The 57,671-nt window shown below is 42.0% G+C and carries 41 protein-coding genes, 1 tRNA gene and 3 pseudogenes (1 of these 45 running past the window's edge); 17 read left to right on the top strand and 28 right to left on the bottom strand.

Going from position 1 to position 57,671, the window contains the following annotated elements; genetic code table 11:
• From LC605_RS06800 to LC605_RS06785, 4 genes are all read right to left on the bottom strand, one after another.
• A protein-coding gene (locus LC605_RS06800) for an FcoT family thioesterase (protein ID WP_229546800.1) crosses the window boundary here: on the bottom strand, positions 1 to 354 show its 5' portion. Its footprint begins 207 nt before the window's first position; only the first 354 of its 561 coding nucleotides appear in the window; its start codon is at positions 352 to 354; its stop codon lies beyond the left edge, outside the window.
• 87 nt (positions 355 to 441) lie between these two features.
• Positions 442 to 1,320, bottom strand: coding sequence for a TauD/TfdA family dioxygenase (locus tag LC605_RS06795; RefSeq protein ID WP_229546799.1), 879 nt, complete (start codon positions 1,318 to 1,320; stop codon positions 442 to 444).
• Between the two features lie 54 nt (positions 1,321 to 1,374).
• Positions 1,375 to 2,631 carry an MFS transporter gene (locus LC605_RS06790; RefSeq protein ID WP_229546798.1) on the bottom strand — a complete coding sequence of 419 codons (1,257 nt, stop codon included), beginning with the start codon at positions 2,629 to 2,631 and terminating at the stop codon, positions 1,375 to 1,377.
• A 176-nt stretch (positions 2,632 to 2,807) separates the two neighbouring features.
• On the bottom strand, positions 2,808 to 4,385 hold the full coding sequence (locus tag LC605_RS06785; RefSeq protein WP_229546797.1) for a long-chain-fatty-acid--CoA ligase: 1,578 nt from the start codon (positions 4,383 to 4,385) through the stop codon (positions 2,808 to 2,810).
• Positions 4,386 to 5,519: 1,134 nt separating this feature from the next.
• On the opposite strand from LC605_RS06785, the gene LC605_RS06780 reads away from it, so the two are divergent.
• Positions 5,520 to 8,030 carry a TonB-dependent receptor gene (locus LC605_RS06780; protein ID WP_229546796.1) on the top strand — a complete coding sequence of 837 codons (2,511 nt, stop codon included), beginning with the start codon at positions 5,520 to 5,522 and terminating at the stop codon, positions 8,028 to 8,030.
• Between the two features lie 199 nt (positions 8,031 to 8,229).
• Positions 8,230 to 9,411 (top strand): MFS transporter, encoded by a 1,182-nt coding sequence (locus LC605_RS06775; RefSeq protein WP_229546795.1) that lies wholly within the window; start codon positions 8,230 to 8,232, stop codon positions 9,409 to 9,411.
• 249 nt (positions 9,412 to 9,660) lie between these two features.
• On the opposite strand, the gene LC605_RS06770 is transcribed toward LC605_RS06775, so the two are convergent.
• A complete protein-coding gene (locus LC605_RS06770; protein WP_229546794.1) occupies positions 9,661 to 15,063 on the bottom strand; it encodes an ATP-binding sensor histidine kinase in 5,403 nt (1,800 codons plus the stop codon).
• Between the two features lie 192 nt (positions 15,064 to 15,255).
• Here LC605_RS06770 and LC605_RS06765 point away from each other — a divergent pair, with 192 nt between their 5' ends.
• Positions 15,256 to 15,420, top strand: coding sequence for a hypothetical protein (locus LC605_RS06765; protein ID WP_267868440.1), 165 nt, complete (start codon positions 15,256 to 15,258; stop codon positions 15,418 to 15,420).
• On the opposite strand, the pseudogene LC605_RS06760 reads toward LC605_RS06765, so the two are convergent.
• The 3 genes and pseudogenes from LC605_RS06760 to LC605_RS06750 all read right to left on the bottom strand — a co-directional run.
• Positions 15,387 to 15,530 (bottom strand): annotated as a pseudogene (locus LC605_RS06760) (transposase family protein); the annotation flags it as partial. The gene LC605_RS06765 and the pseudogene LC605_RS06760 overlap by 34 nt on opposite strands.
• Positions 15,531 to 15,625: 95 nt before the next feature.
• Positions 15,626 to 17,446, bottom strand: coding sequence for an ABC transporter ATP-binding protein (locus LC605_RS06755; RefSeq protein WP_229546793.1), 1,821 nt, complete (start codon positions 17,444 to 17,446; stop codon positions 15,626 to 15,628).
• 159 nt (positions 17,447 to 17,605) lie between these two features.
• Positions 17,606 to 17,842 (bottom strand): hypothetical protein, encoded by a 237-nt coding sequence (locus LC605_RS06750; RefSeq protein ID WP_229546792.1) that lies wholly within the window; start codon positions 17,840 to 17,842, stop codon positions 17,606 to 17,608.
• 215 nt (positions 17,843 to 18,057) lie between these two features.
• Here LC605_RS06750 and LC605_RS06745 point away from each other — a divergent pair, with 215 nt between their 5' ends.
• A complete protein-coding gene (locus tag LC605_RS06745) occupies positions 18,058 to 18,345 on the top strand; it encodes a hypothetical protein (RefSeq protein ID WP_229546791.1) in 288 nt (95 codons plus the stop codon).
• A gap of 64 nt (positions 18,346 to 18,409) precedes the next feature.
• A complete protein-coding gene (locus tag LC605_RS06740) occupies positions 18,410 to 19,195 on the top strand; it encodes a DUF3598 family protein (protein WP_229546790.1) in 786 nt (261 codons plus the stop codon).
• Between the two features lie 667 nt (positions 19,196 to 19,862).
• Here the strand turns inward: LC605_RS06740 and LC605_RS06735 are convergent.
• The 3 genes from LC605_RS06735 to LC605_RS06725 all read right to left on the bottom strand — a co-directional run bounded on the left by LC605_RS06735 (position 19,863) and on the right by LC605_RS06725 (position 25,041).
• Positions 19,863 to 21,269: an HlyD family efflux transporter periplasmic adaptor subunit gene (locus LC605_RS06735; RefSeq protein WP_229546789.1), complete on the bottom strand. Its 1,407-nt coding sequence runs from the start codon at positions 21,267 to 21,269 to the stop codon at positions 19,863 to 19,865.
• 88 nt (positions 21,270 to 21,357) lie between these two features.
• Positions 21,358 to 24,444, bottom strand: a complete 3,087-nt coding sequence (locus tag LC605_RS06730; protein ID WP_229546788.1) for a peptidase domain-containing ABC transporter — start codon at positions 24,442 to 24,444, stop codon at positions 21,358 to 21,360.
• 18 nt (positions 24,445 to 24,462) lie between these two features.
• The gene (locus LC605_RS06725) at positions 24,463 to 25,041 is read right to left on the bottom strand and encodes a helix-turn-helix domain-containing protein (RefSeq protein ID WP_229546787.1); all 579 of its coding nucleotides are present in this window, start codon (positions 25,039 to 25,041) and stop codon (positions 24,463 to 24,465) included.
• A gap of 658 nt (positions 25,042 to 25,699) precedes the next feature.
• Between LC605_RS06725 and LC605_RS06720 the strand changes: the two genes are divergently transcribed.
• The 4 genes from LC605_RS06720 to LC605_RS06705 all read left to right on the top strand — a co-directional run bounded on the left by LC605_RS06720 (position 25,700) and on the right by LC605_RS06705 (position 28,518).
• A complete protein-coding gene (locus LC605_RS06720; RefSeq protein WP_229546786.1) occupies positions 25,700 to 25,981 on the top strand; it encodes a LysM peptidoglycan-binding domain-containing protein in 282 nt (93 codons plus the stop codon).
• Between the two features lie 167 nt (positions 25,982 to 26,148).
• Complete coding sequence (locus LC605_RS06715; protein ID WP_229546785.1) at positions 26,149 to 26,457, top strand: Nif11-like leader peptide family natural product precursor; 309 nt, start codon at positions 26,149 to 26,151, stop codon at positions 26,455 to 26,457.
• Between the two features lie 614 nt (positions 26,458 to 27,071).
• Positions 27,072 to 28,325: a nif11-class peptide radical SAM maturase 3 gene (locus tag LC605_RS06710; protein ID WP_229546784.1), complete on the top strand. Its 1,254-nt coding sequence runs from the start codon at positions 27,072 to 27,074 to the stop codon at positions 28,323 to 28,325.
• A gap of 31 nt (positions 28,326 to 28,356) precedes the next feature.
• Complete coding sequence (locus LC605_RS06705; RefSeq protein ID WP_229546783.1) at positions 28,357 to 28,518, top strand: hypothetical protein; 162 nt, start codon at positions 28,357 to 28,359, stop codon at positions 28,516 to 28,518.
• Here the strand turns inward: LC605_RS06705 and LC605_RS06700 are convergent.
• Positions 28,508 to 28,801 carry a helix-turn-helix domain-containing protein gene (locus LC605_RS06700; RefSeq protein WP_229546782.1) on the bottom strand — a complete coding sequence of 98 codons (294 nt, stop codon included), beginning with the start codon at positions 28,799 to 28,801 and terminating at the stop codon, positions 28,508 to 28,510. The genes LC605_RS06705 and LC605_RS06700 overlap by 11 nt on opposite strands.
• 430 nt (positions 28,802 to 29,231) lie before the next feature.
• Here LC605_RS06700 and LC605_RS06695 point away from each other — a divergent pair, with 430 nt between their 5' ends.
• The 6 genes and pseudogenes from LC605_RS06695 to LC605_RS06670 all read left to right on the top strand — a co-directional run bounded on the left by LC605_RS06695 (position 29,232) and on the right by LC605_RS06670 (position 38,696).
• Positions 29,232 to 29,441: a hypothetical protein gene (locus LC605_RS06695; RefSeq protein WP_229546781.1), complete on the top strand. Its 210-nt coding sequence runs from the start codon at positions 29,232 to 29,234 to the stop codon at positions 29,439 to 29,441.
• A 198-nt stretch (positions 29,442 to 29,639) separates the two neighbouring features.
• Positions 29,640 to 31,445 (top strand): S8 family serine peptidase, encoded by a 1,806-nt coding sequence (locus LC605_RS06690; protein WP_229546780.1) that lies wholly within the window; start codon positions 29,640 to 29,642, stop codon positions 31,443 to 31,445.
• Positions 31,446 to 31,459: 14 nt separating this feature from the next.
• Positions 31,460 to 31,558, top strand: a pseudogene (locus LC605_RS06685) (IS5/IS1182 family transposase); the annotation flags it as partial.
• A 90-nt stretch (positions 31,559 to 31,648) separates the two neighbouring features.
• Complete coding sequence (locus LC605_RS06680) at positions 31,649 to 31,879, top strand: hypothetical protein (protein WP_229546779.1); 231 nt, start codon at positions 31,649 to 31,651, stop codon at positions 31,877 to 31,879.
• A 426-nt stretch (positions 31,880 to 32,305) separates the two neighbouring features.
• Positions 32,306 to 36,037, top strand: a complete 3,732-nt coding sequence (locus tag LC605_RS06675) for a filamentous hemagglutinin N-terminal domain-containing protein (protein ID WP_229546778.1) — start codon at positions 32,306 to 32,308, stop codon at positions 36,035 to 36,037.
• A 67-nt stretch (positions 36,038 to 36,104) separates the two neighbouring features.
• Positions 36,105 to 38,696, top strand: coding sequence for a CHAT domain-containing protein (locus LC605_RS06670; RefSeq protein ID WP_229546777.1), 2,592 nt, complete (start codon positions 36,105 to 36,107; stop codon positions 38,694 to 38,696).
• 121 nt (positions 38,697 to 38,817) lie between these two features.
• Here LC605_RS06670 and LC605_RS32825 read toward each other — a convergent pair whose 3' ends face one another.
• On the bottom strand, positions 38,818 to 38,952 hold the full coding sequence (locus tag LC605_RS32825) for a hypothetical protein (protein WP_267868439.1): 135 nt from the start codon (positions 38,950 to 38,952) through the stop codon (positions 38,818 to 38,820).
• Between the two features lie 337 nt (positions 38,953 to 39,289).
• On the opposite strand from LC605_RS32825, the gene LC605_RS06665 reads away from it, so the two are divergent.
• Complete coding sequence (locus LC605_RS06665) at positions 39,290 to 42,487, top strand: S-layer family protein (RefSeq protein WP_229546776.1); 3,198 nt, start codon at positions 39,290 to 39,292, stop codon at positions 42,485 to 42,487.
• 372 nt (positions 42,488 to 42,859) lie between these two features.
• Here the strand turns inward: LC605_RS06665 and LC605_RS06660 are convergent, their stop codons facing one another.
• From LC605_RS06660 to LC605_RS06595, 14 genes are all read right to left on the bottom strand, one after another.
• Complete coding sequence (locus LC605_RS06660; RefSeq protein ID WP_229546775.1) at positions 42,860 to 43,618, bottom strand: DUF928 domain-containing protein; 759 nt, start codon at positions 43,616 to 43,618, stop codon at positions 42,860 to 42,862.
• Positions 43,619 to 43,827: 209 nt separating this feature from the next.
• The gene (locus LC605_RS06655; protein WP_229546774.1) at positions 43,828 to 46,233 is read right to left on the bottom strand and encodes a CHASE2 domain-containing protein; all 2,406 of its coding nucleotides are present in this window, start codon (positions 46,231 to 46,233) and stop codon (positions 43,828 to 43,830) included.
• Positions 46,234 to 46,258: 25 nt separating this feature from the next.
• Positions 46,259 to 47,224 (bottom strand): DUF1822 family protein, encoded by a 966-nt coding sequence (locus LC605_RS06650; RefSeq protein ID WP_229546773.1) that lies wholly within the window; start codon positions 47,222 to 47,224, stop codon positions 46,259 to 46,261.
• A gap of 34 nt (positions 47,225 to 47,258) precedes the next feature.
• Entirely contained in the window at positions 47,259 to 47,897 is a 639-nt protein-coding gene (locus LC605_RS06645; RefSeq protein WP_229546772.1) for a sigma-70 family RNA polymerase sigma factor, read from the bottom strand.
• 283 nt (positions 47,898 to 48,180) lie between these two features.
• Positions 48,181 to 48,654 carry a DNA phosphorothioation-associated protein 4 gene (locus LC605_RS06640; RefSeq protein WP_229546771.1) on the bottom strand — a complete coding sequence of 158 codons (474 nt, stop codon included), beginning with the start codon at positions 48,652 to 48,654 and terminating at the stop codon, positions 48,181 to 48,183.
• Between the two features lie 159 nt (positions 48,655 to 48,813).
• Positions 48,814 to 49,383, bottom strand: a complete 570-nt coding sequence (locus LC605_RS06635; protein ID WP_229546770.1) for a Uma2 family endonuclease — start codon at positions 49,381 to 49,383, stop codon at positions 48,814 to 48,816.
• 11 nt (positions 49,384 to 49,394) lie between these two features.
• On the bottom strand, positions 49,395 to 51,467 hold the full coding sequence (locus LC605_RS06630) for an AAA family ATPase (protein ID WP_229546769.1): 2,073 nt from the start codon (positions 51,465 to 51,467) through the stop codon (positions 49,395 to 49,397).
• Positions 51,464 to 51,637, bottom strand: a complete 174-nt coding sequence (locus LC605_RS06625; protein ID WP_229546768.1) for a hypothetical protein — start codon at positions 51,635 to 51,637, stop codon at positions 51,464 to 51,466. The genes LC605_RS06630 and LC605_RS06625 overlap by 4 nt, the downstream gene beginning before the upstream one ends.
• A gap of 327 nt (positions 51,638 to 51,964) precedes the next feature.
• Entirely contained in the window at positions 51,965 to 53,449 is a 1,485-nt protein-coding gene (locus LC605_RS06620) for a DNA phosphorothioation system restriction enzyme (protein ID WP_229546767.1), read from the bottom strand.
• 35 nt (positions 53,450 to 53,484) lie between these two features.
• The gene (locus LC605_RS06615) at positions 53,485 to 53,685 is read right to left on the bottom strand and encodes a hypothetical protein (protein ID WP_229546766.1); all 201 of its coding nucleotides are present in this window, start codon (positions 53,683 to 53,685) and stop codon (positions 53,485 to 53,487) included.
• Positions 53,686 to 53,741: 56 nt separating this feature from the next.
• Complete coding sequence (lexA, locus tag LC605_RS06610; protein ID WP_229546765.1) at positions 53,742 to 54,347, bottom strand: transcriptional repressor LexA; 606 nt, start codon at positions 54,345 to 54,347, stop codon at positions 53,742 to 53,744.
• Positions 54,348 to 54,615: 268 nt separating this feature from the next.
• Positions 54,616 to 55,536, bottom strand: a complete 921-nt coding sequence (gene argF / locus LC605_RS06605) for an ornithine carbamoyltransferase (RefSeq protein ID WP_229546764.1) — start codon at positions 55,534 to 55,536, stop codon at positions 54,616 to 54,618.
• 453 nt (positions 55,537 to 55,989) lie between these two features.
• Positions 55,990 to 56,406 (bottom strand): hypothetical protein, encoded by a 417-nt coding sequence (locus LC605_RS06600; protein WP_229546763.1) that lies wholly within the window; start codon positions 56,404 to 56,406, stop codon positions 55,990 to 55,992.
• A 247-nt stretch (positions 56,407 to 56,653) separates the two neighbouring features.
• A complete protein-coding gene (locus tag LC605_RS06595) occupies positions 56,654 to 56,791 on the bottom strand; it encodes a hypothetical protein (RefSeq protein ID WP_229546762.1) in 138 nt (45 codons plus the stop codon).
• A 200-nt stretch (positions 56,792 to 56,991) separates the two neighbouring features.
• Between LC605_RS06595 and LC605_RS06590 the strand changes: the two genes are divergently transcribed.
• Positions 56,992 to 57,063 (top strand) — tRNA-Thr (locus LC605_RS06590).
• A gap of 351 nt (positions 57,064 to 57,414) precedes the next feature.
• On the opposite strand, the pseudogene LC605_RS06585 reads toward LC605_RS06590, so the two are convergent.
• A pseudogene (locus tag LC605_RS06585) lies at positions 57,415 to 57,671 on the bottom strand (photosystem II q(b) protein); the annotation flags it as partial.

The raw sequence follows: 57,671 nt of genomic DNA, 5'->3' as shown, positions 1-57,671 counted from the left end.
TTTATTCCAATAATCTGCCATAGTCCACGACTGAAATGATGCCATCAGTCTTTCTTTTACGGATTTAGCGATGACATAATACATCATTTGATTGTAGCAAATATTGAACTCCACTGAATTAAAATGACCAGTGTCATCGATATAACATGATTCTGTAATCGAGAATTCACATCGTCCGATTACACGTCCCCCATGCTGAGGATCGCCCTCTTTAGTTATTTCAGCAGATTTAAGATACTGACAATTAGCTTTATAAGGCTTGAGTACTTGTGCCAGTAAGATATCATCATTATTGATGTGGATACTATTTTCTTTGACGCTTTGTTCACTTGAATTCGGAAACTTCAACATCATGGTTTCTCCTGATTAAATGACTGAATAAGGCAAATTACTTTTTACTTTTTGTTGAGATGTTTTAAACGCAGTGCGAATCCAACTGCTCTATAACTGATAAAATGCATAGCTATCGTGCAAGGTCAATCGAAATGTAATCGCTGGTTCTGAATTTCCAGCATAGTGAGCGCAATGGACTAAAGATCGATTATCCCAAATCCGCACATCCCCTAATTGAAATTCATGGTGTTCGATTAATGGATATTTAAAACTTTTGTCTAACTGACCGGAATGAGTCAACAACCTTTGGAGAACATTTATATCTCGCGGCTTTCCCTCTGAATCATCTATACGATAAGTAAACCCCTCAGTAATGTAGAGGATGGTTTCTCCTGTAACGGGATGAATAAAGGTCGTTGGATGCTTTGCGGGAGGAGTGATTCGTTCAATCTCGTCCAATATTTCCGAAATCGGACGATAAACATCTTCAGGACGGATTTTAAAAAAACGTCTTACACTATGATAACAACTCGACTGATTAGCGATCGCTTTCAGGTCATCTGGTAAACTTTGATATACTTTGGACATATTAATAAAGTAAGTGCCACGCTCCTTCCTAGGAAGGATCTGAGGATATACCATTGAAAATGCAAATGGCCTCGGCATAAAGGCATAATCAGCGTGCCAAAATTTCCCAGTCTTCGGAACTCCAACTTGCTGACCATTGTCAGAAACATTGGAGGAAACAAAAATCTCTTCCCTTTCTGGATGGTGATACATCGGCTGATAGTATTTTTCTACCTCCCCAAGACGATACCCAAAATTGCAATATTCATCAGGTGATAAATCTTGATCCTTGATTACAACAATTTTGTATTCATATATCAGTTGCTTAAGATCCTGAATATCTCCATCTGAAGCAGTTTTGTGATTAAAATCATAAACGACGACTCCCATTCGCTGCTTCTCTTGATATTGAACTTTCATGGTTTTCTCACTCGCTTCACGGGAAAGTTAATAAATAAAACCGGATTTATATAGTTAACTAATCTTACGTACTGATGGATTTGCTGCCAAAGAAAGACTTGTAATTAGCATGATGCTACCTGCAACAGTAAACATAATTGTCAGATTTAAATTAACTAAAAAACCAGCTAAAGCAAAGGAAACAGGAGCAACACCAAAAGCAGAAAACATTCCCAAACTCATAACTCTTCCTAACATTTCAGGTTGGGTTTGTTTCTGAATCCAAGTAATTCCTACCACAGTAAAAATACAACTGCAAAATCCCAGCACTGCAATTGTGATACTAGCTAGTACTATGTTGCCAATAAAGCCAAGTAAAAATAGACCAAAGCCTTGAACACTCGCAATAGTTAACAATAAAACTCCGATGTTGGGAAGATTTTTGACAAATTGAGGTGTGAGTGTCCCAATTAACCCACCACCACCCCAAGCTGATTGCAATATTCCTAAAGCTACTGCACCACCGGGGAAGCGACTATGAGCCAGTGAAGTCATCCCAACTTGTAATGGCCCAATAAATAGAAAATTTAGGATTACCATTACCAGCAAAAAGATTCTGAGAGGCTGATTGCGCCATGCGTAGTAAAATCCCTCACGCATACCAGCAATCAAATTCATAGTTTTTTTAGTTGAAGCAGAATTTTGATTTAATTCCCCATGCAATACTGTTGCTTTTGCTGTTGTTCCCTTCATGAGCAAAAGCGTGATAGTTGTGATGGCGAAAGTGATGCCATCAATGATAAATGCTACTTCAATACCAGCAGTTGCAATCAGTAAACCACCCAAAGCCGGGCCAATCAGCAAAATCAGTTGGGAAGTTCCTTGGCTCAAGGTATTACTTGCTATTAACTGTTCTTTTGATACCAGACTGGGGATAATTGATTTAGATGCAGGTATAAAAAAGCCATCAAATATGCCAAAGCTAGCAGCAAAAAAATAAAGATGCCATAGTTGAATCACTTTAAGCGCAACGATGGTTGCAAATAGAATGATTATTAAACCACGTAAAGCATTGGAAACCAACATAACTAATCGTGGTGAAAAGCGATCGCTCACCACACCACCAAACAGCATCAAAACAGCACGGGGAATTGCTGCACTCATTAACACAGTACCTAACGTGATCCCAGAGTTAGTTAGCTGTATTGTTAACCAAGGCAATGCAACGATATAAAATTGGTCGCCTAGAAGTGAAACAGTTTCACCGATGTACAGAAGTAAGAAGTTGCGTACAGTTAGCGGTTTCCAAAGCGGAACTTTAGAATTTGTCATTTGTCATTTGTCATTGGTCATTTGTCATTTGTCATTTGTCATTTGTCATTGGTCATTTGTCATTGGTCATTTGTCATTTGTCATTGGTCATTTCTTCCTCTGCTTTGCGCTCCTCTGCGTAAACCTCAGCGTGACTCTGCGTTTAAAAATAAACCCAAACATTTGGGATACTCCCTCTAATTCACACGACGTTCATAGCCTTGCCAATATTTCTCCCGAATCTTGGCCTTTTGCAATTTCCCACTTGGCGTTCTTGGTAAAGATTCAGTAAACTCAACGCTTCTAGGTAACTTAAAATCAGCAATTTTACCCCGAACAAAATTAATAATATCTAATGCGGTTGCTTTCATTCCTGTTTTTAAAACCACAATCGCTTTGATTGTTTCTCCAAAATCTTCATCTGGAACACCAATTACTGCTACCTCCCTAATTGCTGGATGTTCGTATAAAATATTTTCAATTTCTGCTGGATAGACATTTTCACCACCATAAACAATCATGTCTTTAAAGCGATCGCAAATGTAAATGTAACCTTCTTCGTCAAAATAACCAGCATCACCAGTATGAATCCAGCCATCTACTAAGGTTTTTGCTGTAGCTTCAGGTAATTTCCAATAACCAATCATATTTGCAGGAGATTTGATACAAACTTCACCCACTTGAGAGCAAGATACTTCTTTACCCTCACTGTTAATGATGGCTACTGATACACCAGGAAAGGGTTTACCCGCAGCTTTGAGGATGTTTTTATTTGTAGATGTATGAGCTGGTGCAGGTAAAGAGACAGCACAATTGCCAGTTTCCGTCATTCCATATATCTGCACAAAATTACAACCAAATGTGGCGATCGCACTTTTGAGTGATGATTCGGCTATGGGGGAACCCCCATAAATAATGTATTCTAGTGATGAAAAATCTGTTTTTTGGCATAATGGTTCGTTCAACAGAACTTGAATCATTGCTGGAACCATAAATGTCTTGGTGATGCGGTACTTTTCAATCGCTTCGAGAACCTCAACGCCGATAAAATTTTCTAAGACAATATTTTCTGCTCCTGATACTAAACCACGAATAGCCCACCAGAGACTACCGATATGGAATAAAGATAAGGTAAGCAAACTTTTGTCAGTTTCGTTCCAATTTATCCAGGTTTCGCCTCGTTGAGCAAATTCTTTGGCGATCGCAAAAAAACTGTAATGTCCTAGTTGGACACCTTTAGGTCTTCCGGTAGTGCCACTAGTATACATTTGTACGGCTACATCATTGGCTTCAACAGCTACATTTGGTGGAGCGTCACTATGTTCCTGAGACCAGATATCGTAACTCAGGCAATTGCCGTCAATTTTTTCTAAGGCAATAATGGTTTTAACACCGTCAATCTCATTTCTCATCGATGCTACTAACTGATAAAATTCCGCCCCAACAAAAAGAATTTCAACATTAGCATCTCTGAGAATATAGCTAACTTCAGCAGCAGCTAAACGCCAATTAATCGGTACAAAAACAACTTTTATTTTGCAACAAGCAAATAAAACTTCATAACTATTAAGTGAATCTTTCGCTAAAATTGCTACTCGCGCACTTGGTTGAATTCCTTGGGTTAACAGTGAATTTGCGACCTGATTACTTCTTTGATCTAATTGTATATAAGTAAGTGACTTATCCTTGAATATCAATGCCCTACCATCTGGAAGTTTACGTGCTTGCACACGCGGTAAATCTGCTAACGTTGTTATTTCACTGTTATACATCATCGACATTTCTCAGAAAATTGCTCAGGTTCTTTTGTGCAGTCGAAACACGCTATGTGAATCTATTACTAGCAGCAGTATAAAGTAAAAAACTTTCTTTTTTATATCTGATACTCAACTAGGTTTGGCAAATCGATTGGAAGAAAATTTGCGCTTTCAATTTCCTTTTTCTGAATTAATTATTTTACACACATTCTTAACTTTAAAGCTACTCTCCTGTGCATAATATCAACTATTTTTTATCTATTTCTCTACTAAAATTACCAAACAAAATTAGAACACTAAAATTGTCTAATAATTTCAGCACTTTCATTTCATTTTTAAAATATTATACGCTTAATCTAATACAGGTTTTAAGTGTTGTCAAGTTAATATCTGCTTACCATAAGGACTATAAGATACTCTATATTAGCTTTGATTATTTTATTTTTTTTCTTGAAATTAATTATAAGTTTTAAAATATACTCTCACTAAGTATCAACTCTAACGCATTTGAAGTATACTAATCCCTATAGTAGTAAGGGTTTAGGCGGTTTAAAATTTAGGTTATTTTTTCATCAATATCCTTGCCCAGCAAAAGTTTTAGAGATTAAGTGCGTTGTTTATAATCTGTTTTCAAGATTTGATGCGTGCAAAAAAAACTATAGTATTATATGCTACTACTTATTAGTATCGCATTTATTGATATTAATGTTATATATTTTATTTTACTATAGAATAATTTTGGTATTTGACAATAAGTCAAACTAATCTCAAATGCTTGTTTATTAAGAGTTTTTAAAGTACATCAATCAAGTGGTTTCGGTCATAAGAATAATTAATCAATAATTAATTTTTAAGCGAGAACGCGATTTATAAGTTTGACGGTTTGTCATTTGACACATTTACCACAAAGCCAAACAATTTAGTACATAAACGCTTTACTGATATCTTGCACCAGGCGACTGGAAGTCGCGGCTACACGGGCAAAACCCTAATTTTACATTAGTCCGCGTAGGCGGACTTTGTTTGTATAGCCGCGATTTCTAATCGCCAGGGCTAGGTGCAAGATATGAGTTTAGTCGATTTGCTACTAATAGCTTTAATTTTGTCAACTTTTATTGACAATTGGAGATTACTTTTTGGTGTGAGGATTAAATGAGGAAACTGTATCTACTGGGAAATTTAGGACTAGCTATCATATTTGCCATATTTATAAATCAACAAGCTTTAGCTGCAACAAAAGAAGATCATCAAATTCCCCAACTTTCAGATATTAAGCTTCCTCACACAAGTGTCAAGAAGTGGTTAGCTCAACAAGAGCAGTCTACTATTCCAGTAACAGGGATAAAGTTGAATCAGACGGCTAGTGGGTTGGAAGTTGTTTTAGAAACATCTGTATCTGACAAGCTGCAAGCCACAACTAAAATAGAAGGTAATAGCTTTATTGCAAATATTCCCAATGCACAACTGCGTTTAGCAAGTGGTAACACCTTCCGTCAAGAAAAGCCCGTTGCGGGAATTACGGAAGTATTGGCGGCAAATCAGGATGCAAATAGTATCCAGATTACGGTAGTGGGGACAACACAAGCTCCAAAAGTCGAACTATTTGACAGCGATGAAGGTTTAGTTTTAGGGGTGACACCAACAACATCTGATCAACCATCAGCCGATCGCCAAAAACCTAATGAACCAGATATTGAACTAGTCGTTACCGCACAAAAACGACCGGAAAATGCACAGAATGTACCCATTAGTGTTACGGTAATACCTCGTCAGGAAATAGAAGATGGTAAAATCAATTCTTTGATTGATATTGCCAATCAAACGCCCAACTTTAACTTTCTTCCCACATCTTCCGGCGGTACAGAGTTTAGTAATTACAGTTTGCGAGGCTTGAACAATCAAAATTTCCTTACCGCTCAGGATAGCGTAGCCTTTTACATCGATGATATTCCAATTGACTATAACGGCTTTCTAGACTTGGCTTTACTCGATCTAGAACAAATAGAAGTGCTAAGAGGGCCTCAAAGTACGCTATACGGTCGAAATAGTTCTGGTGGGGTCGTCAATATCATTTCTGTTCAAGCAACGCCAGAACCAGAAACACGAATTAGTGCAAGTTACGGTAGATATAACAGCCGCGAATTCCAATTCTCTCTCAACGATGCTTTGGTTGACGATAAACTATCACTGCGAATTGCGGGAGCTTACAGAGGACAGGATGGATTTATTAGGAACCTAGCCACAGGTAATGAAATAGGCGAGCGATCGCGCCTAGCAGCAAGAGCGCAACTCCTGTGGACACCTACACCCGACTGGACAGTATCTTTTAATAGCTATAACAGCTTTACAGATGACGGTAATCCAACCTACAACAAGCTAAATCCTTCTGACCCATTTGAGGTTAATTTACAAACTGAAGGATACAGTAAGCTAAGTACAAATACTCAAGCCCTCAAAGTTGGTTATAACGGCGAGGGTTTTCGAGCCACATCCATCACCGCACGTCGTTTTACCCGTCAAGAAAACCTTGTTCCAGGAAGCACAGGAGCAATACAAATTATTGATGGTATTGACTCCACATTATTGACGCAGGAATTACGTTTTCAATCTCCAGAAACTGCTGAACGTTTTCAATGGTTATTAGGTGGTTACTACGAATCTCGTGACTTTAACGTTGACGATGCTCAAATCGACTTTCCTGGATTTGGAAGATTTCGACGTACTGGAGACGATAATCGTCAAACCTATGCGGTATTTGGACAAGTAGATTATCAGCTGATAGAACCATTAACTGTATTTGCTGGTTTACGTTACGAATCTAGTGATACCTCTTCAGATAGTACTTATGAGTCAGTAAACGCTGACGGAACTCTCACCCCACTGCGTCCGGCATTTAACAATGAAAAAGTCAGCAACAATGAATTGATTCCTCGCTTCGGTTTGAAATATCAATTCAATCCTAGTTTAATGGGATACGTGACTATTGCCAAAGGTTATAGACCGGGTGGATTGAACTACCGCGCCAATAGCGAAGCAGAACTACGATTTGGAGAAGAAAAAACCTGGAGTTATGAAGTCGGTTTGAAATCTTCTTGGTTGGATAATCGTTTAATTGCTAACCTATCAATTTTTCACAACGATGTAAATAACTATCAAGTTTTGCAATATGATGAGAGTGGGTTTTTTGGCAGAGTTAACAACGTTGACCTTAAAGCCACTGGAGTAGAACTTGAACTGAAAGCAAAACCAGCTAAAGGATTCGATTTAACTGCATCAGTTGGTTATGTAGATAGTATATACAAAAACTACCAAAATTCCGATACAGGTGTAGACCTAAGCAATAATCAAGTTCCCCTAGCACCACAATTTACCTACAATTTAGCTGCTCAATATCGCAGTCCGGGAGGCTTATTTGCTCGTGCAGAATTGCGTGGTTATGGGATTACTTATTTTGATGATGCGAACCAAATCAAGCAAGAACCATACGCCTTAGTAAATGCCCGCATCGGTTACGAAGCTGAGAAATATGGCATTTACCTGTATGCAAATAACTTGTTTGATACTCGTTACATCACCTCTGGATTCTTGTTTCCAGTACCGGATGGAACCGCAGGATTTGGCGATCCTGTGACCTATGGCGTGCAAATTAAAGCTAATTTCTAATTTAATTGTTGTAGCGATGGAGAAAATTATCTTTCCTGTTGCTATTTTTGATTTGTTATCCTCCGCATATTGCTATAGCAATTCTGTTTGAGTTGTGAAAAATATAAATAAGAAAACGAACCGCAAAGTACGCTAAGGGCGCAAAGGGAAGAAAGAAGAAAGAGATATATAATTTTCACAAATGATTTAGGACTGCTATATGCTTGCTAAATTAATCCTGCTCGCCGCACTTTATACTACTCAATTCATTCCTACAACCTTTTTTATCCAAACCGTACCTGTTTTTATGCGACAACAAAATATGTCGCTGGATGCTATCGGGTTGTTAAGTTTTCTCATTCTTCCCTCAGCGTTAAAATTTCTGTGGTCGCCTTTTATTGACCGCTACAGTTTGCCAAAGTTAGGACATTATCGCGGTTGGATTATCTGTTTTCAACTTTTGTTAGCACTTGTAACATTTGGATGTGCATTTATTGATATTCAAGAGAATTTTAATATCTTAGTTTTTTGTATGTTTCTCGCTTTTTTATTCTCCTCCAGCCAAGACATTGCAACTGATGCGTTAGGAGTAAATTTACTCGAACCGCGAGAAAGAGGATTAGGAAACGCTATTCAAGCTGGGGGAAATGTTTTAGGCGCTATTATTGGTGGGGGCGGAGTGCTGATTCTACTAGATAGAATCGGCTGGCGGTATAGCTTGATAATTATGTCAATAGTAATATTATTGAATTTAATTCCAGTAATATTGTATAAAGAAAAAGTTATTAATAAATCTCAGAAATCAAACTTTTTTAAATCTTATTTTCAACCTTTTATCAACTTTCTCTCGCGTCCAAAAGCATTACCGTGGCTTTTCGTAGTATTGCTATATATGGGATGTGAAATGATGTCAGCTACAATGCTCCGTCCACTTTTTGTTGATAGAGGTTTGTCGCTCTCAGATATTGGCTTAATGTTGGGTATTGTCAGTTACAGTGTCCGTATTGTTAGTGCTTTGATTGCAGGAGTTTTGATTACCCACTTGGGAAGATTACGTTCTCTAACTCTATTTGGTTTTGCTGCAAGCATGATGACGCTTTTGTACATCATACCTGCAATTGGTATCAGTAGTTTACCTGTGCTGTATGCTGTTAGTATAACAGTCAATGCAGCCCAAAGCATGGCATATACTGCATTACTAAGTGCCATGATGGATAAATGCGAACCAGCAACAGCCGCTACTGATTATACATTTCAAGTATCCGTAGTATACCTTGGCGGAATTGCTGCTTCAGTTCTGAGTGGTGCGATCGCCAGTGCTACGGGATATACGTTTATGTTTATCATTAGTGCAGCCTTGAGTTTATTGAGCGTATTACTAATAACCAACTTGCGGGCATAGAAGCAACACATTCACGTAGTTGTAAGTAGGTCGGCGCAATTAAAGCTAACTGGCTAAGGCTGTCATTTGTCCTTCGTCATTTACAAGGGTTTTAAGCCTATTTACGTTTCGTAACATATTTAGGTTTTTTCGCGCCAACTTACTTAGAGCCTGATAAAAACTCAGGACTTACGCAACTGTCACAGGCGATCGCGTCGAAAGAGCTATGTCAGAAACACCCAAAGTTATTTTCTTTGCAGAATTGGCTACTCAACCCGCGATCGACAGTCGAATGCAAAACTCACTGCCTCGCCCTAACTCTGACTGAACTTCCAAGCTGCCACCGTGTTTTTCTACCACAATCTGACGGGCGATCGCCAATCCCAATCCCGTTCCCTTGCCCACGCCTTTGGTAGTAAACAAATGGTCAAAAATCCGCGTCCTCACCTCTTCCGTCATCCCTTTACCATTGTCACTAATCTGAATCTGCACCTGGTTTGCCTGGGTAGTTGTGCGAATCGTAATTTGTTGAGGATGGGATTTTAGTTGATCGAAAGACACACTTTGGGCCATTTCATCAAACATATCGATGGCATTCGCCAGAATATTCATAAACACTTGGTTTAACTGTCCAGGGAAACATTGGATTGTTGGCAAATCCCCATAATCTTGAATGACTTCAATAGCAGGACGATTTTCATTGGCTTTGAGCCGATATTTGAGAATCAGCAGTGTGCTATCAATACCTTCATGGAGGTTAGCACTAACTTTCTGCTCGGTATCGGCGCGAGAGAAGGTGCGTAGACTGGTGCTAATAGACTTGATGCGATCGGTGGCTCCTTGCATCGAGTCTAACAACTTAGGCAAGTCTTCGCCCAGAAATTCCAGGTCAATGTCTTCTGCTTTTTCTTGAACAGGGAGCGCTGCATTGGGATGGTGCTGTTGATAGAGAGCTATATAATCTAGTAGGTCTTGCACATAGTCTTTGGCATTGCTGATACTACCATTGAGGAAGCCAATGGGGTTATTGATTTCGTGGGCAACCCCGGCAACCAAGTTACCCAGGGATGCCATTTTTTCGCTTTGGACAATTTGTAGTTGGGATTGTTCAAGCTGTTGGGCATAAGCTTGCGCTTGCTGATAGAGGCGGGCATTTTCCAGGGAAATGGCAGCTTGGGTACAGAGGAAATTGAGCAGTTCGATGCGATCGCTCGTAAATGCGCCAACGGTAACGCGATTCTCCAAATACAACATCGCGACCAGTTTACCCTGGTTCAGAATCGGGGTACACAGCACACTCTTGGGTTGCTGTTGCACGATATAGGCATCCACCGCCAGGGTGGGATGGGTCAAGGCATCGACCACCACCACTGGTTCTCGGCTGCGTTTGACGGTATTAATCAAGGAATGGGGAACTTCTGAGCTACTTGACAGAGCGATCGACTGCATCTGCGCGGGCCGATCGACGGTGGCAACCGCTTCGACAAACCACTGATTTTCACGGGGCATCAGTAAAGCACCTTTGTCGGCTCCAGCATTTTCTAGCACCGTATGCAGCAAGGTTGCCAAGAGTTTGTCCAGTTGAATTTCGCCCGAAAGGGTTTGGGAGGCTTTGAGAACTGTTGCCAGGTCGAGGGCGGCAGAAATACTGGTGCTGCCGGAACTGGAGGATTGTGTGGCAGTAGCCTGAAATGTCGTTAGAGATGTTGTAACTGTTTCAGTTGCAGACAAAGCCATGCGCTGCTGTTGTAAAATCGGCGCGAGCAGTTGAGGATAGCGCTGCTCTAAGTCTTGGATTTTGGCTTTGGCTCCCCAGCGTGCATAACCGTAATAGGCATTCGTCAGATAATCCTGGGCAATTTTTTCTTTGCCCCAGTTGAGGTAGAATTTAGCCGCGAGTTCGTTGGCTAACGCCTCTTCTTGGATGTAGCCATTTTCTTTGGCTTTGGCGATCGCGCCATCGTAGAGGGCGATCGCTTCGACCTTATTGCCCAAAATGCGATATCGTTCTGCCTCCACTAGATCATATTTGTGTTGAAAGTTCATCGGTGCATGGTAAGCGCGATGGTGAAGTTTGGTCTGATTGGCAAAGACGCGATTTAATACTTCTGTGTCGTCTGCCGTTTCGGAATAGGTTGCGAGTGCGGTGAGGGAATCGTAGAAGTAAAAAATGTATTCGGTAATGAGACTCACACCTGCTGCTAGGCTTTGACCAACTTCTGCTGCTTCTTGCATTGCTTCGGTTTCATTGAGTAAGTAGGAGACAGTGAGCTTATACACCCAGTAAAAATGCAATCCTACCAAGTCATTAGAACTGATCAGCGAAGTGTATAGTTGCTCTAGTTGGGCAGCTAACTCGGTCTTGCTTTTGTTCCCTTGTAATCGTTGGGCTGTGTATAAAACAATCTGACTATAGTTGGAAGCAGTGGTGAGATTGAGCTTCTGTAGTGTGGTGATATAAGTTTCTGTTTCTTTGACCAGAGTAGTTAAATTTTTGCCAATCAAATAAGTACACTGACAAAGATTCAGTGCGCCGTAGCCTGCAAATTCCAAATCGCCTACCTCCAGCCCGATGTGGAAAGCTTCCACAAGTAAGGGTAAACTTTCACGAAAGTGAGATTTACAGTGAATAATAAATAGTCCCACAATAATATTGACTTTCGGCTGTAGCAATCGCGCATTGAATTTTGCCACCAGTTGCAGTCCTAGCTGTCCAAATGCATAAGCCGCATCCAAGTCGCCTAAAATACTGCTCAATAAGATGGCATAGTTACTGTAGCCAAAAGCAGACAGGGCAGTGTTCCCCTTCTGAATTGATCGCTTAACTAGGGTCAAAACCACAAAGGGAAACAGCAAAGGAGCAGAAATGTGAGCCGTGGCTGTAATACTCACCAGTAACTGCATGATTGCCAATGACTCCGCTTCTGTGATCACAGGCAAATCAAGTAAATCATGGGCAGTTCTGCCATTGAGTAATTCAGCCACTTCTTCCATCGCTGGGGCAATATCTGCGGGTGTTGGTTGTTTTGGCAGATGAATATTAAATTGCTCTAGGGCGTTCTGCGCGATGGCGATCGCCTCTGGAAATTGACTCTGAGTGCTATGGGCTTGAATCTGGATTTCATAGGTTTTGACCCGGTCTAGAGGATCTAGTTTTTGAGCGAAGATCGCGCTCACCCACTGCTCCATTTGGGCAAAATCGCCGCAGAGATAAGCCGCTGCTGCTGCACCTTCATGCAATGCCAGCATCAGGCTGGGTTGGCTCTGCCAGCCCAGATCATCTAGAAGATCTAGACCTGTCCTGCAATACTTCAGAGCCGGTTCATAGGCATTAGCAGCTTTGGCTTTGGTTCCAGCGATTAAATTCAGTTGGGCGAGATTGTTTTTTTCAAGTGGATCGACCAGAAGTGCGATCGCGCTATTCCAGTGGTTGACAATCTCAAAAATATTGGCTTCTAGTTCTGCGTCTGGGGTGTGTTGTCGCAGCAGCCGAGCAATGGCTAAATGAGTTGACTGTTGTTGATCTTCTCGAATCAAGGAATAGGCAGCCTGTTGAACGCGATCGTGCAAAAAGCGATATTTTGGATTGACCGTATTTTGCCTATCGGATTTCTCTGTCCCCTGAAAGAACTTATAGATTTGGCTAGTGGGTAAAATCAGACCTTCCTGCAAGGCTTTCCACAAGGCTATTGCCACATCAGTTGGCGATCGCTCTGCCACGATCGCCAAGGTTGTCAAATCAAACTGGTTGCCCACGCAGGCGGCTAACTTCAGCACCTGTTGTGTTGCGGCTGGCAATTTCTGCAATTGCAACGCCATAAATTCCACCACATCATCGGTGAGTGCTAGTGCATTCACTTGGGCAATATCGCATTCCCAATAGCGGCGATTCTCATTCTGAGAGGCTTCGCCAACGCGGTCAAAGCGAATCTGGCCGTCTTCGTGCAATGCTTTAAGAAACTGCGTGGTAAAAAAGGGATTGCCTTGGGTTTTGCGATCAATTAACTCAGTCAAGGGTTGCGCCAGTTCCCTCGAACACTTCAACGTATCAGCAACCAGATGATTGGTATCCGCCAAATCTAACGGTGCCAGGGTAATTGTGTTGATGATCGCCTTCGCTTTTCTGATTTCTTCTACGGTCAAAATAAATGGGTGGACGGGTGAGACTTCATTGTCTCGATAGGCTCCTAACATCAGTAAATAGCTATTGTCACTCATCAATAGCTTGATCAACTGAAGTGAAGCCGAATCTGCCCACTGCAAGTCATCTAAAAACAGTACTAATGGATGCTCTGCTGTGGTAAAAACTTCAATGAATTTTTGAAATAATAAGTTAAACCGATTTTGAGCGGCACTGCCTGATAGTTCGGTTGCGATCGGTTGCTGGCCAATAATCAGTTCTAGTTCTGGAATCACCTCAATTAAAACCTGCCCATTTTCTCCCAAGGCAGTCAGAATCTGGCTGCGCCATTGCGCCAGTTCTTCGTCCGATTCTGACAGCAATTGCCCCATCAAATCCCGCAACGCTTGCACAAAGGCAGACAGGGGTATGTTGCGATTAAACTGGTCAAATTTACCTTTGATGAAGTGGCCTCGTTGCCGCACAATCGGCTTATGCACTTCATTCACCACCGCCGTTTTGCCAATCCCCGAAAATCCGGCGACTAGCATCAATTCAGATGCGCCATCTGCAACGCGATCAAAGGCTTCTAGTAAGGACTGGACTTCGGCGGTGCGACCGTAAAGTTTTTCCGGGATGAGGAAGCGATCGCTCAAATCGCGCTGTCCCAGTTCAAATTCGGCAATTTCACCCGTTGTTTTCCATTGCGTCAAACACTGTTCCAAATCATGTTTCAGTCCCATTGCACTTTGATAGCGATCTTCGGCATTTTTTGACATCAGTTTCGTGACGATCGCTGCCACCATTTTAGGGACATCAGGGTTCACCTGATCGGCTGGAACCGGAGTTTTGGCAATGTGACAATGGATGAGTTTCAATGGATCATCCGAGGTAAAGGGCAAGGTACCCGTCAACAGTTGATAAAGGGTCACCCCTAAGCCATAGAAATCGGCACGATAATCAATGCTGCGATTCATCCGTCCAGTTTGTTCGGGAGCCAGGTATGCCAGGGTGCCTTCCAAGATGTTGGGGCTTTGAATTTCCTGGGTTTCCTTGGGCAGCAAAGAGGCAATGCTAAAGTCGATCAGTTTGACTTGTTTCGACTCCGGTTGAATCAGAATATTGGCGGGTTTGATGTCTTTATGGACGACCCGCTGCTGGCAGAGATCATGGAGAATGTCGGCGATTTGGAGGGCGATCGCCAAGACCCCTGTCAGATCCAACGACTGCTGCTGGATATACTTACCTAATGCAACCCCACCCCAATCCTCCATCACCAGGGCATAGCCATTGCCCAGGGGTTCTAGGCTCAAGGGTTGGACAATGCCAGGGATGGGGAGGTTTTTGGCGATGGCGTATTGATTGCGAAACTGCACCAATTCACCAAAGCTGGGATAGTCCCGCCGCAGCACCTTAATCACCACTGGACGCGGAGTCGCTGTTTGTACTGCTCGATACACTGCCGTTCGAGAACCCAGATACAGTTGCTCAACAAGGTGGTAGCCAGAAATGGCTGGAAATGAATCAGGGGAGGTATTTGCGGTTAGTGCCATAGCTTTGGGAGGATCGTATGACCATAATCTGTTTGAAGTAGCTTTATGATTCCCATAAAAGTGAGCGAGTTTACAAAAAGCGTTAAAACAAGGGGTTCGCCAAGCTGGTATTTAAAAAAAGGTGGGTTGTCATAGGTTTCGGATACTGGGGAAGAGCTGGCGAAGCTGTCACAAAGTGCAAACTAAACAGCCATGAGCGGTCGAGTCACGATGTTAGGAATATCAAGGTGGGGAGGCATCGGTGGTAGCTATCGGACAGTGCTGAGATTCTTTCATACAGTCATCCCGTGGGCAACGGTGACACGAGATAAAGCTCGGACTCATAATCTGGCAAATACTCTTGCAATCGTGTCATGAGAGGGGATACCGTTGGGTAATAAAAGAAACGTTTTCAACCATTCCCCCTTGCCATGAGCATATGTCTCAATTGCTACCCAGATGTCTCCTTCACTGATAACGCTTATAACTCATGACTGGAAGTCACGAGTGGCGTAGGGCAGAAATCAAGCGGATTGATTCGTGGAGTGAATCCAAAATCTAAAATCCAAAATGTCTATGTTCTCTAACTCAGGAGTTCTCCTGTTTCTTGCAGGGAGTGCAAGCGACGGTAAATGCCCTCGTGACGCAATAGTTCATCGTGGCTACCAACTTCTACAATCTTTCCTTGCTCCAGAACGACAATTTTATCAGCTTCTCGTACTGTACTTAAACGGTGGGCAATGACGATGGTGGTGCAAGTACCCTGAATCGATCGCATCGCTAGCTGAATTGAACGCTCTGACTCATAATCTAAACTAGAGGTGGCTTCGTCAAAAATCAGTACGTCTGGTTCCACTAACAACGCCCTAGCAATTCCCAAACGTTGTCTTTGTCCTCCAGATAGCCTGACACCTCGTTCTCCTACGACGGTGTAATAACCTTGTGGTAAGTGCTGCACTACTTCATCAACTCTGGCAATTCTACAGGCTTCCTTAACTTGCTCCAAACTGGCATTTGTTCTGCCATAAGTGAGGTTATCCAAAATAGTACCGTTGAAAACGTCTACTTCTTGGTGAACGATCGCTAGCCTTCGTCTATACTTACCTACATTCAAAGTGCGAATATCTTGACCATCAATGAGAATTTGACCTTCTTGAGGTTCAAAATATCGCAACAGCAATTTCACTAAAGTAGATTTACCAGAACCGGAACGCCCCACTAATGCCACTGTTTGGTATGGCTCAATCAACAAGTTGATATCTTGCAAAACTTGACGGTTGGCATCATATCCAAAACTGACGTGTGACAACTCAACTTTTCCAGTAAATTCATAAGGTGATTCTGTCTGGTTGCTCTCTTCTAAAAGACTAGCTGAATCCGGTGGAGTTGGCTCTTGGAGAAATTCGTGAAACCGCAGCATTGAAGAATAACGACGGGCAAAAATTTCTGCCAAATTGCTAATAGGTTCTAATTCGGCATATGCCATGCTGGAAAGAGTTAAGGTCATGACAAAGTGACCTAAAGAAATTCTTCCCTCTGCTGTTGCTGCTAGAGTCAAACCCAGGATAGTAAACACGCAAAACTGAATTATAGTCCTTTGCCAAGTTGCCAGTTTCACATAACCTTTGTGGATGCGATACTCAACTACCATTAGTTCACGTTCCAAACGTTGCTTTTGCCGTTTGAGTTCCTTATTTTCTGTAGCAAATGCTTTCACTGTTTTGATGTTGGTGATCAGTTCAGAATTGCGACTTTCCGTATCTTCTCCATATTTATCCAGAATAGTTTCATGCCCAATCAGTCGCTTTAAATCCCTCAAAGTAAAGCCAAGAATAAGCACAAAGGAAATCAGATATAAAACCGCAATTCGCCACTCAATCACCAAGATAAACCCAAAAATTCCTAATATACGAACTAGTTTAGGAATCAACTGTCCGGCAACTTCTGGATATGCAAAAGTGTGGTTAGAAATACCTCTAGCTATTCTTCCAGCAATGCGTCCAGGGTTATTTTCATCATAAAATTCTAGTGGGAGAGTGAGGATTTTTTCTATCGCTGTTTGGGCTTTCTGGCGACGTAACCTTAAGGTTATACCCCAATGAAACCAATGGGTTAACCAAGGTTGTGTTGGTGCTTTCACTACGGTGACAACGAAAATTAAACCCAGTAATACACTCAAAGATAGAGTTTTAGTAACTGGGTAATTCGTAATGTCAGAAAAGTTTGCGATCGCACTTTGAAGTGGTTTATCCAATGGTTGACCAGACAAAACGTTTAAAATCTGTCCAATGGCGTAAGGAACAACCAAATCAATAATTTCGTAAATGCCGGATGCTGCAATACTAAAAACACTCAGCTTCCAATCAGAGCGAAAGTAATTGACAATATCTTGAAATTTGGCCATGATGCACACCGTCCAAGAGGGCGATCGTAAACTTGGAATTTATATACTACACAACACTACCAAATGGGGAAATATAGTTTGGAACGCAATCTCTGCTGCTTGAGAAACGCCCAAAACCTAGATATTGTTAGACAATATCCCCTGAAGAATTAGGAATTGTCACGATCCAGATTCAATAGTGGCATTTATATAGCTAAAAATTGTGTCTAATTCTCCAATAGCCTCTAGTTCAACGGCTTCTTCTGGTGTCAGTAAATCAGCTTTTTTCTTATCCAGAAGTTCTTGCAAACGCGAACCTAGCTCTTCAGTAAATTTGAAAAGATTGAGATTGTTGACTTTTTCGACTCGAATACCAGTCGTTAGCCAAGATGAGGGTCTAATTACTACTGGATTCATAGGGTTATTACGATTTAATATACTACTATTGTACTTACTTTAAAAGAGTTAGCACCAGATCCAGACTAGAAGTCAAGCCAGCTGCTTAATTAATAAGCCTACTTCCTTTAGCTTTTGCGTCGTAAGCCCCGCACCATAATCCTTTTAGGATTTCGATCGCTCTGGAAGAAAACCCCTCCCCAAGTGTTTCAGACTTTGCAGCTGCGGCGAACATTGTGGTTCCTCAACTTCCACGCAAAAAACATATTGTTCAGGAACCAATGGTTCTCAAAATTCAAGAACCAGTGGTTCCTCAAAAAGCTATAGTCACAGTTTTACAACAGTCACACCCTCGCTTTGGGAATTCGGGAACCATTGAAGCAGACGCAGCAAATCGTTGGCAACAGATTGTTACCATCAGCGATGGTGAGAGGCTGTTGGTTAACAATACTGATTTAGATGCTCCACTCGTTCCCACTCCCAACGCCAAGCAGTCTCTAGCAATGTTTCTTTGCCGTTGGTAAATTGGTATGAATCATACTAGTATTTTAACAAGGAGATTTTAAATATATTTTGGACACAAATATTATGGATGCAAAAGAACGAAATTGGAACTATTTTACGAACCATTTGCTCAATTGGCATGGAATTTGGACGCGATATACACCAGTTGGTGATGTCAAGGAATCATTTCAAAGTCTGAGGAGTTTTAAAAGCAATCCAGAAAAGACTAAAATTGTCCATACTAATACTTATAGTTATGCAAATGGCGAAAATAAGCAAGAGAGTTGGGAATTTAATTTTCTGTCAAATAGCTTAGATGATGGACTTTTTCACCCATCACGCGAGACGATGCGAGGATACTTCTTTGCTGATGGTCATGCTACTTGGGCAACAGTGAAGTTAAAACCCAACTCCTATTTTGGGATAGAATTATTCTTTCGATATGAGGATTTACGGCACAGTGTAGGTATTGTTTACGACGAGAAGGGAAATTTATTTCATACAGCAAATATTCGTGAAGATTGTAATGGATTCCCTAGCAAATATTGGTCAACTGAATTAAATCAGTTACCAGAACGAAATTTTAGTGGTAATTGGCAAGGCATATCTATGACCATTACTCCCAATCTGAAGATTTCCGAACCAATAGTAACTCAATTTAATTGGCATAGATCAGGGCATAAATATTACTATTTACCCGACGGAGTTTCTGTTAATTGTCCTAGTTCAATCACTATAGGCACTCCTTTTTCTCTAATCGCCAATTGGTTGATTAATCATTATGAAATGTATCAACTAATTGCTAATTATGATGAACTGGGGGTGTTTGATTCGCTGACGCTAGAAACATTCCTGATATCCAACGTTTAACAAGTTCCGCGGGTTTAAGTCCCCCGGTTCAATAAATAGGTAAGTTTTGTGTTGGGGTTAAATCCCCAGACGCTCGCAGACTCGCTAACGCTTCGCTAACACAAAACTTAATTACGAATTACGAATTACGAATTATTTTAAGAGGTTGTTTTAAAAGTGGTTGGCTGTATATTTGCACTTTGGTGCGTTACGCTGACAAAGGATTAGTGTCAGAAACTAGGCCGAATCGGTTTCACAGGGCAAGGGAGAAATAGAGTGCGATCGCAGATTATCTTGAGGGGTAATATTTAGTGACGCGTGGTCAGAAAAAAAACCGAGCCGAAAAACGGCAACGGAGCGAAATTAAGTTTTGAGCAAACCCTGTGGGCTGCTGCGGATAAGCTTGACACTGCGCGGGATTGAAGGGAATATGAGCGATCGCAATGCTGATACCTGACGGGGTGACAAAGCGGCTGAAGCCAAGAAAATAGAGGAGTGTGACCGTGTTAAAAACGAAACAAGAAGAAGTAGCTTTTCAAAATCTCCTAAGTAGGTTGGTGCGAAAAAATTCAAGTATGTTACGAAACGTAAATAAGCTTAAAACCCTTACTAATGACAAATGACAAATGACCAATGACAAATGACAGCCTTAGCCAGTTAACTTTAATTGCGCCAACCTACTTATTTTTTATAGTTTCAAACCACCTTTTTGCAACTTTTTAAACGGATCTAACACAAAATCAATAATAGGGCGCTGCCGAACAATTACCTCAGCAGTTGCTGTTTGTCCAGGCGTTAAAGCAATACGTTTGTTTCCACTTTGAATATAAGTTTGTGGCACTGCAATTTCTAATTCAAAGTTTTCTATTTTACCTTGGGCAGTTTCCACAGCTTTGGAGTCTGGTGAAATCCAGTGGAGTTTGCCTTCTATCACTCCATAATCCTGGAAAGGATAAGCATCAAATTTAATTTTGACTGGCATTCCTACACGCAGAAAACCACTTTCTTGACTAGGCATCTGTGCCCTGAATATCAGGGGTACTCCATTAGGTGCAATCTGAGTAACCATCTGCCCTGGTTGTACAACTGTCCCGGCATTATTGATAGACAACTGAAAAATTGTGCCATCAATCGGAGCACGGAGTGTTTGCTGTTGTAATTGAAATTGCAAAGAATGAATTTGTTTTTTAGTTTGAGAAATTTCTGAAAGGACATCTACAACTTGAGCCTGGAGTTCTTTAAGTTGTTTCTGACTATCCAAAACTGCAAGTTCACCTGTGCGTTTAATACGTTGATTGGTGCTTTGTTGTTTGGCAATCTCGGTATCAGACTGTTTAGTATCTGATTGAGCTTGTTCTAAAAGTCTTTGACGCTCAAATACCTCGCCTTCTATTTCTTCTAATTTGCTCTTGGAAATAGCACCTTTTTGAAAAAGATATTGATAACGTTGTACCTGGTTTTTAGCTAGCTTGAGGCGACCGTTTTCTAGGGTATATACTTGTTTACTGGAATTAAACCGTTGCCGTATTTGGTCAAGTTGAGCAAGTTGCTCTGATTCTTGAGCTTGATTTTGCAATTGCTGAGTGCGTAAAGACATTTCCAGTTGATTTTTTAATAACTGAAGCTGATTAACTCGATTTTGTTGACCCTCAAGTTTTGCCTGAGTTTGTTGCAGTTCAGTACGAGTTAATTCTGATTCCAATTCCAGTAAAATTTGCCCTGAAAGTACAGTTTGACCTTCTTTTACCTTGATGGCTGTAACTTTTCCGGTAACGGGTGCATCTAATCTCACAGTTTTGCCTTGAGGTTCAAGTCGTCCTCTGGCGCTACCTGTCTCATCTACTTTGGATAGCATTGCCCAAGGTAAGACAATCGCAGCAAATACTACTAGCCAATACAACAATCCGCGTGTCCAAATCCGTGGTAAGGTATCAATCAGTTCTTTTGTTAAAGAAGACCAGTCTTCACTTAGAGGTGCATAGGATTTTGGCTCTCGTGAGGATTGTGTTTTTTTGGAATCGTTCAAGTCCAGTTGACTACTAGGGTAGTGACCGTTCTGACTGAACTGCTCTTGGGTAGTAAATTCATTTGGCATAATTGGTCATACCATTTTGGATTTCAAATATGGGATTTTTTGGGTTTCTAGCAAAGCTAAGAAACGAAAACTGTAGAGGCATTTTAGTTCAAATGGCTATGGTAAGTTGCTGTTGATTCAGATAGAAGTAGTGACCGCGTTTAGCCATTAATTCATCGTGATTTCCACTTTCAACCAAAAGACCTCTATCTAGCACCAAAATTTTGTCAGCATTGCGTACTGTTGAAAGGCGATGAGCAATCACCAGTGTTGTTCTATCTTGAAGAATTTTGTTGAGGTTAGTCTGGATGATACGTTCAGATTCAGCATCAAGACTGCTGGTGGCTTCATCTAAAATCAGTAATTTAGGATTTCCTACAAGGGCACGAGCGATCGCTAGCCGTTGTCTTTGTCCACCAGACAAGGTTCCTCCGTCCTCACCGATTTGTGTTTCATAGCCCATTGGCAATTCTTTAATAAATTCATGCGCTCCCGCTTGTTGCGCTGCTTCTATTACCTCTTCTAAAGTTGCTTCGGGATAAGCTAAACTAATATTTTCCCGAATCGTACCACCAAAGAGAAAAGTATCTTGGTCAACGACACCGATTTGAGAACGGAGCGATCGCAATAAAAGGCTGCTTACATCATAACCGTCAATCAAAATCTTCCCTTCTGTGGGAGGATACAGCCCCAATACCAACTTGGAAATGGTCGTTTTTCCCGAACCACTGCGCCCCACAAGTGCGATCATTTGCCCTGGTTGCAGTTCAAAACTAATATTTTCTAGTGTGTTGACATCGCTTTCTGGATGATAGCGGAAAGTAACTTTATCAAAGACAATGTAACCGCGAATTGGTGGTAAGGATTGCCGAGATGATGAGTGCAAATCTTCTTCTGGTTCAGCGTCAATCACATCATTGATGCGTTCAACAGCAATCAGCACTTCTTGCAATTCATTCCATAGCATAATCAATCGCTCAAAAGGATTAATCACATTACCCAACAACATATTAAAAGCGACAAGTTGCCCAATGGTGAGTTCGTTTTGTATTACTTGCCATGCTCCAAACCACAGTAATGCTGTAGTGACTACAGCTTCAATGCCAGAGCTAAATATTTGCAGCGTATTGCCAATCACCTGCCCGGAAAAGTTCTTTTTAATTGACTTGCCAAAAAGTTCCTCCCAATGCCAGCGCACTGTCTGCTCAACTGCCATAGATTTGACAGTGCGAATACCAGTAAGAGATTGAATCAAATAACCAGTTTCTTCGTTATAAGCACTAAAAATCTCGCGGGAAACACGCTGTAAGAAGGGTGTAGCAATCAGCGCCAGTAATACGAATGGCGGCACAATTACCAACACAAGCAATGCCATTTTCCAACTGTACCAAAACATCAATCCTACGTAGATGAATACTGTCAGTAAATCGAGAACGATAGACAGTGCCTCACCTGTGAGGAAACGTTGAATTTTGCGGTTTTCTTGTACACGGGAAATGATGTCTCCCACGTAGCGGGACTCAAAATAGTTCAAGGGTAAGCGGAAAGTATGGCTAATAAAACCGACAATTAAGGCTAGATCCACTCGGTTAGCTGTGTGGTCTAGAAGGTATTGCCGCAGTCCAGTCATGGCGACTCGGAATAGGCTAAAGATGAGTAATCCTATGCCTACAGCTGTTAGTGTCAGGTCACTTTGCTGTACAACAACTCGGTCTAACAATAGCTGAGTAAATAGCGGTGTGATCAGTCCAAAAATCTGAAGCAGGATGGAAGCTATGAACACTTCCAACAAAACCAACCAGTGAGGTTTAGCTAATTCAAAGAATTGCCAAAAAGGAGTGCTGTTTTCCTTTGCATCTTTAAGTAGGGCGGTAGGTTGTAGTAACAAAGTATAGCCAGTCCAACCCGCTTTGAAGTCTGCATGAGAGAGGGTACGCTGACCAATAGCAGGGTCTGCAACGATAACGCGATCGCCTCTCACTTCGTAGACGACGACATAGTGTCTTCCTTCCCAATGCACAATCGCAGGTAAGCTTGCAAGAGCAAGTTTGTCGAGACTGGCTTTTACAGGTCGAGTTGAAAACCCAATACTTTCAGCAGCAGCAGCTAAACCTCGCAGTGATGCCCCATTGCGGTCAACATTGGCAATGTCTCGTAAGATATTGACACTAAAGTGCTTGCCCCAGTAGCGCCCAACCATTACTAAGCAAGCTGCACCGCAGTCAGCCGCGCTTTGTTGTTCAAAGTATGGATACCGCCGGGTGATACGTTGCCACAAATGACCGATTTTTACAGTTGGGTTTGGGAAGTAAGCCTTATTGATTTTTCTTTGGGAATTAGGAATTGGTGTTCTGTGCATCTGGGTGTTTACGCCAGTAACCTCAACTCTTGGAAGATACGCACCGGGCTTTCTCTCCGTCTTTTCATCGCCATCTCGCAGGATGTCAGAATTAATCAGTTGAGCCAGTTGTGGCTCTTTTGCGATCGCTGTTTCCCAATCTTGACGGCTGAGGCTGTAGAGTTGGCTTGGTTGACTCACTTGCCAACTTCGTTCTTTGGGTAACTGCTGAATGGCGTAAATATTTCCAACAGTAAGCTTGTATCCTGATGTGTGCAATAGTTCTCCTCGCCGCAGTAGCCAAAGTTGCTGGTCTTTGAGTAGAGAAGATGGGAGTTTGCCAATTTGGAGATTATGCTGTTCTAGTAATGGTAATATTTGCATCAATCCTTCTACAGGAGCATTAGCAAGGCAAGGAGTCTGACGAGATAACAGCAGTAAATCCCAAAGTACTGCCGAGGAGTGAAGATGCTCTGCGATCGAGGGATACTTGCGGATGAGCGATCGCAAACAATCCCCCGGAATATAGCAAAGTTTGAGATTTACCGAAGCCCTAGCAGTGTAAGCCTGAAAGCCTGACTCTGGAAACAGGGTTAGCTCACCAAATGATGCTCCCACTCCCAATGATGCGATTAAATTATCTGTGCTATTGAGCAGTCTGACCTTACCCGTCAGGATGATATAAATACCAACCGTAGCATTTGATGCCTGCCAAAACAGTTTACCTGCATTTGGTTCTAGGATTTCAATTTGTTGAAAGCAATTTGAAAGTTCTTGTTCTAAAAGGGGTTGACCCAAAGTTTGGGTGAGTTGTTGACCTAGTTGTTGCTTTTGAAACGTAGATTTATTCTGAATCATAGCTTTCCAGGTGCGGAATTAATTGTTAGTTTTCATCAAACTGAATTGCCACAAGAAACTAGGTTCGACGTTCGATGGCAAATCGCCAATCTTAATGCCGGAATTTTGTTGACTTGAGGAATATTTCTCAGTGGTGTTATCTTTTGGTCGAGTAGAAAGCCCCATTTCCTTGAGCAAACGGTTGATGTGGCAGCTGCTAACCTTAATCCCCAGTTCTTTTGCCAAATGCTTGCTTAACCATTGCCCTGTCCAGCGTTCAAATGGATAGCCATACTCACGTGGACTATGACTTGCCAGTTCTTGCAAACGAACAAGATATTGTTCATTAACAGCCTTGGGGCGTCCAAGAGGGCGATCGCTCCAATGATGAGCTTGACCTGTTTGGGCGATCGTCATCCAGTGCCGCGCCGTCTCCTGAGAGCACAAGAGCGCTTCACAAATTTGAGTCTGAGATTGGCCTGCATCTGCCAACAACATGATTTCAATCCGACGGCGATATTCTGGACGTAAATCTGTTTCTAGACTTTTGAGCAAAAGCTTACGCTGAAAACTTGTTAAGTATAGACCTTGCTTGTCCACAGCAGTTCCTCCTGGCATAACTTGCAATGCCCAGATAGAAATTAATCTGGATTCATCCTTGAGAACCTCTGTTACTTCTCTGAATCAAAACTCCGGGAATTCCACAACTCTTTACAAAGCTTTACAAGAATCTGGTAAACAGTCACAGGTCATTGGTCATTTGTCATTGGTCATTAGTAAGGGTTTTAAGCTTATTTACGTTTCGTAACATACTTGGATTTTTTCGCACCAACGCACTTAGTACAGCTTTGCGTAAAATCGTGGCGAATTGAGGGTTGAAATTTAAACGCATAGGCGCAACTCTTGGAGACGCTGCGCGAACGCCTTCCCGCAGGGTAGGGGCGCAAAGGGAAGCGCATAGGCGCTTCGCCTTCCCGTAGGGTAGGAACGCAAAGAGAATTCGCTACGAATTAATGAAACGCTGTACTTAGCTTCAGTTTCAAATTAGATGATTCGGAGTAGTGACGCGCTATTGCACTGTAATTTTTCAGAGAAAAGTAGTTTTATTTTTGAATATTAAATATTGGAATAATTAAAACATAAGTCATTGAATTATGCATATAAAAGCAGCTTGAAACTCTTGAAATTATAGATTGAATCTCCGAAGATTGAAATGTGATTAGGAAATCCACAGCTAATCACATTTCAAACAACTTCATTCAAAAGGAAAAATTCAATGGCTACTATCAATATTTCTGAACTGCGTTCTACTGATTTGGAATTATTTTCTGATTCCGAAAACTACATGGGCGGAATCTCAGATCAAGTCCAAAGTTTTGTCATAGGAGGAGGAGCGTATGTTACGGTAATACGTGGTGACTCACTATTTTATTTAGCTAAGATTTTTTGTGGAAATGGTAATAAGTGGCCCGAAATTTACAAGCGCAATAAAGGTACGATTGGATCAAATCCTAACCTGATAAAACCTGGTCAGCGACTCTATATCCCTTGCGCCTAGTAATTGCAAACGAGCGAGATATTGCTCATTCACAGCCTTAACCTTAAGCGAATCTAGCTAAAGCAGTAAGGTGCGTTAGGCGCATAGTCAGACGTGAGTTTTTAGTAATTTCACAACTAATAGCACCATAACGCACCATCTAAAAACCGTAATACAAGGAGAAAATTATGTCTCTAGAAAATGTTGGAGTCTTTTACGAAAGGCTAGCAAAAGATGAGGGTTTACGTACTCAAATTCAAGGAGCTAAAAGTAAAGATGAATGTAGCCAAATTGTCAAAAATGCTGGCTATAACTTCACATCTCAAGAGTTTGAAGAATTTACTGCCCAGTTGTTAGAGTTAGACACTAATGATGGTGAACTCCAAAATTTAGATGAAAAAGAATTGGCAGCTGTTTTTGGTGGAATTCGTGTAGTGCCAATTTACGGAACGCCAATTATTAAACGACGGCGATGGAACCGCAAATATCTAGCATAGACTACATATTTATCCTCAGCCTATATATGGAATTGTCAGACCAGTTTAGAACTCTTGCAAGTTAAAGCCATAAGCTGAGGTTTCTTGGGACGGATTTATCTGTATCTGTCCCAATACTGCGTAGGTTTTGGCTAAAAAATAAAAATGTGTAGGTTGGGTTGAGGAACGAAACCCAACCGAAGAGCGGGGTTTGTTGGGTAACGCATTGCCTCAACCCAACCTACGAATATTCACAAAGCGTGCAGTATTGGTATCTGTCCCAATCTAATTGACACTCTCCGACCTAAAGGCGCGGAGATTCTTAAGACCTCACGGCCAAAATATCCTGTTTACACAGGTTCCCAGGCTCACTACGGAAAGCCCCATAGGGCGTAGTGATATCTCCTCAAGGTTTTTCGGGCGTATACTTTCCCCCAGTCCGGGGGTAGGTTTTTAAATCTTGTACTGATTGAATTATTCTAACATGGCTGAGTCCTAAAGGACTCAATTAGCCTTCTCCCAAGGGGAGACGCAAGCGCGAACATCACGCAGCCTGAAGTACGGAATACGCAACTACGTTGCTGTTCCTCAAGGGTTTTCGGCATATTTTCTATAAATTAGTTGAGGGTATTGCAATGACCTATCGTCGAATTAGTTATGCAGTTTGGGAAATCACCCTAAAGTGCAATTTAGCCTGTCAGCACTGCGGTTCTCGTGCTGGTCACACACGTGCAAAAGAACTTTCCACACAAGAAGCTGTTGATTTAGTTAGACAGTTAGCAGAAGTTGGGATTACAGAAGTAACTCTAATTGGAGGTGAAGCTTTTTTGCGTCCTGATTGGCTAGAAATTGCTCAAGCCATCACTCAAGCTGGAATGCTCTGCGGTATGACAACTGGGGGTTTTGGTATTTCCTTGGACACAGCACGCCGGATGAAAGAAGCTGGAATTAGCGTGGTTTCTGTCTCTGTTGATGGCTTAGAAGCGACTCACGATCGCCTGCGTGGTAAAAACGGCTCCTGGCAATGGGCGTTTAAAACTATGAGTCATCTCAAGGAAGCAGGTATCCCTTTCGGTTGCAATACTCAAATCAATCGCCTATCTGCACCAGAATTTCCTCTTATATACGAGCATATCCGCGATGCTGGTGTTTTTGCTTGGCAGATCCAGTTAACTGTACCGATGGGCAATGCAGCGGATAATAGCGAAATTCTTTTACAACCTTATGAACTATTAGATATTTACCCAATGATTGCTCGTGTAGCTCAAAAGGCAAGTTGCGAAGGAGTGCAAGTTCAACCAGGAAATAATATTGGCTACTACGGCCCTTATGAACGATTGCTGCGGGGAGAAGGAGATGCTTGGTCTTTTTGGCAAGGATGTAATGCCGGACTTTCTACTTTGGGTATTGAAGCAGATGGTGCTATTAAAGGTTGTCCTTCACTGCCTACTTCAGCCTACACCGGAGGTAATATCCGCGACTATTCACTGCGAACAATCATTGAAGAAACTGAGGAACTACGGTTTAATTTGGGGGCTGGTACTCCCAAAGGGACAGAACATTTGTGGGGTTTCTGCAAGACTTGCGAATTTGCTGAACTCTGTCGTGGCGGTTGTAGCTGGACTGCTCACGTCTTCTTTAACAAGCGAGGTAACAACCCTTACTGCCATCACCGCGCCCTCACGCAAGCAAAACGCGGTGTACGCGAACGAGTGTTTCAAAAAGTAAGGGCACAGGGGAATCCCTTTGATAATGGTGAGTTTACTCTCATTGAGGAACCGATTAATAGTCCTTTACCAGAAAATGATCCACTTCAGTTTACTAGCGATCGCATTCAATGGACACAAGGCTGCGAAGAAGCAAAATTACTACCATCCTTAGTTGATTGAAGTTGTTAAAGGTTGTAATTCTAGGATTCATATGAATAATATCTCTACTGATTTTATCCCTGAAGAAAATACGACTGTTGCTGAGGCATCTTTGTTACCTCGGTCAGCTTGGAATAGTCAGTTAGCCTATTTTAAAGTTGTTTTTAAAGCAAAGAAGGCTTTAGACCGAATCGAGAAAGAAGCTAACGAGTGAGATGTTGCTCATTCATAACCTTGAGGCTCACCATCGGGCGATCGCTCCAATGGTGAGCTTGACCTGTTTGGGCGATCGTCATCCAGTGCCGTGCTGTCTCCTGAGAGCACAAGAGCGCTTCACAAATTTGAGTCTGAGATTGACCTGCATCTGCCAACAACATGATTTCAATCCGACGGCGATATTCTGGACGTAAATCTGTTTCTAGACTTTTGAGCAAAAGCTTACGCTGAAAACTTGTTAAGTATAGACCTTGTTTGTCCACAGCAGTTCCTCCTGGCATAACTTGCAATGCCCAGATAGAAATTAATCTGGATCATCCTTGAGAACCTCTGTTACTTCTTTGAATCAAAACTCCGGGAATTCCACAACTCTTTACAAAGCTTTACAAGAATCTGGTAAACAGTCACAACTGTGGCTTTTCAGGCTTTGGTGGTGTGACAGGGCATCAAGTACCATCTGCGACTATAAATATAGCTTCAGTTTAAAATTGCAGGCATTGGTAAATATGTAGTGAAAATGGAGATTTACTACTAAATTTGACAATATCTCTATTTACAGTAGAGCAATTTTGGAATCAAAACACTCTCACTTATGCATCAATAAAAAGCTTTTACCTCTTGATATCGTTGAAAATAACTCATATCTTTGAGTTGAGGTTAATCAAGTCCAAGTTAATCTCAACCAAACAAGTTGATTAAGGAGAAAGAAAAATGTCACAGATCAAAATACTAGATTTAGATAATGCTTCCTCACTATCTGAATTAGGCTACGAGGACATCAATATTGTTAGAGGAGGATTCGTAGCTACATTGGCAGCTACTAAAAATGTCAGGATTGCTAATCGTGTACGCAGAACTGTTCTCAAGAGAACAGGTAACATAGTGTTAGCTAACGCGGCTTCTTTATCTACTTCAGATTAGATACCAAATGAAGTCTGAGTGTTAGTATCATAACTGTGTTGTTTAGTGCCTTTCAGATAGGTATTAGATAATACAAAAGCCCCTGAAGCTGAACTTGATTTAGTTTCGGGGGATTAATCAATCCGTGCAAATGGATTTTGTTAATCACTCAAGAAAGAAATAGAGACTTTACCTACATTTACTTCCGTATTCAGTATTATGGTTGGCAAAGTAACAACTCAAGGCGATAAGATCCTCAAAGCAGACATTGCACGTCAGCTTTTTGGTCTTGACGGTCAAGGAATTAAAGTAGGCATCATCTCGGATAGTTTCAATTCGCTTTCTGGATTAAGTGAAAATGTTAAAAGTGGAGATCTGCCTGGAAAAGCGAATCCATTTGGATATCGCCAGCCTGTGAACATCCTTGCAGACAGTAATAAACCACTGTCGGATGAAGGTAGGGCATTAGGTCAGATAGTCCACGATATTGCACCAGGGGCAGAGCTATTTTTTCATACCTTCATTAAAGAGGATCGAGACGGCCTGTTTAAAGATGAAGAAACTTTTGCCAAAGCAGTTTCTACCCTTACTGCTGCCGGGGTTGATATAATCGTTGAAGATGCTATATTTGCTGCTTCTCTTCTACAAGACGGTAAAGCAGCTAAGGCTATCGAAGCCGCCATTGATCAGGGCGTAGTAGTTGTCTCTGCGGCTGGTAATAATGGCGGAATTTCATACGAAAGCGTATTTCGTCCAGGCGCTGAGTTTAAGCTTGAAGGTTTTCGATTTCAAGCCCACGATTTTGATCCTACCGATGGCGTAGATTTCTTTCAGAACATCAATCTCCCAAAAGGTAATACACTGATCAATCCTCTTTTGGGATGGGACGATCCTATTGGAGAGATCAAAACAGAATATGTCCAGTTTTTAGTGAATACGCCTGAATTGCCAAACCCAGCCAATATTGTTGCGGTTTCAGGGGTAATTAGCGAGTCTACTGTAGATGTTCCCCTTCAAGCACTTGGGTATGCCCCTGAAAAGGATGAACAACTTTACTTTGTAATTGCCAAGGTTGGTGATGATGTATCCGAAAAACCAACGTTTATCAAATGGGTTAGTAGTGCTAATGGGGCAGACCGCAAAATTGACTATGAATACGTAGACGAAGATGCCAATAATAGATCAGTTTACGGACACAGTAATGCACCCAGATCCATTACTGTTGGTGCCACGAATATCAAAAACCCTACAGAAATCAGGGATTATTCAAGCCAAGGAGGATCTCCCATTTGGCTGGATTCTGACGGCAATAGGTTGGCCAATCCCATCCTTAGAAATAAACCAGAAATCTATGCCCCAGACAACGTTGCAACCAATTTCCCAATTGATTCTTCGTTTGCTGAATTTTTAGGTACTTCAGCATCTACTCCTCACATAGCAGGTATAGTCGCTTTAATGTTAGATCGAGCTGATGGAAATCTAACTCCTGAAGATATTCGTACCAGGATACAAAATACTGCGCTTTCTATAGGAGAAGGTTCAGGGCTTGTACAGGCAGATCGGGCTGTTACAGAAGCATTCGTTTCAGAAAAGACAGGGTCTGACTGTACCGATTTTCTCTATGGGACAGATTCTGCTGACAATCTTTATGGAAATAAAGGCGCTGATATTCTAGTTGGGCGGGGAGGGCAAGACTATTTAGTAGGAGGAGACGGGAAAGACATTTTATTAGGAGGTAATGGCAATGATGTCCTCGATGGCGGTAAAGGCAACGATATCCTTATTGGTGAAAAAGGAGCTGATCGGTTTGTGCTGCGATCGCTTGATGGACAAGATAAAATACTTGACTATCGTCATGGAGAGGACTTTTTCATCTTGGAGGATCTGACATTTGAGCAGATCACAATTACACAACGCATTTTTAGTACTTCAATTCAGGTTACAGATACACAACAAAGATTAGCGGAGCTTATTGGAACACAAGCTAACACGATTGGGGTGGAAAACTTTATAGCGTTGTTATAGCAAACGCGCTATCAACATAACTCCTGCAATTTCGCCGTGTCGCCACCCGATATGAAAAACTTGCAAATTATACAGCTATGATTACGATCGCCTCCATTTTGTTATGGTTATAGTTTGAAAACACGCCCTAGCCCCTAGTTCCTAGTACAGCCTTTGATTAATTCGTAGCGAATTAATCAAAGGCAACACTCTGCAATGCCAATGTGTTGGCTGACAATGCCAATGTGTCGGCTGACAATGCCAATGTGTTGGCTGACAATGCCAATGTGTTGGCTGACAATGCTAATGTGTTGGCTGACAATGCTAATGTGTCGGCTGACAATGCTAATGTGTCGGCTGATCTTGTGACATACTCCTACACTGTACTGTACTCAGTACAGTGTAGGCTTCTCACCCAATCCGGCTATTGCTTAGGAGGCGATGAGCTTTATTAGAGAGACGGAATGCCCTGCCGCCCCTGTTTATTAATTTTAACTTAGATTTGTTCGTTTCCTCCATGTTTCCCGACCGCGCTGTCCCATGGGTCGGGAAACTGTCGTCAACTCACTCGCAATTCATCCCACGCTCCTAAAAGTGAGACGTGGGATGAATTGCTGTTTCAGCTAAAAAAGGAGAGAGGCTTTGAATCTTACTCCCCAACGCTACAAGGGTTGGGGCTGTTCTTGTTAGGTCTGTATTGCACTCAACTAAGAAGCGCTATAGTTGTAATATTTGATAGAGGCAACGCCCAAGTTCAAAAAAAGTGAGCAAAGATCATTGCGATCGCATCGTCGTAAGTACCCTTTACTTTGCCCTTATCTTCATTGGTAATGGACTGTATCAACTCAAAGACTCTTTGTTTCTGAAGGCAAGTTCATCAAATGACTACTAGCAGGAATTGGCGCTGGAAATTGATGCTAGATTGCATCGGGATGAGTGGGGCGATCGCTTTAGGAGTAAATTCTGCAATTGCCCAACCCATAGCTGATGATACCTTAGGCGCTGAAAGTTCTGTTGTTACACCTAATGTTGATATCAATGGTGTCCCTAGCGACCTGATTGATGGTGGGGCGCGGCGAGGAGCAAACCTGTTCCACAGTTTTCGAGAATTTAATATTGATCAAGGACGAGGAGTTTATTTCACAAATCCAGATGGAATTAACAACATTCTCAGCCGAGTAACGGGGGGTAATCCTTCTAATATTTTAGGAAGACTGGGTGTATTGGGCAACGCCAACCTGTTTCTAATTAATCCCAATGGAATTATATTTGGTCAGAATGCTCAATTAAATATTGGTGGTTCTTTTGTTGCGACTACAGCCAATGCACTGCAATTTGGAAATATCGGATTTTTTAGCGCCACTCAAAAAAATATCCCTTCACCGTTGTTGACTATTAATCCTTCAGCATTACTGTTTAACCAGATTAATCAAAATGCAGCGATTCAAAACAACTCAATTGCATTTGGTTTACGAGTACCAAATGGTAAAAGTTTACTGCTGGTGGGTGGTAATGTCAGCATGGATAGGGGAGGATTAAATGCTAATGGTGGACGAGTTGAGTTAGGAGGGTTGGGCGAACCTGGTACTGTAGCGTTGGGTGTAGATGGCGATAATCTCAGTTTGAAATTTCCTGATCATGTTGCGCGAACTTCCGTATCCCTTACTAATAGTTCAGCTGTATTTGTAACTGGGGCTGGTGGCGGTAATATTGCAGTCAATGCTAAGAATCTAGAGATATTGAGAGGAAGTATTTTAAGCGGTGGTATTGGGCAAGGTTTGGGGACACCTGAAACTGTTGCCGGAGATATTACGCTTAATGCTACCGAGTCAATCAAAGTTGCTGGTGGGAGCATAGTTGGTAATCTTGTGCGTTTAGGTTCAAAAGGTAATGGGGGCAATATTACTATCGATTCTGGTTCATTCTCGTTAGGCGATCGCGCTCAACTTGTAACCTCAACTTTTGGACAAGGGAATGCAGGTAATGTGACAGTGAGTGCAAAAGATGCTGTTTCCCTTGCAGAAGCTTCCATCTTCAGCACCGTAGAAGCCGGAGGTGTGGGTAAGGGAGGTAATATCGACATCAATGCTGCGACACTATCACTAATTGATCGCGCTCAACTACTAACCACTACTCGTAGTGCATCTACTACTCAGCCAGCAGGACGGGGGGATCCGGGAAATGTCAATGTGAAAGTTACTGGAAAAGTTGATATTGCTGGGGGGAAAAACGGTTTAAGTGGGATTAGCACCGTTGTGTCCACGGAGACAGTTGGTAATGCAGGTAACATTACTATCGATTCTAATTCTTTCTCGTTACGCGATCAGGCTCAACTTTCTACCTCAACTTCTGGACAAGGGAATGCAGGGAATGTGACAGTACGCGCCAAAAATGCTGTTGATCTTGCAGAAGCTTCCATCTTCAGCACCGTGTCAGCAGGGGGTGTAGGTAAAGGTGGCAATATCGACATCAATGCTGCAACCCTCTCGCTAAAAGATGGCGCTGTACTGCTAACCCTCACTCGTGGTGCATTTAATAACCAACCAGCAGGACGGGGGGATGCGGGGAATGTCAATATTAATGTTACTGGGTCAGTTGATATTGCTGGGAGGAAAAATGATTCTCCTAGTGGGATTGGCAGCAATGTGCAAACGGGGGCAGTTGGCAATGGAGGTAACATTACTATCAATTCTGGTTCATTCTCGCTACAAGACGGCGCTGGACTTGAAGCCTCAACTTCTGGACAAGGGAATGCGGGGAATGTGAGAGTGCAAGCACGAGATGCTGTTTCCCTCGCTGGTAATGCTGGCATCCTCAGCACGGTGGAATCAGGGGGTGTCGGTAAAGGTGGCAGTATCGACATCAATGCTGCAACATTATCACTCAAAGATGGCGCTGAACTGCTAACCCTTACTCGTGGTGCATTTGATACCCAACCAGCAGGACGGGGGGATGCGGGGAATGTCAATATTAATGTTACTGGGTCAGTTGATATTGCTGGGAGGAAAAATGGTTTTCCTAGTGGGATTGGCAGCAGTGTGCAAACGGGGACAGTTGGCAATGGAGGTAACATTACTATCAATTCTGATTCATTTTCGTTACAAGACGGCGCTGAACTTTCTACCTCAACATTTGGACAAGGGAATGCGGGGAATGTCAATGTTAATGTTACTGGGTTAGTTGATATTGCTGGGGAGAAAAATGGTTTTTTTAGTGCGATTTTCAGTCAGGAAAAAACGGAAACAGTTGCCAATGGGGGTAACATTACTATCGATTCTGGTTCATTCTTGTTACGAGAAGGCGCTCGAGTTTCTGCCTCAACATTTGGACAAGGGAATGCGGGAAATGTAACAGTACGGGCACGAGATGCTGTTTCCCTCGCAAACGGTAAGATATTCAGCACGGTGGATGCTGGGAGTGTAGGTAAAGGTGGCAATATCGACATCAATGCTGCAACATTATCACTCAAAGATGGCGGTCAATTGCAAACCCTTACTCGTGGTGCATTTAATAACCAACCGGCAGGCCGGGGGGATGCGGGGAATGTCAATGTTAATGTTACTGGGTCAGTTGATATTGCTGGGGGGAAAAACAGTTTAAGTGGGATTGGCAGCTTTGTGGATAGGGGGACAGTTGGCAATGGGGGTAACATCAATATCAATTCTGGTTCCTTCTCATTACGAGATGGCGCTTTACTTACTGCCGAAACCTTTGGACAAGGTAATGCAGGTGCAATCAAAGTTAATGCTGCTGATTTTTTCACCATTTCTGGTAACAACTCAAACATTAACACTGGCTTGTTCGTTAACTCCCAAAGTCCGACGGGTACTGCTGGAGATATTATCGTCACCTCACCCAAAGTTACCTTAGATAACGGTGGCAGACTTAACGCTCAATCTGCATCGGGTAACGGTGGCGACATCAACATACAAACTGATTTACTGCTTCTGCGTCATGGCGCTCAAATCTCCACCACCGCAGGTACAGAAAAAGCTGGTGGTAATGGTGGCAACATCACCATTAATGCCCCGTCGGGCTTCATCGTTGCCGTCCCCAGCGAAAATAGCGACATCACTGCTAATGCTTACACAGGCAGTGGTGGGAGAGTAGATATTCAAGCCTTTGGTATCTACGGCATTCAAAAGAGCCAGTTCCCAACTTTTCTTTCGGATATCACCGCTAGTTCTGAGTTTGGTGTAAACGGCACTGTAGAACTTAACACGCCGGATATCGACCCCAGCAGTGGCTTAGTCAACTTACCAACCGTACCAGTTGATACCCAAATAGCACAGACCTGTACCGGAGGTAGCCGTGTAGCTAAAAGCAGTTTTACTATCATTGGACGCGGCGGCTTACCACCTAACCCAGGCAATGCCCTCAATACGGACGCAGTGCAGGTAGATTTGGTGACTCTCAACCCAGAAGTAGGTAAATCCTCTACTCCAGCAGTTTCCACAAATCCTACTAGCCCAGCACCAGATCCCATAGTAGAAGCTAGTGGTTGGGCGATCGCTGCTAATGGCGATGTAATTCTTACAGCGAATGCAGCCACTGTCACGCCTCATTCTTCCTGGCAGAATCCAGCCGATTGCCGTGCGTTAAATCAACAGTAGGAAGGTTGATATCGCAACTTACACTGTCTATTTTTAATAAAGACGCAGTGCGAGTGAGGGCAAAAATATGGTATTAAAAAAATCTAGATTACGGAAAATCAAACGCTTTTTAAGTGTACTGCTGCTTTTGGGTATATTCTTAAGCGCTCTTTTATTGCCACCCACCTTTGGACATATAACTTCGGAAAACTCTAGTGTTCAAAGCGATGCCCATGCCCAAAACTTGTATGAACAGGGCAGAAAATTCTATGAAGCCGAACGGTTTGCTGAGGCTGCTACAACATGGCAACAGGCTATCTCTGCATTCCAAGGCAATGGAGATCAACTCAGGCAAGCGATCGCACTGGGTAATTTATCATTAGCTTATCAGCAACTTGGACAGTGGACTGAGGCAGAAGGTGCGATCGCTCAAAGTCTCAACTTATTACAAACTGCCCAAAATCTAGACCCCAAACACCGCTTTCAAATCCACGCTCAAGTCCTAGATATCCAAGGTCGCCTGCAACTGGCTCAAAGTAAAGCTGAAGATGCCCTCAATACTTGGCAACAAGCACTTGACATTTATACCAAAATAGGTAACAAACAGGCAGTTCTTCAAAATCGCATTAACCAAGCGCAAGCTTTACAAGCCTTGGGGTTTTATCGTCAAGCCGAGAAGACGTTAGAGGAAAGTACTAAAATTCTCCAAAGTCAACCCAACTCACCGATTAAAGTTACAGGACTGCGTAGCCTCGGCAACGTTCTGCAAGTCACAGGTGATTTAGAACAATCCCAGCAGAAATTACAGCAAAGTTTAGAAGTAGCTTTATCGTTGCCAGATAAGCAAGCAACAGGTGATATTCTGCTTAGTTTAGGCAATACAGCCCGCGCTTTAGGGCAAACTCCACAAGCTGTAGATTATTATCATCAAGCTGCCAGCACTGCCTTCTCACCGATCACCCGCATCCAAGCTCAAGTCAATCAACTCAGGCTACTGCTGAAAACTAAGCAATTCAAAGATTTTCCCGCGTTATTGTCTCAAATCCAAAGCCTCATTGCTGACTTAACCCCCAGTCGCACAGCAATTTCTGCTCGCATCAACTTTGCCGAGAGTCTAACGCAATTCAAAAAAGATACCACCGTAGACACTCCTTCATGGTTGGATATTGCTCAAATACTTTCAACTGCTGTCCAGCAAGCGAAAAGCTTGCAAGATAGACGCACTGAATCCTATGCTCTTGGTGTTTTGGCACAGGTGTACGAACAAACTCAGCAGAGGTCTCATGCACAAAACCTTACTGAGCAAGCCTTGCTGATGGCTCAAGCTATGGATGCTAAAGATATTGCTTATCGGTGGCAATGGCAGCTGGGACGTTTGCTGAAAGCTAAAGGAGATATTAAAGAAGCTATTGTAGCCTACACCGAAGCAGTTAACAACCTCCAAGCCTTACGTAACGACTTAGTTGCGGTTAATCCTGAGGTGAAATTTTCCTTTCGGGATGAAGTTGAACCTGTATACCGGGAACTAGTAGAATTGCTTTTGCAACCTGAGGGAAATTCCGAACCGAGTCAAAAAAATATCGAAAAAGCAAGCGTTACAATCGAATTACTGCAAGTAGCAGAACTTGACAACTTTTTTCGTAACACCTGTTTGAATGCTCAGATTTCAAGTAAAAAACAAGACCAAACAACGGCAGCAGTCATCTATCCATTTATTTTGCCAGACCGACTAGAGGTGATTTTGCAGTTACCGCAAAAACCCTGGCTGCACTACGCTACTGCTGTAAGTGAAAAGGAAGTGCAAAGTACTTTAAAGCAACTACAGGAAAATTTAACAAAGCCCCACACACTGCGACAGGTTCAGTCTTTATCGCAAAAAGTCTACAACTGGCTGATTAAACCTGCTGAAATTGACTTGGCTGACAGCAAAACTCCTACTTTGGTGTTTGTGCTTGATGGTTGGTTGCGGAATATCCCGATGGCAACTCTCTTTGACGGCAAACAATATTTAATTGAGAAGTATGGCATTGCACTCACCCCTGGTTTGCAACTGATTGAACCTAAACCATTTCAGAAAGAATTAAAGGCAATAGCCGCAGGACTGTCTGAACCAAGTTCTGGATTTTCTGCACTACCCAACGTCAAGCTTGAATTAGAAGAAATCCGCTCTCAAGTACCTAGCAGCATACTTCTCAATCAAGAATTTACCAGATCGGCTTTGCAGAATCGAATTAATTCTCTACCTTTCCCAGTCGTTCATCTTGCAACTCATGGTCAGTTTAGCTCCAAAGCTGAGGAAACGTTTATTGTCGCTTGGGAAGACCGTATTTATGTCAAGCAGTTTAATCAATTAGTGCGAACTATAGAGCAAAACCGACCTGAAGCTATTGAATTGCTCATCTTGAGTGCTTGTCAAACAGCTGCTGGAGACGAACGGGCTGGACTGGGAATTGCTGGTGTTGCTTTCCAAGCAGGAGCGCGTAGTACCATCGCTTCTCTATGGAACTTGGATGATGAGTCCACCACTGTGTTAATGAGTCAATTTTACCAAGAGTTAGGTAACAAAAAACTGACTAAAGCCGAAGCACTGCGTCGCGCTCAACTGGCTCTTTTACAGAGTACTAAGTACAAACGTCCCATGTTTTGGGCACCCTATGTTCTGCTAGGTAATTGGCTGTAAGTAGAGCGACGCAAATAAAGCTAACTCGCTAAGGCTGTCATTTGTCACTTGTCCTTCGTCATTTATAAGGGTTTCAGGTGTATTTACGTTTCGTAATATAGTTTGATTTATTCTTGCCGACTTACTTAATTATGATATTTGGTTCCAATATCGTATCGACCAACAATGCCATTGTATCGGCTGACAATGCCATTGTATCGACTGACAATGCCATTGTATCGACTGACAATGCCATTGTATCGACTGACAATGCCATTGTATCGACCGACAATGCTTATGCATCGACCGACAATGCCATTGCATCGACTTACAATTAGACATCTGGTGAAAAAGAATTGTTTTGACGTAGCAAAGAATTGTTTTGACGTAGCAGTGCTACGTCTCTACAAGGGTTCTGGGTAACGCATATTTAATTTATGGAGATGTGTATTATAAATTTCTGTAAATAAAATACAAGGTTTTGTGTAAAACTAGCGCCATTGAAACTGAGAATTAGGCAAAGGTTACTGGAACCACCAGTAAACCCACATTAGTAGTATGACATAACCAAAGTTCTGCAACTGCTGTTTGCTTAGGGGTGTACAATGTCTGAGATGAGTAATCGTTGGGGCTGGTTTATAGGGATTGCGATCGCTAGTGCGAGCGTTTGGAGTGCAAATTGCGCCCTAGCTCAAGAACTCAAGCCCATACCTGATAATACGCTGGGTGCTGAAAGTTCTTTGGTCACACCTTTTACTCCTGACTCACCTGTTGACGTCATCGATGGTGGGGCGCAGCGAGGTACAAATCTATTCCATAGTTTTCTGGAATTCAATGTAGCTGAAGGACGAAGAGCCTATTTCTACAGTCGCAGCGCGGATATTCAGAATATTTTCGCCCGCGTTACAGGTAGTAAACCCTCCAAGATTTTGGGAACCATTGGCACATTTGGTAACTCCAATCCCAACCTGTTTCTGATTAACCCTAATGGAATTATCTTTGGGCGTAATGCTTCGTTGAATATTGGTGGTTCTTTTGTAGCGACTACAGCGTCGGCGATCGCTTTTGGCAATCAAGGTTTTTTTAGTGCTTCAAATCCAGAAAGTTCTTCATCACTGCTAACGGTCAATCCTTCCGCCTTACTATTTAATCAAATCAAAACCGCATCTATCGAAAATAACTCAGTTGGTTTGCGCGTACCAGATGGCAATAGTTTGCTGTTGGTAGGTGGTGACATCAAAATGGATGGTGGAGGATTGTTTGCTTCTGGTGGGCGAGTTGAGTTAGGTGGATTAGCTGGTGCAGGAACGGTTGGGTTGAATGAGGATGGTAATAATCTAAGTTTGAGTTTCACCGACAGTGTAGAAAGAAGTGATGTTTTCCTCAGCAATGGCGCGAGAGTAGATGTGATTGCTAATGATGGCGGAAGTATCGCGGTTAATGCCCGGAATATCGAGATGACAGGAAGTTTTCTGATTGCAGGCATAGATAGGGGACTGGGTTTTGATAATAGTAAGGCGGGAAATATTGAGGTGAATGCAACGGTCGCAATCAATGTTAATAATGGGAGTTCCATTTTTAATTTAATGCTAGCAGAAGCAAATGGACAGGGAGGTGATGTCAATATCAGTGCTAAGACTTTGCAAGTTGAGGATCAGGCACAGGTGAGTACTGCTATCTTTGGTTCAGGCAAAGGGGGAAATTTAACCGTTGATGCCCAAGACGTGCAACTGATTGGTGAATCAGCCGATGGTCAGGTTAGAACTGGCTTGTTTGCTTCTGCAGTGCGAAACTCAACAGGGGATGCGGGAGATGTGACGATTAAAACTAATACTTTACTAGTGCGAGATGGGGCACAGGTGAGTGCTAGTACTAGTGGTGTGGGCAAGGGGGGAAATTTAACCGTTGAGGCCCAAGACGTGCAACTGATTGGTGAATCAGCCGATGGTGAGGCTGCCAGTAGCTTAGGTACTTCTGCACAGGAAAACTCAACAGGGAATGCGGGAAATTTGACTATTAAAACTAATACCTTGCTAGTGCGAGATGGGGCACAGGTGAATGCTAGTACTGGTGGTGGGGGCAAGGGAGGAAATTTAATGGTTGATGCCAAAGACGTGCAACTGATTGGTAGAAAAGCTGATGATCAGGTTAGCACTGGTTTGTTTGCTGCTTCCGCATTAAACTCAACAGGGAATGCGGGAGATTTGACTATTAAAACTAATACCTTGCTAGTGCGAGATGGGGCACAGGTTTTAAGTAATACAGCTGGTTCAGGCAAAGGGGGAAATTTAACCGTTGATGCCCAAGACGTGCAACTGATTGGTAGAAGTGCCGGTCAGGTTGGCAGTGGCTTGTTTGCTGACGCACAGCTAAACTCAGGGGATGCGGGAGATTTGACGATTCAAACTAATACCTTGCTAGTGCGAGATGGGGCACAGGTGGGTGCTGGCACATTTGGCTCCGGCAAGGGCGGAAGTTTGACGGTTGATGCCCAAGATGTGCAACTGATTGGTAAAAGCGCCGATAATCAGTTTCCCAGTGGCTTGCGTGCTTCCGCAGAGCCAAACTCAACAGGGGATGCGAGTAATTTGACGATTCAAACTAATACCTTGCTAGTTAAAGATGGGGCACAGGTGGGTACTGGTACATTTGGTACGGGCAAGGGGGGGAATTTGACAGTTGATGCCCAGGATGTGCAACTGATTGGTACAAGCGCCGATGGTCAGTCTATCAGTGGCTTGTTTGCTTCTGCACAGCCAGACTCAACAGCGAATGCGGGAGATTTGACGATTAAAACTAATACCCTGCTAGTGCGAGATGGGGCACAGGTAGGTGCTTCTACATTTGGTGGGGGTAAGGGCGGAAGTTTGACCGTTGATGCTCAAGATGTGCAAATCATTGGTAGAGGCAGTGCTTTGGGTGCTTCCGCACAGCCAGACTCAACAGGGGATGCGGGTGATTTGATGATTAAAACCAATACCTTGTTAGTACGAGATGGAGCTGCAATAACCGTGCAGAGTTTGGGAACAGGAACCGCAGGTATCATGACATTAAATTCTCCCTCCATCCGTTTAGATAATAATGCCTTACTTATCGGGAACACACAAAGTGCTGGAATTGAGCCGAATAAGGAGCAAGCGACAATTAACATTAACTCGGAAAATTTAATAATGAGTCGCAATAGCAACATCTTCACCAACGCCACAGGAGAAAACGTCATCGGCGGCAACATTAACATTAACACCGATTTTCTTGTTGGTTTTGAAAATAGCGATATCAGGGCCGATTCTGCTAACTTCCGTGGTGGAAATGTGCGAATCAATGCCCAAGGGATCTTTGGTATACAATTCCGAGATATCGCATCTAATAAAACAAGCGACATCACCGCCACTGGGGTAAGTTCTGAGTTCAGTGGGAATGTAGAAATCAACACACCTGATGTAGACCCCAACAGTGGCTTAATTGAGTTGCCAACAATAGCAGTTGATACTGAAGTAGCACAGACCTGTCAAGCTGGTGGAACTATAGCTGAGAGTAAATTTATGATCACTGGACGCGGTGGCTTGCCCCCTAACCCAGGCGATGCCCTCAGCACTGATGCAGTGCAAGTAGATTTGGTGACTCTCAATCCAAAGGGCGATCGCCGCGATCGCCCATATTTTCCCACCAAAACAACTACCCCTGCACCAGAACGCATCATAGAAGCTACTGATTTGGTGCTAAACGAAAAAGGGGAAGTCGTCCTGACAGCAAATGTTCCCACCACGCCCCATAGTCCTTGGTTTAACTCTGCATCTTGTAGAGCAAGTTAGCATTGGACTTCACTGGGACTGGAATGCCATTGCATCGCCTGACAATGGGATTGTATCAACTTACAATAAGTAGCTCGGCGCAATTAAAAATAACTGGTGATGGCTGTCATTTGTCCTTAGTCATTCCTCCTTGGTAAGGGTTTCAAGCCCATTTACGTTTTGTTACATAGTTTAATTTATTTTCACCGACTTACTTACTGCGCAGCTTTTGGCAAAAAAATAAAAAATGTGTAGAACAAAACCCAACCGAAGAGCGGGGTTTGTTGGGTTTCGCATTGCGCTCAACCCAACCTACAAATATTAAAAACCTACGCAGTATTGAAAAGTTTTACTGAAAATATAAACGAATATTGACAAATACGTCCTTCACTGCTAACTTTCTAAGTTGCAGCACTCCACGTTTAGTTCAGTTGCAAAATCATTCAAACCAACAGCTTGCAACATCGCCGTCCAAGAAGGATCTTGCGAATTGATGCGACGCAGTTCACTAGCAACGCTCAACGCGTCATACCAAATACCATTGGTTCCATAAAGGGTTACGCGCTGGGTTGGTGTCGCTTTTTCCAATTGAGTTTTCAAAGCAGGGTTCGGTCGCTCCCGTTTTACGTACCCTTCAACATTAGCAACAATTTGATTGTCTTTATTACAGTATATGTTGAAATACCAACGATACCGCTTACCTGTCTCCAGAGGTGCTGCTTTTGACGGCAAACGAAGGCTGACTACTCCAGGTGTCGCCGTTAAAGAAGTCTTGTAAATAGTTTGATTTTGGGCTTCATCTTCTAGCACAAACTCTCCATAGGCAAAGTCGGATGAATAAGGAACATAAAATAAAAAACTAGGATACCCAGCGATCGTTGTTCCAAAGACCAATTCTGGATTTGAATAAATAGGTACTAAGGCTGTGAGTCGCTTTTGAGAAGAAGTCAGGGGCTTGTTCATCTCCTGACTACAGCCACGGCTACCTGCTTCTGTTCGCTTACCTGGTTCTCCGGTGTCTACTGGTGGAGGCGGCGCAGCGAAAATCAATGAGTTATTTAATTGTTCCTTGGAGTCTTGAGGCTCTGCCCGCACTTGTATACAGCTAAGGAATGTTAAACTAACGGCGAGGAAAATTTGAATCTTTTGCATAAGTAGGTCGGCGCAATTAAAGATAACTGGTGATGGCTGTTATTTGTCCTTTGTCATTCGTCCTTGGTAAGGATTTCAAGCCTGTTTACGTTTCGTCACATAGTTTGATTTATTTTCACCGACTTACTTAGACAATTTCATGTTTTTATGACTCATACCATTTTGGATTTTAGACTTTCCTGCGGAACCAATCATTTTTCAAATTGGTATCACTTTGTAGAAATAAGTTGTTGCAGACTTGGTTGTGAAGATAGGTAAATCGCCACTGTACCGCCAGTAACGACTAAAACCAAGGTTGACGGAACTAAGGGAACCCAAATGCCCTGATAAAATAGAATTAAGCAAAGAACGTATAAGATTACAAGTACACATCCTCCCGCTAGTACTAAATATACTCCCGACCGATCGCCAATAGGGAATGTCTGCAATACCATCAAAGCGAGTGTCTGCGACACGGCGTAGCCGAACGCACCTCCAACCACAGACCAACCTGAAATCCACAACACTTCACCCCAAACAGGTAAAACTCTTATCAAAGGTCGCCTATCCATAACAGCACTCACTAACTGACTGACCATTTGTGCTTGCAGAATCACCCCCGGTATTTCTTGAGAAGAACCCTGCTCACTCATGTAAGGGGTAGGAATATAATCACGGAAGCTTTGGGCAGTAGTACCAATGAGAACAATTCGGTCTTTGACTTGATCAGGGTTGACCTTACCCTTAAGAACATCTGTGAGCGTGACTTTAGGAGCAATTTCTAAAGGAGAACCTTGATAAGAGCGGTAATTGAGCAATATTTGATAGCCCCGTGTATCGGCTTGTTGATAGCCTCCGATGTGCGATTTTCCTTTGGAGACACTTCGTGAACCCAACCGTTTAACAACAACGTTACCTAGCTGCAAATCCCCTTGGGGGGTGTATTGAGCAGAAATTCCTTCTTTCTTTAAGTAGTGGAATGCTAGTTGGGCGTTAAGGGCGTAATGTGCAGTACATGGGGACGTTGGGTCTGCTGGTTGCATTGCTAATAAATGACGACGCAAAACATGATCTGAGTCTGGGATAATATCACTAAATCCTTGGCGTTCTGGTGGAACCCCTTTTGGAGATGGAACTCCTGGATAGTTTTGTGTGCGATCGCTAACTTTACAAATTGCAAATAAATTGTCATCTGTTTGCCAACGAGTGGTTAAATAAGCTTGGTTAGGTTGTACTGGTTCGCTACGATAGATATCCAAGCCAATGGTTCGCGGTTTCAACTGTGCAAGTTTGTCCAACAGTCGCGCCAGTGCAAGATTTGACAGTGAGCCACTTCTTTGCTTCTGCTCTGGTAGGTAAAGATCATCTTCAGTTATAGTGACTATCAAAAGGCGCGAATCTTGCTTTTCTTGTGGACGCGATCGCATTAATTGATCGTATGAGAGCAACTCCCATGTTTGCAATCCTCCTTGGTGTCTGATTCCTAATACACCAGCAGTTACCAGCAAACTCAAAAGTAACAAACTTTCGAGACGACGAGTATTAAAAAACCATCGGGACTTTAACCAAGTTATTGGCACTACGGCAGGATGTTCGCTAATTACTGGCAACCAACTTGCACCTGGATATTCCTTTTCTATTCCTTTGAGCCTTTGTCTGGCAGTGCGAACCGCAGCATATATAGATTGTCCTGATGAAAAAACCTCTAGAAAATGCTTTAAAAATGTTTGAGCTACCTGATCTGGAACTGGTTCCCGCATGACAATAATTTGCGGAATCTGCAAATCTTGTAGTTCTCGCGCTAATCCTAATCCATCACAGGAGTTAAAAATCGCTAATTGTAAACCGTTGGCAACAGCATTTCTCAGGGCATATCTGAGTTCATCAATTGTTAATTTATCTGTCTCATTAATATAGATACAACTAGTTTCAGCCTCACTCTTACTATGACCTGCGAAAAATAAAATATTCCAAGGTTGTTTCCACAATTTGTCGTTGATATCTGAATATTGAGGTTCTACTAAAAAGGTTGTAGTGGCATTAGGTAATTTCTCTAGTAACTGGCGGTCTTGCTCCACATCAATACCCTGGCTATCGCCCAAAATTGCCAAAATTCTAATTTTATTCCTAAAGGTAGATGTCTGCAATGCAGCTGTTACTGGTTCTGATTCTGGAATGCTGAGAACAACTTCAGCTTTGAGGTAATCTCGGTCTATCAAATCCCACAAATGCCAAGGAAGTTTTTTGAGTTGCAAGCAATGAGTGCGAATCAACACCCGCACTTCTTCATCTGGCATCAAGTGTTTAAGCCATTTTTCCCGCACGGGACGAAAAGACTCTGACAGCAACCAGTTATTCAGATGCTCCCGCACCTCACTAGCTTTTGTGTCGCACTCCTTACGTCGCTGGGAGATAGAACCATCGTAAATAATTTTTTTGGCTTTGATGCGGGTAAATTTCCACAAGTTGCGATATGTAGATTCCCACTGGGCAATTGCTGTTGCCATATCTAGGTTGGAGGGCAGCTTGCCAGTCATTTCTGTAGTCGGGCGTTTGCCCTCTTCCCCAATCTCCAGTGTCACTTGCACGCCTAAGTGCAAATCGCCATCTAGCTTCAGCACAACTAACTTTCTCATTGGCAGCACCCCCCTGCTGTTGTTCTTAACAAATGGCAAAATTTTCTATAATGCTGATATCTCCCAGAACAAGTTTTATGCTGAAACGTTCTCCCACCTCACAACTAAACTCCAATTGAATATTCTTATTGCTGCTTCTAGTTTGGGCTTCCATCACAGATGCCCCTTCAAAATCTAGCACAATTAAATGAAGATTTTCCGGCAGATAATCTTGTCCATTTGTCGGATGAACTTCTATGATAATGTCCATCTCTTGTTCATTGTTTGGAGGCAGACTCAGGACTAAAATCACTGCTTGATTCCTCAAAACTTTTCCGAAATCAATCAGCTTGCCCCTACTAATAAAAGCACCTGCTTCACTTCTCAGACTCCCTGCTGGATTGACACCTTCAGTGCCTAAAAGAGTTTCAATTTCTTGCCAACCGGCTTCAAAAATATTCTCCAGCCACTGCTTCAGTTTCACTAAATCCTGATTAGAGGTAAGGGAATCATCAGCTATTTCAGCAAGCTGGAATTGAGAAAGTTCTTCTAAATACTCCAATAAATTGTCTAAAGGTTGCAATTCGTTAATCGGGAACAAATCAGTTTGTACGTGCTTGACAAATCCCAGCAGTGTTGCTTCTCTAAATGATTTGCTGATTTGCACAGCTACATAGCCAATTCGATTTGATTGTACTTCAGGCGGCACATAAACAAATTGTGCATCTTCTAATACTGGGCGACATTCTAACAAGCCCAAGTTCTTTAGCGACAAATCAGCGACATCCATCAGTGTCTGTTCTATGACATTCCAACTGTTACTTTTATTCAAGTCTGTCTCAAATCCCATGCAACGTAGATAAGAATTGGCGAAAGACACAGATAGAGTATTGAGATAAACTTGTTCAGCTTTTGCTTGGGTGGCTTGTTGCCGGCGTAACTCTTCTGCTCGATGCCTTCCATCTACAGGTATCGGGGCTGAAAATCTTAAAAATTCTCTGATTTTGCTCATATTTTTTGCCTAACTAATTAGATTATTTTAAATATTAAATATATAAATATTCCTGAAACTTATTAGCAAACTTTTTCAAACAACGTTGGTAAAAATTATGTAAACAGGTGATTCCAATGCCCCATTCTGCTGAAATATCTTTCCAGGAAATACCTGAACATCTTCTTTTAGCTATAGCTTGAAAATTTGCCTCTGGATGACCTTTGATGTGTTCCTTGGAAAAAATTAATTCTGGGTCAGCTTCTATACATTCTCTTACTTGTTCAAATAAAGACATAGGCTGAGACGAGGGTAGATTTTCCCAGCTAGAACTTTCGAGATTTATTTCATTTTCTTTACCCATAACTTTGGGGATAGCTTCTGGAAAAAAACGTTTAGTTAATAGCATATTGACCCAAGTCATTACTTCGCCGCGTTCTGGGTCATACTTATTAATATTGTTGTCTTGACAAAGATAGAAAAATAAATTTTGTACTGCCTCATCATAAATATCTTCATAAAGTAGTTGAAATTGACCTTTATAAGGATGAACAAGCTTACCTGATTGCCAAATAGCATTAATCAGCCGTGTTAAAGCTATCCGCTTTTCCTTAGTTAGGTGTGTGTATTGTTGGGCTGCGATCGCTAATTCTTTAAGCTGTGTATTTAGTTGTTTTCTCCAGTCATTAGTCATAAAAGACCTCGAATCAGTACGCACCAAGCTGCGAATTTATATATATCTCATGTATTGATCGCGACTTTTACACAAACCAGCTACAATTGTTACAAAACTTTTTGCTCATGCATTTAACTGGGGGCTGTGAAGATAAGTAAGTTGGCGCGAAAAAACCTAAATATGTTACGAAACGTAAATAGGCTTAAAACCCTTGTAAATGACGAAGGACAAATGACAAATGACAGCCTTAGCCAGTTAGCTTTAATTGTGCCGACCTACTTAAGCGTAGATTGATAGTGTTTTATGAAATAAATTTGCTTAAATCAAAATCCTCTTCTTGGGAGTTATCTTGAAACCTTTCATGGCTGAGAATCAATAAAATCCTTTCAGAATAATCTACTGCACCCCGGATTTCTGATTGTAAGATTTCAAGTCCACCATTGGCATATTCTTCAAAAATATAATTACGTTTTTCGTTATTGTTTCCTTCTTCGAGAGATAAAACTTTTATGTCTTGAGTTTCAGCAATTGCTATTAAATTTATTACCGTATTATATCCCCTGACTATAAACTGTTCTTGGGGTATTGGCGATGGTTCCCTTTTAGAAATCTCTCCCAAAACCACCCGCCTTTTATGTTTTGCACCCAAAGCTGCTGCAAACACAATCACATCAGCAAAAGTATTAAAAGGCCCTGTTGCACCATCTGAAGATGTTAAATCCTTCACCAACTCAGCCTTATCTTTAGCAACCCTGATTCTGCCAGTTTCCGCCATTGTTATAATATTTAATGTGTAGCTATTTTAACCGAAAGCCAAGAGCGATGCCTACACCTACGCACTTGGCAAGGTATGATTTAATCAAGGATAATTTAAATTTTACATCTTCTCTTCTCTCTGCGTCCTCTGCGCCTTGGCGGTTCGTTTCTCCAAAACCTATATTGCAAACTGAACATCCTCATAAACCAAAGAAATAGGAAAGCGAAAATCAACGCTAGTTAAATTAACCTCATCCCCTTCTTCATAAGGATGTAATTCCCAAATCCCTTTGTCATTTATACGAAAGCAATCTAAACTAATTTTTTCAGCATCAATGAGGACATATTCTTGTAAAGTCTGAATACGGCGATACTGAATAAATTTTTTGCCTCTATCGTAAGCTTCTGTACTTGGCGAAAGAACCTCGACAATTAAACAAGGATACTGAATAAATTTAATCGCTTGTCTATCTCTTTCATCACAACTCACTACAACATCCGGGTAATGAAACGGGCCGTTCTCAGTTACTCCTACTTTTGCATCTGCCATAAAAGCACGACAGGAACTTCCTCGGAGGTGACTTTTTAATGCCGAAGCTAAGTTTAAGGCAATACTAGTATGGGGAATAGTACCGCCAGTCATAGCGAAGACTTCACCATTGATATATTCGTATTTAATATCTTGGTGTTCTTCCCATTCCAGGTATTCTTGGGGAGTCATATACTTTCCGTCTGGACTCGCAACCATAACTTTATCCTTTAAAGATTACGTTCAACCGCGATAATTTCAGTATACTCAAACTCATTTGGACTTTGTTTCACCAAAGGATATCTTTCACCACCCAACTGAATATAATCTTGTTCACAATCCGGCTTAGATGAATAATAGGTAAGCACATATTCTCTACCGATTCTATTTGTCATTTCTGCTTCTACCTCACCTCGCCACTGAGTCTTAGTAACTAAAACTATCAATTGATTCGCTAATTGGGGAATTGTCTTGGCAATATGTCGCCGCGAATTCTCATCCAAACTACCAAAAGGTGAATCCATGACAATTGGGAAAGTGCTACTATCGGGAATCATCATCATTTTTCGCTTTTCACTCCATTCCCGCACTTTGTCAATAATACTAGCTATAAAAGATAAACTGAGAATTTGATTCTCCCCGGTGGATGCTGCAACAGGTGCTTCTATACCTGTAGTATTTTCTACTAATGTCAGTTCATATTTATCACTAATTTTAGGAATATATGGAGTTACAGAAATCTCAGTAAATATCTCTTGCACTCGCTTTTCTAATTGCAGACGAAATTGTTGTTCTTGACGATTTTTAACTTCTGTTAACCGTTCGATTGCATCTTGAGTAGCGTTAATCCGTCGCTGTGCTAAAGTTTGCTTGTCTTCATTCAGCTTTTGTTTGCTGATTTGTTTATTCAAATCTTCAATTTCGGTTGTGAGTTGAGCAATTTGCTGCTGATTTGCACCTTGTTCTCTATTTAATTCATCAATTTTACTTTCAATTTCATCTAACCGTTTTTGCAAACTGCTAATTTCTTCATTAGCATCTTTTCGCAATCGTTCTTGAATATTGTCTAAATCACCTTCAATCTGAGATATGCTTTGCCTTAATTGATTAATTCTAGTTTGTTCTCTATCAACTTCTTCCCAAAAACCTATGGCTTGCTTGTCAATTTCATCTACTTGAGCTATCATCCGAATTGCAGTTTCTTCTACCGCCGAAGAACCTGCTTTATTTAACCAAGTACTCACATGAGTATGAGAATGATTACCCTCGTGTAACTCTGCACCACAAATACAGCGTTGAGAATTGAGTAAATCATTGATAAATTCCCGCGAAATTCCTGATGTTAACTCGCCTCGTTGCTTCAAATCATTGATAATTCCTCGAAACTGGGATGTAGTTTCTGACAGTAAAACGGTATAACCCCGTGTGGAAATAACTTTTTTCAGTGCTTCTTTAGTTTTTTTATATTCTTCTTGATTCGCCGCTTTTTGCGATTCTAAATTTTGCCATCTCTCTTGCAATTCCTTAGCAGCACTTAGTTCTCTTAAACGGTTACTTGTCTCTTTTTTAAAAGTTTGTTGATATTCTAACTCTTCTTTAATTTCCGTTTGCCGTTTGTTAATGCGTTCACGTTCTCGCTCTATTTTTTCTTGCTGTCGTAATAGTTGTTTTGTTTGGGAATCACCAATAGCTTTTAAATCATTTTCTAAAGTTTTTTTAGCATCTCCTAAATGTCTGATAGAACGGTTGATTACCTCCACACCCAAGAAGATTTTTGTAGCTTCAGCAATTTCAGCTTTTTTATCAGAACGGACTATTTCTTCAATTCGTTCGCCGTCAAAGAAAAAATATTGATGTAAAGTAGCGGGTAAAATCTGATTAATTATATCGTCTGGTTGCTGAGTTGGTATATTCCATTTGCCATCATCTGCACCAACCCACATGGTTAATTGAGTTTTGCCAGCGTCTAAGTCATTTTCGTTTTTATAACCCCGACAGGCGCGTTTAACTCGATAGCGTTTACCTTCATGTTCCCAGCCAATTTCTACCCAACATTCTACAGCTTGACTTTTTTGAGCCTCTGCGATCGCACGCTTATTTACTAACTGTTCTATGGATGCAAATGCTGCACTAAATTTTTCATATAATACCCAAGTAAAGGCATTTAGTAAACTAGTTTTTCCAGAACCATTATTGCCATGAATAATCGTTGTGTTGTTAACATCTCCACCCGCTAAGATCATCTCTGGTGTTGTACCATAAAAGGAGCGAAAGTTGCATAGCTTGATTGAAGTCAGCTTCATCGCACCTCTTCCTTAATAATGTCCACAATATTATCATTTATATGGCTGTTAATCTTCTTATCTAGTCTGCCTTTTTCCAGCTTCCATACCCGCTCAATAATTTGCCGTACTTCCGGCGGAGCGTTGGTTATTAGCTCCTGCACATCATCGATATTCGCCTCTTGTGACATCTTCGGTTTGGAAATATACTTTTTCTATATTTTAACTTTCTCTAGTGCTGTATTTACCTCCGTAAAGCTACTGTTAGCGTTATCTTTAATTTGGCAAAAACTATTTTTTCCAATTTCTAATTTTCTTTGAAAAAAGACTTTATTATTTAATCGACTTCTGTTATGATTAATATCAACAGTCTAGATCATAATGGGATGTAAGTGCCTTTAAAATTTTTACTTACATCCCATTACGATCAAACTCATTATTTTATTATTTCATATTTGATGCTTCTTTTTTCAAAACTCGAAAAATTTTACAAAAAAATACAACTATATAATTCATCATCAAATATCTAATAAACCATACCGCTTTTGTAAATCAAGTAACTTCATTCTTGCAACGCCTGCGTTATCAGCTAAATCAGCAAACTCCACAAAGCGGCGCAATTCCTTCTTCAACAGATTACGCTCAACTTCTATGGTTTCTCTATCTAAATCTGGTGGTAAAACAATCATGTCAAATATTGTTGCGCGTTCCTTAGCAGGATGAGGACGTAAAACCCGCCCCCGTCGCTGAATAAATTGGCGCGGATTACCGGAACTAGATAAAATCACCGCAGTTTGAATTGCCGGAATATCTACACCTTCATCTAAACAACGAATTGCGACTAAACCTTGCAATTCCCCGCTTTCAAATTGATGACGCAAAATTTCTCGTTCTTGTAAAGTTGTTTGGGCTGTATAGGTACTTACCTTATACCCTAAATCCGCCCCCAGAATTTTAGCAACAGCTTTGAGTTGGCGTAGCGACGAACGTTGTCCCGCATCTTGGGAACCATCACTACAATAAAAAAGAGTGTGAGTAGTTTCGCGGCGAGTTATCATTAATTCATGCAAGGCGGTTAATTTATTTTCCGCCGCACCAATTAATCTTGCCCGTTGCATCAACAACGGCTTTAAATCTTCATTGTCTTCAAAATTTCCTGCTTGCCCATTTTCTCGTTCTCTATATAGTAGCGATCGCCCAATTCTTTTAGTTAGCTTTAAATAAGCAATACTTTCGGCTTCAGTTAACTCTACCAGCACTGGATAATACAGATAATGTACCAAAGCACCTTGAGCGATCGCATCCCTCAAAGTAAACTCTGGCTGGAGAACTGGGCCAAAATAATCAAATAAAGATTGTGTACCAAAATCATCAAAATACCTCTCCGGTGTGGCAGATAAAGCCAATCTCAACCCCACACTGCGCGGTAAACTTTCTTCTAACTTGGGTGCGCCTAAATTATGCGCCTCATCCCCAATAATTAAAGTTTTGGCGGGAAAATATTTGAGTTGAGACCCAAATCCATCTCCAATTAAAGTAGAGTTTGTAGTAATCACCGTGACAAATCTTTGAGAACCAGAACGCAGATTATAAATTTGGGTAGAAAGTTGACTTTGCCAAGTGCGTAGATTCTCAAAAGCTAAAATGGGTTGCAAATTAAATTTTTCACATTCTCGCGCCCATTGGGTGACGAGATGGCGGTAGGGACATACCACCAACAGAACTTGTAAATTAATCTGCTGATATAATTCACAAGCGATCGCTAATGCGGTAATTGTTTTACCACTACCAGTAGCCATTTTCAGCGTCCCTCTACCATTGTTAGTAAACCAGCTAGCGATCGCTTGTCGCTGATATTGCCGTAATTGCAGAGACATAGGCATTCTTGGGCATCCTGGTAATGGTTGCGGAGTATAATAACTGCCCAAAATTTCCCTTGCAATTGGTAATTTCAAGCGGAAAGTGGGCAGTTTTTGCTGCACTGAATTTGACGTCAGGTACATAGGGGGGTTAGGAGTTGGGAGTTAGGAGTTAGGAGTTAGGAGTTAGGAGTTGGGCGTTGGGAGTTGGGCGTTGGGAGTTGGGAGTTGGGCGTTGGGCGTTGGGAGTTGGGAGTTGGGCGTTGGGAGTTGGGAGTTGGGAGTTGGGCGTTGGGAGTTGGGCGTTGGGCGTTGGGAGTTAGGAGTTGGGCGTTGGGCGTTGGGCGTTGGGAGTTGGGAGTTAGTAATTTAAAACTCATAACTCATAACTCATAACTCCTAACTCCTAACTCCTAACTTCTAACTTTCTTGTTACTCAGTTGTAACCACGCCAAACACCAATGAGAGAACCTTGTACCTGTACTTGTTGAGCCATGACTTCAATGGGATTGTACTTAGGATTTGCTGGTTTCAGGGTAACGCGATCGCCACTCCGATAAAAACGTTTTAATGTCGTACCAAATCCATCTACTCTGGCGGCGACGATGGTGCCATTTTTCAAATGATTTGGTTCTGCTACTGGACGCAGAAATACCACATCGCCATCAGTAATTAAATCTTCAATCATGCTATCGCCAGCTACGCGCAAAGCATAGGTTTGGGGAGGTAACTCGAAATTAGAAAAGTCTAAATGATCTACAGCATCAGTAAATGGTTCTATTAAACCACCAGCAGCGATCGTGCCCAAAATTGGTACACCTTGCTTCACAGACCGCAAAATCCGAATCGTTCGCGCTTGGCCTTCAGTCCATTCTATATATCCCTTAGCGCGTAAATGTTCTAAGCGACTTTGAATTGGTGCTGGTGACTTCAAGTTCATCGCTTGCATCATTTGTCTAATTGAAGGCGAATGCTGGTGCGATCGGATGTATTCTGTCAACCATTCGTAAAGTTCTTGTTGAGCTTCCGTTAGACGTTCCATAAATAAAGGGGGAAGTAATTATAAATGTCTTTAGAACATTAGTACTACAAAAAACTCCCCATAACAAGAGAAAAGTAAAAATATCCTAAGTCAAAAGCAAGATTATTTTATTTTCTTTTACCCATTTATTTTTGATTCTTTACAAATTAAATAGTTAAGAGCCAGCAGCACACTTACTACTCTGACTCCCAACTCCCAACTCCCAACTCCTAACTCCTAACTCCTAACTCCCAACTCCTAACTCCCAACTCCTAACTCCTAACTTTTTTCATTCCGCCCCTAAGATACTGGCAAGCAAAGCCTTTTGAGCGTGCAAGCGATTTTCTGCCTGTTCCCAAACTCGTGATTGAGAACCTTCAATAACAGCTTCGGTAATTTCTTCGCCGCGATGGGCTGGTAAGCAGTGTAAAACAATTGCCTGTGGATCAGCAAGGCTCAATAGCTGCTCCGAAATTTGGTAAGGCTGGAAAATTGGCATCCGATTGTCTGCCTCTGCCTCTTGCCCCATACTCGCCCAAACATCAGTGTAAAGTACAGCAGCTCCCTTAGCCGCTAGTTCTGGATTATGAGTGAGAAGGACTTCAGTTTTGTGATTAGCGATCGCTCTTGCTTGTTCTACAATCCTAGAATCTGGCTCATATCCGCTAGGGGTGGCAATTCTAACATTCATCCCCACCAAAGCACAGCCCAACATCAAAGAATTAGCGACATTATTTCCATCACCCACGTAGGTTAAAGTTAACCCAGCAAGAGTGCCAAAGCCTTCTTGAATCGTCAATAAATCCGCTAATACCTGACAGGGATGTTCTGCATCGGTAAGCGCATTAATTACCGGAATATTGGCATAGTGAGCAAAAGTTTCCAAATCCTGCTGTGCAAAAGTGCGAATTGCCAAAATATCCAGATATCGGTCTAACACTCGCGCTGTATCCTGTAAAGGTTCCCCGCGACTAACTTGAGTGACATTAGGATTGAGATCAATTACCTGTCCACCCAGTTGGTACATCGCGACTGTAAAACTTACCCGTGTACGAGTTGAAGCTTTGGAGAACAGCAACCCCAAAACTTTATTACATTGCAACTTCAACTGTTGTGATTTAAGTTGAGTTGCCAATTGCAGGAGTTCTTGAAGTTCCGTAGGACTGATGTCCGCTAGACTTAATAAATCTCGTCCGAGCAATGCTGCCATGCTTGTAATCTGTAAAAAATAATTATATATTTCTGTTCCTTTATTCAGCTGTGCCAAGAAAATATAATTTTAGAACTGACTAGATATTTTTGGGTTCAGCCCAGGATTTGAGTTAGCTTTTGCTATGAGTATTAATTTATCAGTAAACCAAAAAGTTTTTTTCAAAGAGTGATGCCTGCGGTGGTCACTGAGCTTGCCGTTGGCGCAGCCTCTCGTAGAGAAGTGCGGGCTACACCTATGCTAATCACACTTGCGTAAGCTACTGCTCAGAAGGCTCTCAATTGTTTCATTACTGAACTAATCGGTTCAGTTTAGCTGTTTGGGGAATTCGCCAACGGTATCCGCATCTCGGCTCAACACCTATTTGGGTGTCCATACGACCTAATTAGGGCAGCCAGTACCGTGCGGCTGCCCAGTAGCTGAAAATATTATTTTTGACAACACAATTGAATTTTATCGGTTTAGATTGAAAACTCCTCTGTTAAAAGGCTCTGGATCAGTGAACCAATTACCACTGACTCCTGTAGTACTTGTAATACCGTTCCAGGTTTGAACGTAGTTCAATGGACGGATATACCGTCGTAGAGTGAAGTTTGTACCTGAGAAATGCCCAGTAGCAATATCTGTTTCAAAGTACCCTGAATTTGGAAAAGTCATTGTAGCAGTAAAACAAGTTCCCTCAGTACATCTGTAAGTACCATTAATATTTAGTACTGTATTTGATCCCGAACCTTGAGTGTTACCGTGATATCCGGTATAAGTACCAACACTAATAGATTGTGAAAGTGCTACACTTGGCGATAGGAGCGTTATGCTGCCCATCATTAAACTTGTTGTCAAAGCCGCTCTCGTTCTAAGATTTGTTTTCATCAGCTTTTCCTTATTTTCTTTCAAATTAAGTGAGTCTTTTACAGTGAAGTTACAGACTTTCTTTTGGGTACAATTCCAGTTATACCAATTACGAAAAGTAGTTAAAAAACTTTACTAGGACTTACGCAAAATCATGAAAAAACGAACCGCCAACTACGCCAAGTACGCCAAGAAATAAGAGTTGCAGAGACTTTTTGCGTAAGTCCTGTTTACATTATTCTCGTGTCTTGGCTACTATGTCTGCTGGTTAGAGTATCCCGTAATTGCAAGTATCATAAGTGACAAAACTTTTAGCGTAGGCGTAGCCCGCCGCAGGCATCGCTCTTTGCAGAAAAAGTTTTTGGTTTACTGGTGATTCTAATCGCTGATTTTTTTGGTTGATCACACTTGCAACGCCAACTTAACCATCTAGGCACACAAAAGCAGCGATATTGGCAAAGTTTCTGGTCTTTTAGCCTAATTTCTGAAGAGGGAGATATTTTTTAGCAATTAAGGGTAGACAAATAAATTGATTATGGTACAATAATAAATTGTGGTTGCTAATTGAGAGCGATGCCTAGGCTGAACTACGCCTACGCCAAACCCGCCAGCATAGCACAGTGGTAGTGCATCCGACTTGTAATCGGAAGGTCGCGAGTTCAAATCCCGCTGCTGGCTTTAACAGAAAACCTCAGGTTTTAGGGGGTTTTGCTTTTTGAGCAATACTCCATCCCGCGATTTAGCAGATTAATATTGTGCTAAATTACCCTGAAATTCAGCGATAACCTGCCGGAAACCAGGGTATTATAGCGCTTCTTAGTTGAGTGCAATACAGACCTAACCCCCAGCCCCTTCCCTACAAGGGAAGGGGAGTAAGATTCAAAGCCTCTCTCCTTTTAGGAGAGAGGTTTGGAGAGAGGTGAGACTGTATTGCTTCCATTCGAGAACCGCTATATTTAGCTGATTGTTCAAACTAAAAAGCGCCCTCTCTTACGAGAGGGCGCTTTCCGATTTAACGAAACTTCCGAATTAACCGTTGATCGCAGGGGCGGTTAGAGCCACAGGAGCAATTTCACCAGCAGCCAAATCCAGAGGGAAGTTGTGAGCGTTACGCTCGTGCATTACTTCCATACCCAGGTTAGCGCGGTTGATTACATCAGCCCAAGTTGCAATCACACGACCTTCAGAGTCAATAATTGATTGGTTGAAGTTGAAACCGTTCAAGTTGAACGCCATTGTGCTGACACCCAAGGCGGTGAACCAGATACCGATTACAGGCCATGCTG

Origin of the sequence: Nostoc sp. CHAB 5836, assembly GCF_020829445.1 — a bacterium.
Lineage (GTDB): Bacteria > Cyanobacteriota > Cyanobacteriia > Cyanobacteriales > Nostocaceae > Nostoc.
Note: the sequence above shows the minus strand (reverse complement) of the source record. Positions and strands in the feature narration are given on the sequence as shown.

Bases quoted from the DNA above. Each gene is read 5' to 3' on its own strand.
- LC605_RS06770 (WP_229546794.1), bottom strand. From the start codon at position 15,063: ATGGCACTAACCGCAAATACCTCCCCTGATTCATTTCCAGCCATTTCT.
- LC605_RS06755 (WP_229546793.1), bottom strand. From the start codon at position 17,446: ATGGCCAAATTTCAAGATATTGTCAATTACTTTCGCTCTGATTGGAAG.
- LC605_RS06775 (WP_229546795.1), top strand. From the start codon at position 8,230: ATGCTTGCTAAATTAATCCTGCTCGCCGCACTTTATACTACTCAATTC.
- LC605_RS06665 (WP_229546776.1), top strand. From the start codon at position 39,290: ATGAGTAATCGTTGGGGCTGGTTTATAGGGATTGCGATCGCTAGTGCG.
- LC605_RS06615 (WP_229546766.1), bottom strand. From the start codon at position 53,685: ATGAGTTTTAAATTACTAACTCCCAACTCCCAACGCCCAACGCCCAAC.
- LC605_RS06650 (WP_229546773.1), bottom strand. From the start codon at position 47,224: ATGAGCAAAATCAGAGAATTTTTAAGATTTTCAGCCCCGATACCTGTA.
- LC605_RS06780 (WP_229546796.1), top strand. From the start codon at position 5,520: ATGAGGAAACTGTATCTACTGGGAAATTTAGGACTAGCTATCATATTT.
- LC605_RS06670 (WP_229546777.1), top strand. From the start codon at position 36,105: ATGGTATTAAAAAAATCTAGATTACGGAAAATCAAACGCTTTTTAAGT.
- LC605_RS06635 (WP_229546770.1), bottom strand. From the start codon at position 49,383: ATGGTTGCGAGTCCAGACGGAAAGTATATGACTCCCCAAGAATACCTG.
- LC605_RS06795 (WP_229546799.1), bottom strand. From the start codon at position 1,320: ATGAAAGTTCAATATCAAGAGAAGCAGCGAATGGGAGTCGTCGTTTAT.
- LC605_RS06625 (WP_229546768.1), bottom strand. From the start codon at position 51,637: ATGTCACAAGAGGCGAATATCGATGATGTGCAGGAGCTAATAACCAAC.
- LC605_RS06710 (WP_229546784.1), top strand. From the start codon at position 27,072: ATGACCTATCGTCGAATTAGTTATGCAGTTTGGGAAATCACCCTAAAG.
- lexA (WP_229546765.1), bottom strand. From the start codon at position 54,347: ATGGAACGTCTAACGGAAGCTCAACAAGAACTTTACGAATGGTTGACA.
- LC605_RS06785 (WP_229546797.1), bottom strand. From the start codon at position 4,385: ATGATGTATAACAGTGAAATAACAACGTTAGCAGATTTACCGCGTGTG.
- LC605_RS06735 (WP_229546789.1), bottom strand. From the start codon at position 21,269: ATGCCAAATGAATTTACTACCCAAGAGCAGTTCAGTCAGAACGGTCAC.
- LC605_RS06730 (WP_229546788.1), bottom strand. From the start codon at position 24,444: ATGATTCAGAATAAATCTACGTTTCAAAAGCAACAACTAGGTCAACAA.
- LC605_RS06725 (WP_229546787.1), bottom strand. From the start codon at position 25,041: ATGCCAGGAGGAACTGCTGTGGACAAGCAAGGTCTATACTTAACAAGT.
- LC605_RS06655 (WP_229546774.1), bottom strand. From the start codon at position 46,233: ATGAGAAAGTTAGTTGTGCTGAAGCTAGATGGCGATTTGCACTTAGGC.
- LC605_RS06700 (WP_229546782.1), bottom strand. From the start codon at position 28,801: ATGCCAGGAGGAACTGCTGTGGACAAACAAGGTCTATACTTAACAAGT.
- LC605_RS06600 (WP_229546763.1), bottom strand. From the start codon at position 56,406: ATGAAAACAAATCTTAGAACGAGAGCGGCTTTGACAACAAGTTTAATG.
- LC605_RS06715 (WP_229546785.1), top strand. From the start codon at position 26,149: ATGTCTCTAGAAAATGTTGGAGTCTTTTACGAAAGGCTAGCAAAAGAT.
- LC605_RS06660 (WP_229546775.1), bottom strand. From the start codon at position 43,618: ATGCAAAAGATTCAAATTTTCCTCGCCGTTAGTTTAACATTCCTTAGC.
- LC605_RS06765 (WP_267868440.1), top strand. From the start codon at position 15,256: ATGAGCGGTCGAGTCACGATGTTAGGAATATCAAGGTGGGGAGGCATC.
- LC605_RS06740 (WP_229546790.1), top strand. From the start codon at position 18,410: ATGGATGCAAAAGAACGAAATTGGAACTATTTTACGAACCATTTGCTC.
- LC605_RS06645 (WP_229546772.1), bottom strand. From the start codon at position 47,897: ATGACTAATGACTGGAGAAAACAACTAAATACACAGCTTAAAGAATTA.
- argF (WP_229546764.1), bottom strand. From the start codon at position 55,536: ATGGCAGCATTGCTCGGACGAGATTTATTAAGTCTAGCGGACATCAGT.
- LC605_RS06790 (WP_229546798.1), bottom strand. From the start codon at position 2,631: ATGACAAATTCTAAAGTTCCGCTTTGGAAACCGCTAACTGTACGCAAC.
- LC605_RS32825 (WP_267868439.1), bottom strand. From the start codon at position 38,952: ATGGCATTGTCAGTCGATACAATGGCATTGTCAGTCGATACAATGGCA.
- LC605_RS06720 (WP_229546786.1), top strand. From the start codon at position 25,700: ATGGCTACTATCAATATTTCTGAACTGCGTTCTACTGATTTGGAATTA.
- LC605_RS06620 (WP_229546767.1), bottom strand. From the start codon at position 53,449: ATGTACCTGACGTCAAATTCAGTGCAGCAAAAACTGCCCACTTTCCGC.
- LC605_RS06640 (WP_229546771.1), bottom strand. From the start codon at position 48,654: ATGGCGGAAACTGGCAGAATCAGGGTTGCTAAAGATAAGGCTGAGTTG.
- LC605_RS06690 (WP_229546780.1), top strand. From the start codon at position 29,640: ATGGTTGGCAAAGTAACAACTCAAGGCGATAAGATCCTCAAAGCAGAC.
- LC605_RS06705 (WP_229546783.1), top strand. From the start codon at position 28,357: ATGAATAATATCTCTACTGATTTTATCCCTGAAGAAAATACGACTGTT.
- LC605_RS06750 (WP_229546792.1), bottom strand. From the start codon at position 17,842: ATGAATCCAGTAGTAATTAGACCCTCATCTTGGCTAACGACTGGTATT.
- LC605_RS06675 (WP_229546778.1), top strand. From the start codon at position 32,306: ATGACTACTAGCAGGAATTGGCGCTGGAAATTGATGCTAGATTGCATC.
- LC605_RS06630 (WP_229546769.1), bottom strand. From the start codon at position 51,467: ATGAAGCTGACTTCAATCAAGCTATGCAACTTTCGCTCCTTTTATGGT.
- LC605_RS06695 (WP_229546781.1), top strand. From the start codon at position 29,232: ATGTCACAGATCAAAATACTAGATTTAGATAATGCTTCCTCACTATCT.